The following is a 56,099-nucleotide window of genomic DNA, read 5'->3' on the forward strand; positions in this document are numbered from 1 at the left end:
CCCCCGCCCCGCCCCTCCCCCGTAGTCGCGGGCCCCGAAGATCGCGGACCCCACCCGGACGCAGGTCGCCCCCTCGGCGACCGCGGTGCGGAAGTCACCCGACATCCCCATCGACAGCTCAGTCAACAACCCGGGGTCCACCACCGCCTCACCACGCGCACGCTCCAGGATCCCCCGCAGGTCGGAGAAGCACCGCCGGACCTCACCGGTGTCCGTCGTGTTGGTCGCCACGGTCATGAAACCGCGGACGCGCAGCCGGTCACACCGGGCCGCCGCCGCGAGAATCGTGCCCACCTCCTCCGGCGACGCCCCTGTCTTGGACTCCTCACCCGAGGTGTTGACCTGGACCAGCACGTCCAGCGTGCGGTCCACCATGTCCAGCCGGCGCTGCAGTGCCTCCGCGAGCCGGACCGAGTCGAGCGCCTGGAACTCATGGGCGTGTTCGGCGACGACCTTGGCCTTGTTGGTCTGCAGGTGGCCGATCGCGATCCACCGCACCGGCAGGTCGGCCATCTCCACCGCCTTGCGCTGGACCTCCTGCGGCTTGTTCTCCGCGAACTCGTGCATCCCGGCCGCCACCGCGCGCCTCAGCCGCTCGACCGGCACCGTCTTGCTCACCGGCAGGAGCCGCACCTCCGCCGGATCCCGTCCCGCCTCCAGCGCCGCCGCGTCGACCTGCGCGCGGACAGCGGCGACGGCGTCCCGGAGGACTTCCACGTCGTTCACGTCACCGTGTTCCCCATCGTTGTGCATGCCCACCGAGCCTAGTCGAGCCTGCCGCTCAGAGCCTCAGCAGCGGCGCGGCCTTGACCACGGTCTCCTCGTACTCGCCGTCCGGCGTGGACTGGGCCACCACCGCACCGCCGACCCCGTAGCTCCACCGGGTGAAGGTCCCGTCGGCCGCGTACTCCGCGACCAGTGTCCGGATCACCACCGACAGATCGACCGCCCCGTCCAGGGAGAAGTACCCCACGGCGCCGCTGTAGACGCCACGGGGACCGTCCTCGAGCTCGTCGAGGATCCGCATCGTCCGTTCCTTCGGCGCACCGGTCATCGACCCGGGAGGGAAGGCGGCGCGGACGGCGTCGATCCCGGTGCACCCGTCGCGCAGTTCCGCGGTGACGGTGCTGACCAACTGGTGCACCGTGGCGTAGCTCTCCACCCCGAAGAGCTCCGGGACCTCGACGGTCCCCGGCGCGGCGACCCGGCCCAGGTCATGACGGACCAGGTCGACGATCATCAGGTTCTCCGCCCGGTCCTTCTCACTGGCCCGCAGTTCGGCCCGGATGTCGTCGTCCTCCTCCGCGGTGTCCCCCACCGGACGCGTCCCCTTGATCGGGGACGAGACCACACGCCCGTCGACGTCGACACTGAGGAATCGTTCCGGGGAGGTGGACATCACCGTCGCCCCCGGGAGCCGGAGGTACGCGCCGAAGGGGGCGGGGTTGTCACGCCGGAGCCGACGGTAGAGGTCCAGGGTGTCCGGTGGGGAATCGGCCGGGGAGTCGGGCGTCCCTTCCAGCGTGGTGGTCAGACACGCCTCGTAGGTCTCCCCCGCGGCGATCAGCCGCTGGATCTCACGGACCTTGTCCGTGTAGGTGTCCCGGTCGTGCAGGGTGACGGCCAGCCCCGCACGCCCGGGGCCGACCGGTTCCTCCACCGACAGACCCCGGACGACCGCGGCGACGTCGTCGAGCCAGCGGTCCCCGCCGTCCCCGCCGTCTCCACCGTCGCCACCGTCCCTACCCTCTCTGTCGAGCGTGACGAGGTGGACCTCGGCGGTGTCGTGGTCGACGATGACCGCCCGGTCGAGGAACAGCAGCCCGGCGTCCGGGATGCGCGACGGGTGACGGTTCGCCGCCCCCTCTCCCCGGGCACAGTCCTTCTTCACCCCGTATCCCAGGTAGCCGACCCAGCCCAGGCGGAATCCACCGGCCGGCGCGGCTCCCGACGGACAGTCGGTGGTGTTCCACTGCGCGAGGTCGTCCTGCAGCCAGCCCAGGATGTCGCCGTCCACGGTGCGGCTCGTCCCGTCCCGCGTGATCTCCAGCGTCCCGGTACCGGTGTCGGCGGTGACCACGGTGTCCGACGCGCCCATGATGCTGTGGCGGGCCCGGGGGTCGTCCGCCCGGTTCCCGTCGAGCCACACCGCGTACCCCGCTCCTCCCGGGGTCGAGGGGTCGCCGTAGAGACGGCGGAAGAGCTCCCCGGCGAGCAGCCGGGTGTCACCGCCGGGCAGCGGTACCGTGCGGTCGCGCACGCCCCGGATCCGCCCGTGGCTGCGGGTGACCGCCGCGAAGTTCGCCAGCAGGTCACGTCCGTGGCCGGACTTCACCGACTCCGGGTGGAACTGCACGCCCCACAACCGCGCGCCGGGGACGCTCAGGCCCATCACGGTGCCGTCGTCACCGCGGGCGGTGACCTCCACCTGCGGCGGGACGTCCGACACGGCGAGGGAGTGGTACCGCACGACGTCGAAGGAGGTGGGCAGCCCGTGGAAGAGGTCGCTGCCGTCGTGGCTGATGCGCGAGAGCCTGCCGTGCACGGGCTCGGCCGCGGGCCCCACGGTCGCCCCGTACATGTGGGCGATGAGCTGGTGGCCCAGGCAGATCCCCAGGACAGGCAGTCCGCGGTCCACGGCTGCGCGCACCACCGCCGGGCAGATGCCGACGTCCGTGGCGTGCAGCGGGGTGCCCGGCCCCGGGGAGACGACCACGTTGTCCACGGTCGCCAGCAGTGCCGCACCCCGGGACCCCCACCCCTGCCAGTCGTTCGGGACGACGACCGGTTCCACACCGTTGACACGGGTGAGGTCATGGACGAGGTTCCAGGTGAACGAGTCGTGGTTGTCGATGAGCAGCGTTCGGATCACCGGGACAAGGCTACCGGGCCGGGGCCGGCCCACCACCCGGCCGGGTCACGCCAGTGACAGGAAGAGCTTCTCCATCTCCTCTTCCCAGTCCTCCGGGGCGTCGCCCTCCTCGGCGGAGAGGCAGTCGCGCATGCCGCCGGAGATGGCCTTCACCCCGGCGCGGTCGAGGGCGCGGGACACGGCGGCGAGCTGGGTCACGATGTCGCGGCACTCACGGCCGTTCTCGATCATCGTGATGACCCCGTCGAGCTGGCCGCGGGCACGCCGCAGCCTCTTCAGAACGGCGTCGGACGTCGGGTCGTTGAGTTTCAACTGGAAGCTCCTGGAGAGATCGGATCATGTGAGGGATCGTGCCTGGATCACTATACCCCGGCCGACATCACCCGGCGTCGTGTCCGTCGGACTCCCCCGCCAACGCCAGCCAGGTCTTCACCACGGTGTCCGGGGTCAGCGACATCGACCCGATCCCCCGGTCCACGAGCCACTGCGCGAACCCGGGGTGGTCCGAGGGCCCCTGCCCGCAGATACCGACGTACTTGCCGCGTTCCACACAGGTGCCGATCACCGACTCGATGACCGTGAGCACCGCCGGGTTCCGCTCGTCGAAGTCGTGTGCGACCAGGTCGGAGTCACGGTCGACGCCGAGGACCAGCTGTGTCATGTCGTTGGACCCGATGGAGAAGCCGTCGACGTGGTCGAGGAACTCGTCGGCCAGGAGGTAGTTGGACGGGACCTCGCACATCATCACCACCTGCAGGCCGTGGCCGTCGCTGTCCGGTGCCCCGCCACCGCGCTCGAGGCCGTGCGACGCCATGAGCGCGAGCACCTCCCGGAGTTCGTCCACGGTGCGGACGAAGGGCACCATGACGCGGACATTGGTCAGGCCCAAGTCCTCGCGGACCCGGCGCAGCGCCTCACACTCCAGGGCGAAGCAGTCGCGGAACGCCCGGGACACGTAACGTGCGGCGCCCCGGTAACCGATCATGGGGTTCTCCTCGCGCGGCTCGAAGCGCTCCCCGGCCAGCAGGTTCGCGTACTCGTTGGACTTGAAGTCCGACAGACGCACGATCACGGGTTTCGGGTCGAAGGCGGCGGCGATCGTCGCCACCCCCTCCACCACCCGGCGGATGAAGAACTCCTCCGGGGACGGGTAGGCCGCGGTGACCTCGTCGACCCGGGCCTGAAGGTCGGCGGGCAGGGTGTCCCGCTCGAGGAGCGCGCGCGGGTGCACGCCGATCTGGCGGTTGACGATGAACTCCATCCGGGCGAGGCCGACCCCGTCATTGGGCAGGGACGAGAAGGTGAAGGCCTGGTCGGGGGTCGCGACGTTCATCATCAGCTTCGTCGGGATGTCCGGCATGGCGTCCAGCCGGGTCACCTTCTCCTCGAAAGGCACCTCCCCGCGGTACACGCGGCCGGTGTCGCCCTCGGCGCAGGACACGGTGACCGGCTCACCGCCGGGCAGGACCGAGGTCGCGTCACCGGTACCGACGATGGCGGGGATGCCCAGTTCACGGGCGATGATGGCGGGGATGCCCAGTTCACGGGCGATGATGGCGGCGTGGCACGTGCGCCCGCCCCGCTCGGTGATGATCGCCGAGGCCCGTTTCATCACCGGCTCCCAGTCCGGGTCGGTGATCTCGGCGACCAGGACGTCCCCTGCCTCCATGGCGCCCATGTCGTGGACGGAGCGCAGCACACGCACCGGGCCGGCGCCGATGCGCCGGCCGATGGACCGGCCCTCCGTGAGCACCTCGGCGGAGTCCGCGGCCGCCCGGTCGATCTCGAACCGGGTCAGCACCTGGCCGTCCCGTCCCCGCCGGGAGACCACCGTTTCCGGACGGGCCTGCAGGATGTACAGCCGGCCGTCCACCCCGTCGCGTCCCCACTCGATGTCCATGGGGCGCCCGTAGTGCTCCTCGATGGCCACGGCGTGGCGGGCGAGCTCGGTGACCTCCTCGTCGGTGAGGGAGAACCGCACCCGGTCGGACACCGCGACATCCTCCCAGCGGGTGGCGGAGTCGACGCCGGTGCCCTCCGCGTAACGCATGGCCACCGCCTTGTCCCCCACGGTCCGGGAGAGGATCGCGTCCGACCCCGTCCTCCCGGCCCGGACGGCGGGCTTGGAGACGTAGAACTCGTCCGGGTTCACCGCCCCCTGCACCACCGCCTCGCCCAGCCCGTAGGACGAGGTGATGAACACCGCGCGGTCGAACCCGGACTCCGTGTCCACGGTGAACATCACGCCGGACGCGCCGATGTCGCTGCGCACCATGCGCTGGACCCCGGCGGACAGGGCGACGTCGGCGTGGACGAAGCCGTGGTGCACCCGGTAGGAGATCGCCCGGTCGTTGTACAGCGAGGCGAAGACGGCCTTCACCGCCTCGAGCAGGTTGTCGATGCCGCCGATGTTCAGGAAGGTCTCCTGCTGGCCGGCGAAGGAGGCGTCGGGGAGGTCCTCGGCCGTCGCACTGGACCGCACCGCCCAGGTCACCTCGTCCGGACGGGGGTCGGCGGCGACGAGTTCCTCGTAGGCGTCCCGGATGTCGCGTTCGAGCTGCTGCGGGAAAGGCTGCTCCAGGATCCAGCCGCGGATCCGTTCACCTCGACGGGAGAGCTCGGCGACGTCGTCGGTGTCGAGGTCCTCGAGGGCGGCCGCGATCTTCCCGTCGAGACCGTTGACGGCGAGGAAGTCGCGGTACGCCTCGGCGGTGGTGGCGAAACCGTCGGGGACGCGCACACCGGCGTCGGCGAGGTTGACGACCATTTCACCGAGAGAGGCGTTCTTGCCGCCGACGCGGGCGACGTCGTCCATGCCGATGGCGGTGAAGGGGAGGATGGTGGACATGGTGAGGGGTTCCTGTTCGTTTCCTGGGGCGGTGGGCCCTACGGCTGGCGGAGGTTCATCCTGGTGAGGATGACACTGGACATCTCCTCCACGCTCATGGCGTGCGAGTCGATGTAGGGGATCCTGTGGGAACGGTAGAGTTCCTCTGCCCGACGGAGTTCGGCACGGCACTGCGGCGTGCTGGCGTACCTGCTGCCCGGGCGGCGTTCGGTGCGGACCTGGCTGAGCCGCTGCACCGTCGTGGTCAGGCCGAAGAGCCTGTCCCGGAACGGCCCGACGGCCTCGGGGAGACGCCCCACGGCGTCGTCGTCGGTCAGCGGGTAGTTGGCGACCCGCAGCCCGTGCTGGAGCGCCAGGTACATGGCGGTGGGGGTCTTCCCGCACCGGGACGGTGCGAGGATGATCAGGTCGGCGCTGTCGAGGCCGCGGAAACTCGCGGCGTCGTCGTGCTCCACGGTGTACTCCACGGCGTTGATACGGTCGTGGTAACGGCCGAGGTCACCGACCCGGTGGTACTCCGTGGCCGTACCCGTCCGTGCCGCGCCGAGGACGTCCTCCAGGTGAGCCAGGTGGGCCCCCAGCAGGTCGATGACCTCTCCGGACGCCCCGGCGACGATGTCGGCGACCTGCGCGTCACGGATCGTGACGAAGACGATGGGTTCCGCCGCGGCGTCACCGCCGTCCTCCGCGATCGTGGTGACCGCCCGGGCCGCCGCCTCCACGGAATCCACGAAGGGGAGCACGCGGCGGCGGAAGGTGAATCCGGGGAACTGGGCCAGCAGCGCATTGCCCTGGGTCTCCGCGGTGATTCCCGTGCTGTCGGACACGAAGAAGACGGACCTGGGTGACATGGCAGTCCACCTCCGCCTTCTCGACAGGTATCAGCACGGGACCACCCGACCGTAACACCCGGAACGGACCTCCATGTCCGCTTTCACCCCCGTTCGGGCGTGAATTCCCGGCCACGGCGATGCGTCGCCTGCACAGCGACGGGAAAACCCCCGGTCATCCGTGACCGGGGGTTGTCCTGACAGTGGGCCCTGTGGGGCTCGAACCCACGACCTGCGGATTAAAAGTCCGTAGCTCTACCAACTGAGCTAAAGGCCCGACGACGCACCCCACGTGTGAGGTGCGTCCTAGAGTCTAGTGCATGTCCGGACGGCGCCGGAAACCTGCCCCGCACACTCTCCGGGAGAAGTGTCCCGAAGGCCCGGGGTGTACCGCGACGGGCACAGCCGGCGCGGCACCACGGGTGCTACTTCCGCATCGAACCGGTCTCGAGGAACCGGGTGTGGAACTCGAATGCCCTGGACAGGTCGTGCGGGGTCTGCTGGAACCTGCTCTTCGACGCCGCCTCGACGTACTCCTCCAGCAGCGGCTGGTAGGACGGGTCGGCGATCGCGATCATCTTCCTGACACGGTCGCGCGGCGCCAGGCCACGCAGGTCGGCGTACCCCTTCTCCGTGATGACCACCATGGCGTCGTGCTCGTGGTGGTCGATGTGGGAGGCGAAGGGCACGATGGCGGAAATGTCGCCGCCCTTGGCGACCGACGGACTGATGAAGGAGGAGACCTGGGCGTTACGGGTGAAGTCGCCCGAGCCGCCGATCCCGTTCATCACACGCGAACCGGAGACGTTGGTCGAGTTGATGTTGCCGTAGATGTCGGCCTCGATCATGCCGTTGGTGGCGATGAGGCCGAGCCGGCGGATGACCTCGGGGTGGTTGGACACCTGCTGCGGACGCAGGATGATGTTGTCGCGGTAGCGTGCCGCCTCCGCGTTCATCTTCTCCGCGTACTCCGGGGACAGGGAGAAGGACGTCGCCGAGGCGACGGTCATCTTGCCGGCGTCGATCAGGTCGACCATGCCGTCCTGGATCACCTCGGTGTAGGCGGTGATGTTCTCGAACTTGGAGTCGAGCAGGCCGGCCATCACGGCGTTGGGCACGTTGCCGACACCGGACTGCATGATGTAGCGGTCGTACGCCAGCCGCCCGGCGCGGACCTCGCCCTCCAGGAAGTCCAGGAAGTGCCCGGCGATCTTCTTCGAGGTCTCGTCCGCCGGGGTGAACGGCGCATTGCGGTCGGGGGCGTCGGTCTCGACGACGGCGACGACCTTACTGGTGTCGAACTCGATGGCGGTGCCGCCGATGCGGTCACCCGGCGAGGTGATGCCGATGGGGGTGCGCTGGCCGGCGGGCTCGATGCGGTAGAGGTCGTGCATGCCCTCGAGGTCCCGGGACTGCCATTCGTTGACCTCGATGATCACCTTGTCGGCGGCGTCGATGTACTCGATGTTGTTGCCCACCGCGGAGGAGGGGACGACGGTGCCGTCCTCACGGATGGCGACGGCCTCGATGATGGCGACGTCGAACTTCCCGAAGAAGCCCTCCTGCACCTGCTTGCCCAGGTGGGAGAGGTGGATGTCCCAGTACTTCATCTCGCCGGCGTTGATCTTGCCGCGCATGACGGGATCGGAGTTGTAGGGGGCACGGAAGCTGACGGCGTCCGCCTCGGCCAGCACACCGTCGCAGTCGACGGCGGTGGACGCGCCGGTGAACAGCTCGATCTGGAACTCGTCACCGCGGTCGTGGGCGGCCCTGGCACGTTCGGCGATCGCGGTGGGGAGGACCTTGGGGTACCCCGCCCCGGTGAAGCCGGAGGTGCCGACCTTGTCACCGTTGTTGACGAACTCGGCGGCCTCCTGCGCCGACATGACCTTCGACTTCAGTCCGCTGTGTGCGATGCGCTCAGACACTCTCTCTCCTCTTTGTTGTCCCGTTGTATCGGAAGTATCTCTGTAATCATCACCGTTTGTTTCTGTAGCAAACGTGACCTCTGCCACCATTGATAGCACACCGGTGCCGCACGACGGCAGTTCACAGGACCGTGCGGGTGTGACCGCACACTCCCGAGTGTAGTGACCGACCGGATCACACCGCTTTGCACCTCCCCCGCCCCGGTGTGAGAATCAGGGGTGTGAGCACCGCAACGACCACCGCACCAGCACCCGCCCTCTCCATCGGCCGGTTCGACCTGGACTCCCCCGTCGTCCTGGCCCCGATGGCGGGGGTGACGAACGTCGCCTTCCGCACGTTGTGCCGGGAGCAGGAACGCCAGCGTATGGGCAGTGTCGCCGGCCTCTACGTCTGCGAGATGGTCACCGCGCGCGCCCTGGTGGAGCGCAACCCGAAGACGATGCACATGACGACCTTCGCCCCCGACGAGGATCCGCGCAGTCTGCAGCTGTACACCACCGACCCGGAGTACACCTACCGCGCTGCCCGGATGATCGCCGAGGAGGACCTCGCCGACCACATCGACATGAACTTCGGGTGCCCGGTGCCCAAGGTCACCCGCCGCGGCGGCGGTTCCGCCCTGCCGTTCAAGCGGCGCCTCTACGCCTCCATCGTCCGGGCGGCGGTCTCGGCCGTCTCCGACGCGGGACGGTCCGACATCCCGGTGACCGTCAAGTTCCGCGTCGGCATCGACGACGACCACCTCACCCACCTGGACGCCGGCCGCATCGCCGCCGACGAGGGCGCGGCCGCGGTCGCCTGCCACGGACGCACCGCCGCCCAGCGGTACTCGGGCACCGCCGACTGGGGGCAGATCGCCCGCCTCGTCGAGCACATGGAGGGCACCGGTGTGCCGGTGCTCGGCAACGGCGACATCTTCAAGGCGTCCGACGCCGCGACGATGATGGCACGGACCGGGTGCGACGGCGTCGTCGTCGGCCGGGGCTGCCTGGGCCGCCCCTGGCTCTTCGCCGAACTGTCGGCACACCTGCGCGGGCTGCCGGTCCCGGAGGAGCCCACCCTCGCCGAGGTCTGCCGGATCATCATGCGTCACGCCGAACTGCTGTCCGCCCACGAGGGCGAGACCTACGGTGTGCGCGAGATGCGCAAGCACATGGCCTGGTACATGCGCGGCTTCCCCGCCGGCGGGGAGATCCGCCGCCAGCTCTCGCAGATCACCGACCTGGAGTCACTGCGCGCGGTCCTCGACCCCATGTGGGGGTCGGACGCCCGTGCCGTGGACGCCGACGGGCCCCGGGGTCGTCAGGGCTCACCCGGGAAGGTCGCCCTGCCGGACGGCTGGCTGGACGACCCCGAGGACCTGACCAGCAGCGTTCCGGAGGACCCGGACGCTGACGGGGCAGCCGCCAACGGAGGTTGACACCCCCGGGGAAAGTACCCCTCGTTCACCCAGCGAAGTGGCCGTACCCCCCGTACACTGGCCCCATGCGCACCGTGTACCAGGAACAGATGCGGACCTTCGCCCATGAACTCGCTGTCATGGCCGACAAGGTCCGGCAGATGATGTCTCAGGCGTGTGACGCCCTGTTCAACCAGGACATCGACACAGCAGAACAGGTCCTCAGCTCCGTCACCGAGATCGAGGAGCTGCGTCAGAGCAACGAGTCACGGTCCTTCGAGCTGCTCGCACTGGAAGGGCCGGTGGCCCGCGACCTGCGGCAGGTCGTCTCCGGCACCTACATCGTGGAGGACCTGGCCCGGATGGCGACCCTCGCCGTCCACGTCGCCCGCACCGCCCGCCGGCGTCACCCGGAGTCCGCGGTCCCGGAGGTCACCCAGCCCTACTTCCGCGAGATGGCCCGGCTCGTCGACGGCATCGGTGAGAAGCTGCACGACGTGCTGGTCACCTACGACCCGGAGAAGGCGATGGAGCTCGCCCTCGACGACGACGCCGTCGACGACCTGCACGAGCACATGTTCCACATCACCGGCAAGAAGGAGTGGCCCTACCCGGTCTCCGCCGCGGTGGACGTCACCCTGCTGTCCCGCTTCTTCGAGCGTTACTCGGACCACGCGGTGAACATCGGCACCCGCGTGGTCTACCTGGCGACCGGGAAGCGTCCCCAGGAGTACGAGGTCTCCCGCCGTTCCGAGGAGCAGCAGGAGACGATGCGTGAGCAGTTCGACGAGATCCGCCGCCGCTACGGCTCAGACCCCTTCTGACTCCCGGCTGGCCACGGTCAGCGCGGCCAACGCGGCGTCCGCCAGCACCTCGGGTGACTGGGCGGCGTCCACCCGCACGCCCGGTTCGTCGGCGCGCAGCCGCTCCAGTTCGGCGTACTGCGCCTGCAGGACGTCCTCCTCGGGGTAGGTGCCGGTACGCTTCAGCGACCGTTCCCGGATGACGTCGGCGGTGCCGTGGACGTGCACGAAGAACACGAAGCCCTCCGCCTCGCGGAAGATGTCGCGGGCGCGGCGCCCCAGGCCCAGGCTCACCACCACGGTGGAGTGCCCCATCCGGGCCTGTTCGGTGAGCCAGTCGCGGATCGCGTACGCCCACGGCAGCCGCTCCTCCGGGGTCAGGAAGCCCCCCTCCTGCATCTTGCGCCGGACCTCGTCGGGTTGCAGGTCCACGGCGGTGGCCGCCGTGAAACCGGTCCGTTTCTGCAGTTCCGCGGCGAGCGGAGCCTTGCCGCTGCCGCTCACCCCCATCAGGACGATATGTACCGGTGCCATCACCGACTCCTTTCCACTGTGCCCCCACTCTGGCACAGAACGGCCGACGGGGGTGGGGAAGGTCTAGCCGAACCGTCCTGAGATGTAGTCCTCGGTCTCCTTGCGCTCCGGGCTCTCGAAGATCTTCTTCGTCGGCCCGACCTCCACCAGCTTGCCCGGTTTGCCCGTGGCCTCCAGGGAGTAGAAGGCGGTCTGGTCGGAGACCCGCGCGGCCTGCTGCATGTTGTGGGTGACGATCACGATGGTGAACTCCTCCTTCAGCTCGTGGATCAGGTCCTCCACGGCCAGGGTGGAGATCGGGTCCAGGGCCGAGCACGGCTCGTCCATCAACAGCACCTCCGGCTCCACGGCGATGGCGCGGGCGATGCACAGACGCTGCTGCTGACCACCCGAGAGGCCGCCGCCGGGCTTGTCCAGGCGGTCCTTGACCTCCTCCCACAGGTTCGCCGACCGCAGGGACTTCTCGGCGACCTCGCGCAGCTTCTTCTTGTTCTTCTCGCCGGAGAGCCGCAGCCCGGCGATCACGTTCTCCTCGATGGACATCGTGGGGAACGGGTTGGCCTTCTGGAAGACCATGCCGATGGTGTTGCGGACGGCGACGGGGTCGACGGTGCGGCCGTAGATGTTCTCGCCGTCCAGCAGGACGTCGCCCTCCACGTAGGCACCGGGAATGACCTCGTGCATCCGGTTGAGGGTGCGCAGGACGGTGGACTTACCGCAGCCCGACGGCCCGATGAAGGCCGTCACCGAGCGCGGCGGGACCTCCAGGTTGACGTCCTTCACCGCGTGGAAGTCGCCGTAGTAGATGTTGACGTCGTGGAGATCGAGGCGTTTCGCCATGGGACAGTATCCTTAGCTGGACTTGATCGAGAACTTGTTGGAGATGATCCGGGCGCTGATGTTCAGTGCGCCGATGAGGACCACCAGGGTCAGGGCCGCCCCCCAGAGGCGGGAGAGCACCTCGTCGCTGGCCTGGAGCTTGTACATCTCCAGCATGAACAGGGGCAGGGAGCTCTGGTTGCCGTCGAAGACGTTCCAGTTGATCACCGGGGTCGCACCCACCAGGATCAGCACCGGCGCGGACTCGCCCATCACCCGTGCGACGGCGAGCATGACACCGGTGACGATGCCGGACAGGGCGGTGGGCAGCACGATCCGGACGATCGTCTTCCACTTCGGCACACCCAGGGCGTAGGCGGCCTCGCGCAGGTCCATCGGGACGATGCGCAGCATCTCCTCGGTGTTGCGCACGATCACCGGCACCATCAGCAGCACCAGCGACAGGGAGACGGCGAAACCGGACCTCTCGAAGCCGAACATGGTGATCCACATGGCGTAGACGAACAGGGCCGCCACGATGGAGGGGACACCGGTGAGGATGTCCACCATGAAGGTGGTGGTGCGGCCCAGCCAGCCACCCCGGGAGTACTCCACGAGGTAGACGGCGGTGAACACGCCGACCGGGACGGAGATGACGGTGGTCACCGCCACCTGGGTCACCGTGCCGATGACGGCGTGCACGATTCCGCCGCCGGCGACGTTCGAGAGCTGCCCGAACATGTCGTAGACCCACCAGTCGACGCTGAGCAGGGCGGGGACGCCGCGCTCCACCAGGACGTACAGCACCCACACCAGGGGCAGGATCGCCAGGCCCATGGTGGCGTAGATGACACCGGTGGCCATGGCGTTGCGGGCCTTGCGGCCGGTGGAGATGTCACTGAATCCGCTCGGCGCGAGCGCGGAGTGCGGACGGTTGTCGAGCTCGGGGGGTCCTGCGGGTACAGACGTGGCCATTGCTGTGGTCCTCCGCTACTTCGTGTTCTTGACCAGGGACCGGGCGGCGGCGTTGACCACGAAGGTCAGCACGAACAGCACCAGTCCGGCGGCGATGTACGCGCCGGCCTTCAGGTCGTCGTTGAATTCGGGGGCGGCGTTGGCGATGGCGGTGGCGAAGGTCGTCCCGCCGTCCATCAGCGACCCGCGGAAACCGGGGGCGGAGGCGATGACCATGTACAGCGCCATCGTCTCCCCCAACGCCCTGCCCAGACCGAGCATCGCGCCGGAGATGTAGCCGGACTTGCCGAAGGGCAGCACCGTCATCCGGACGACCTCCCACCGGGTGGCGCCGAGTGCCAGTGCGGCCTCGATCTGCCCGCGGGGGGTCTGGACGAACACCTCACGGGCGGTGGCGGCGATGATCGGGAGAATCATGATCGCCAGCACCACACCACCGGTGAAGATGTTGCGGCTGGTGGCGAACGCCGGGGAGGTCCCCTGCTGCCAGTCGAAGAGGATGAACCCCCCGCCCCAGCCGACGAGCCACTCGTAGAAGCCGCCGAGGGCGGGCCCGAGGACCTGCATGCCCCAGATGCCGAAGACGATGGACGGCACCGCGGCCAGCAGGTCGATGACGAAGCCCAGGGGCCGCACCACCCGCTTCGGGCAGTAGTTCGACAGGAACACCGCGATCCCCAGCGCCACCGGCATGGCGATGACCAGTGCCAGCACCGAGACCATCACGGTGGTGAAGAACATGTTCGGGATGCCGAACTGCATCCACCCGCCGTCGTTCGACGCGTAGTTGAGGTCCCACCGGTCACCGTAGGTGAAGAAGCTGAGCAGACCGTCGCGCTCCCGGGACAGCGCCGGGATGGCCTGCAGCAGCAGGAAGACCCCGATGGCGCCGATGATGACCGTGATCAGCACGGCCGCACCGGTGGACAGCGACTCGAAGACGCGGTCCCCGGTACGCTTCACCGCACCGCCGGCCCCGGCGGGGCCGACCACCGTGGTGGCCGCGCCGGTGCCGCCCGAACCGTCCGGGCCGTCCGGCCCACCGGTGGCGTCGCGTCCCTGCTGCGGGGCGTCGGTGCCGGACCCCGTCCCTCGGTGTGAGCTGGTCATGCTACTGGATCGCATCGACGGCGGTCTCGAGCTTCTCCTTGAAGGATCCGGCCAGCGGGATGTAACCGGCCTCTTCAAGCTGGTCGTTCTGGTTGTCCAGGACGGTGTGCAGGAAGTCCTTGACCCGCGCGCTGGTCTCCTCGTCGTAGCCGGCGGAGCAGACGATCTCGTAGGTCGTCAGTGCCAGCGGGTAGGCGCCCTCCTCCTTCATGGAGAACAGTGCCTCGGAATCGACGACCAGGTCATTGCCCTCGCCGGAGAAGGAGACCTCGTCGAGCGCCTTGTTCACGGTCTCGGCGTTGAGCTCGGTCGGGCCGGCGCCGAAGTCCAGGTTCGCGATACCCAGGTCGTTGGCGGTGGCGAAACCGGACTCGACGTAGGTGATGGACCCGTTGGTGGCCTTGACCTGGTCGGCCACACCCGAGGAGCCCTGGGCACCGGAGCCGACGCGGGTCGGGAAGGTCTTGCCCTCGTCCTCCCACAGGCCGTCGGTGGCGGTCTTCAGGAAGGACTGGAAGTTGTCCGACGTGCCCGACTCCTCGGCACGGTAGAGGACGTCGATGGGCATGTCCGGGAGGTCCACGCCCTCGTTCTCCGCGGCGATCGCCTTGTCGTTCCAGTTGCGGATGTCGCCCTTGAAGATCTTGGCGACGGTGTCGACGGAGAGGTTCAGGTCGTCGACGCCGTCGAGGTGGAACGCCACCGCGACAGGTCCGACGACCATGGGCAGGTGCCAGGCGGGGTTGTCCCCGCAACGCTTCGCGGCGGCCGCGGCCTGCTCCTCGTCGAGCGGGGAGTCCGAACCGCCGAAGTCGACCTGGTCGGCGATGAACTGCTTCTGGCCCGCGCCGGAGCCGGTGGCGTTGTAGGCCAGGACGGCACCGGGGACGGCCGAGGAGTAGGCGACGCCGAACTGCTCCATCGCCTTCTGCTGGGAGCTGGCGCCTTCACCGCGGAGCTCGCCCTGGGTGTCGGAGAGTTCGTAGGAGCTCTCGGAGCCGGCGCCGCCCTCGCCCCCGTCCGAGTTCGAGTTCGAACAACCGGTGAGGACGAGAGAGCCGGCGGCGACGGTCGCCGCTGCGGTGGTCAGCGTGCGGCGGCGGGTGGTCGAGATCTTCACAGTGGGTAGTCCTTACACATGCGTTGCGGGTTGACGACGCACAGTACGTTAACGCCCCATGGTGGACGTCAGACACCGTGAAGGTGAACGGAAGATGAATACTCCCGCAGGTACCCGGGAGACACCTCCCGGCCTGCTCAGATCATGCCGCGGTAGACGACGTCACGGTGCACGACCTCGAATCCGAGCCGGCGGTAGGTGGCCACCGCCGGGGCGTTGTCGCCCTCGACGTACAGGTCCACCGCCTCGGCCCCGCCGTCGAGCAGGTGGCCGATGCCGAGCAGGGTCACCGGGCCGCCGAGGCCCCGTCCGCGGGCGGCGTCCGCCAGGCACACGACGTACACCTCGCCGTGGGGGTCCCCCTCCGGACGTTTCGTCCAGTGGAAGCCCAGGCACTCACGGCCGTCGAAGAGGAAGATCACGCCGGCGGGGTCGAACCAGTCGGTGTCGCGGGCCGCGGCCAGCTTCCCGAGGTCCCATCCTCCCTGTTCCGGGTGCCAGGCGAAGGCCTCGTTGTTCACCCGGAGCCACTCCCGGTCGACGTGGTCTGCGCCGAAGGCCGCGCCGGCGGCCGGGTAGTCCAGCACGCTGAGCCCCTCGGCCTCCACGGTGGCGGTCGCCTCGTCCCGTCCCGCCAGCAGTGACCGGCGGCGTTCCCCGTCGGTGCAGTCCACCGACATCTTCAGCAGTTCGCGGACGGTGCGGGCACGACGGTCGTCGGCGAAGCTCTTCGCCGAGTCCAGGTCCCCGTGGGACCAGACGCTCAGCGGCCGTTCGACGTCCAGGTGCCGGCCGATCTCGCGCAGCATGCCGGTGGCCACGCCCCTCCGGCGGGCGTCCGGGTGCACGGCCAGTTCGGCGACGTAGGACGGGTTGACCGAGACGACGCCGATGATCCGGCCGCCGACCTCCGCCGTGAGGTGCCGGTAACCCCCGCCGTCACCACCGTCACCCCCCTCGAGGCTGCGCAGGAACGCCTCACTGTACGGCGGCACCCCGTCGGCCTCCCCGACCGCGGTGAGCAGCTCCCTGATCCCGTCGGCGACCTCCGCACCCCGGTCGTCCCCGGGGTGGAATTCCCGGTGCACGGGGTTCAGCGGCGTGTTGTCGGCGTTCATTGCGGCTCTCCTAGGGACTTCAGGGGGCGTCCAGTTCCACGGCTTTGTACCCCACATTACGCACCGTGGCGATGACCTTCTCGTACTCGTGGCCGAGCTTCGCGCGCAGACGCCGCACGTGCACGTCCACCGTGCGCGTGCCACCGAAGTAGTCGTACCCCCAGACGTCCTGCAGCAGCTGTTCCCGGCTGAAGACACGTCCGGCGTGCTTGACCAGGAAGTACAGGAGCTCGAACTCCTTGTACGTCAGGTCCAGCGGGCGGCCCTCCACACGGGCGACGTAGGTGACCTCGTCCACGATCAGTCCACCGATGGTGGCCACCTGGCTGTCCTCCGCCTCCTCGACGGGTACGGGGCGTCGGGTCATCAGCATGCGCAGGCGCGCGTCGACCTCGGTCGGGGTCGCCGACGGCAGCAGGAAGTCGTCCACCGCCCAGGACCCGTCCAGCGCGATGACGCTGGTCTCCTCGATCGCGACCGACACCGGCAACGTCGGGTACGCCGCGGCGACCGACCGGCACAGGTCCCGGGCACCGAGGAGGTTGCTGCCGGTGACGTCGATCATCACGACCTCGGCCCCGCCGATCTCCTTGACGGACGCGGGCACCGGCGGAAGGAGCACCACCTCATGGGAGAGCAGGGCCAGCGAAGGAAGTACCTCTGAGACCTCGTCCTTGTCAGAGAGCACGGTCAGTTTCACGGCCGTCGTCCTTCCGTCGGTGTCACTCGCCGGGAACGCTCCGTCCCGGCACCGTCACCACATTACACCGGCCGGACCTGCACAATCCCGGTGGCCGACCCCTGCAACAGCATCGAAACGAAGACGTAACAATCCACACATTCGTCGCAGCCCCGACGCCTTTGTATGCTGGGGCGGTGACCGAGACCACCGCCCCGCGCCCCGGACGCCGCCCCCGACGGACGGTGACGACCGTCGTCCTCATCGTGGTCGCCGTCCTCGCCGCCACCCTCGGCGCGGCCGTCGTCGCGGACAGCCTCATGGCCGCACGGGTCGAGAAGCGGATCTCCGACCGCATCTTCGAGGAGTCCCACCTGGCCACCCCGCCCCACGTCCAGGTGACCGGCATGCCCTACCTCGCCGCCGTGTTCACCCACGAGGTGCCGTCGATCCACGTGGAGTCCACCGACGTGGAGATCCCCGGGTTCGGGCGCGTGACCGTCTCGTCCTCCGCCACGAAGATCACCCTCGGACGCGACGCGGTGCTGTCCGGGGACTTCTCCGACGCCCCTGCGCAGGAGGTCTTCACCCGCATCCAGATGGACACCGTCGAACTCGGGGAACGCATGGGCATCGACGACCTCGGACTCGCGTCCCAGGACGACTCCTCCCCCACCGGCGGCTGGGAGACGGAGGCCTACCTCTCCGGGACGCCCGACGGGCTGCCGGAGGAGGACGCCGGACGCTACGAGGTCGGCGTCCGGCTGCGGGTGTGGCAGGGCGACGTCTACCTCACGCCGACGGAGGTCACCGACACCCCGGGCTCCACCGCCCCGGAGGACCTCGACGACGACGTCACCGAACGCGTCCTCGACGCCTTCACCCTGGAGATGCCGGGCGACACCATGCCGTTCCGCAGCCCGCCGCGCCGGGTCTACACCGCCGGCGGCACACTGTTCATCGAGGCGGAGCAGAACTTCACCCGTGTCAGCGTCGCCGACCTGGCCCCGCGCTCCGGCCCGTTGGACGAGGACGAGCGGGCGGGACTCTGATCACCGGGCGGACCCGGTACGCTGTCACACATGACTAGCGAGAATCCCATTTCAGGCAACGAGGCCGTCGCCCGGGCGGAAGAGCAGGCCAAGCAGACCGCCGGGCGCAACATCCCCACCATCGGTGACCTCCCCGTCGCCGAGGACACCGCCAACCTCCGCCAGGGACCGAACCTCCACGACGGGCTCCTGGCGCTGCTCCCGCTCGTCGGCGTGTGGCGCGGCGAAGGGCACGCCTCCCCGGTCGGCGGGTCCGACGACTACGCCTTCGGCCAGCAGATCGTCTTCGCCCACGACGGCGAGAACTACATCAGCTACAACTCGCGGATCTGGCGTCTCGACGACAACGGCGAGGCCACCGGCCAGGACATCCGGGAGACCGGGTTCCTGCGCATCAGCGAGAACGACGACATCGAGTTCCTCACCGTGCACAGCACCGGCGTCGTCGAGGTCCTGTACGGCCGCCCGCGGAACGAGCGCGCCTGGGAACTGGAGAGCGCCTCCACCCTGGCCTCCGAGACCGGCCCGCGCGCCTTCGGCCCCGGCAAGCGCCTCTACGGCCTGATGCCGAACAACAACCTCGGCTGGGTCGACGAGCGCGTCGAGAACGCCGCCGACGGCTCCGCCGCCGAACTGACCCCGTGGATGTCCGCGGAACTGACCCGCGTCATCGGCTGACGGCGGCCCGGGAACCCGACCCCGCCCTCAGGCGGTCGCGGCCTCCACGGCCAGCGCCTCCACCTCGGCTGCCACGTCGGGCCGGGGCATCGCGACGCCGTCCATCTCGGTGACCCGGGCGTGGACGCGCACCGAGGACACCAGCCACACCCCGTCGGCGGCCCGCAGGTCCGCCACGGTCAACGGCTTCTCCTCCGTCTCCCACCCGCGGTCGCGGGCCAGGGCGAACATCGCCGCCTGGGTCGTCCCCGGCAGGACACCGGCCTGCTGGACCGGCGTGGACAACGTCCGGCCCGTCACCGCCACCACGGTGGACGTGGGCCCCTCGAGCACCCGGTCGTCGTCGCCGATGAAGATCACGTCGTCCAGCCCCTGCGACGCCGCGTACCGCAGCGCCGCCATGTTCATCGCGTAGGACAGCGTCTTCGCGCCCACCAGGGCCCAGGGCGAGTCCGCGGAGACGCTGAGACTGAACCCCCGGTGCGCGGTCATCACCCGCACCCCCTCCTCCCGCTGACGGACCACCGACGCCGACTCCGCGGTGACGGTCACCCACCCGGTCACCTCACCGGTCGACTCGCGCCCACGCGAGTACATCCACCGCAGCGACGCCTCCCCGCCCCCGGTCTGTTCCCAGGCGGTCAGTGCCATGTCCGTGGCCTGCAGCCAGCGGTCGACGTCCGGCGCAGGGAGGTCCAGCAGTGCCGCACCTCGGACGAAACGTTCACGGTGCAGGTCGAGGTTGCGTACCCGGCCGCCCCGCACCATCAGCGTCTCGAAGATCCCGTCGCCACGGCGGGCGGCGAGGTCGTCGATGTAGATGACGGGCACGGTGGGGTCGATGACCTGCGGGGGGAGGTCCTCCGCCGGGCGCACGTCGACGGCGATGTCCCGGGCGTCGGCACGGTGGTTGAAGTCGCTCATGGCGACCAGTCTAGGGGTTCTCCCCTGACACGGGCCCCGATCGGTACTAGGGTGGACACCGTGAGTCAGACGCACAGCCCCCTGGTCGACCATGTTCCAGGGGCAAGCACGGAAGATGGCACCGTCTCCGAGGGGCACCGGGATCTCCTGGCCGCCACGGCGAGGCACTACGGACAGCCGCTCATCGAGCAGTCGTTCGTGGACGGAGGCGGCACCGGGGTGATCGACGGCTGGCCGCACACCGCGATCCTGGTGTCCGGTCCGGACGCCGCCACCTGGCTGAACGACCTGATCTCCCAGAAGGTCGACGCGATCACGGTGGGGACGTCGACCCGTGGCCTGATCCTCGACGTGCAGGGGCGCGTCGAGCACGCCTTCGGGATCTCCGCCGTCGACGACGACGTGCTCCTCCTCGACGCCCCCGGCGACACCGACGCCGCGGCGCTGGCGGAGTTCCTCTCACGGATGGTCTTCTGGTCGCAGGTCGAGGTCTCCACACCGGAACTGTCACTGCTCAGCGTGGTGAACCCGGAGGTCACCCCCGCCGCGGCCGCCGGCACCGGCGGGCCGGAGGGCGTCGCGGCGCCGGACGTTCGCTACTGGGCGACCCGCACCCTCGGCGGGCACCCCGTGACCGACCTGTGGGTCGACACCGCGTCCCTGACCGCGGCGTGGGACTCCCTGGTGGCCGACGGCGCCCGGCCGGTCGGCGGATGGGCCGCGGACGCCCTGCGGATCCGCGACCGTCACCCGCTGCTCGGCGTGGACACCGACGAGCGGGTGATCCCGCACGAGGTCCCCGGTTTCATCGGCGGGGACACCCCCAGCGCGCACGGCGCCACCCAGCTGGCCCGCGCGGACGACGGGCCGACGTCCGCCGCGGTGCACCTGAACAAGGGCTGCTACCGGGGCCAGGAGACGGTGTCCCGGGTGCACAACCTGGGCCGGCCGCCGCGACAGCTGGTGGTGCTGCAGCTGGACGGCTCCGGCCAGTCACTTCCGGAGGTCGGTGCGGCTGTGCAGGCCGGCGGACGCACCGTGGGCCGGGTCGGCCTGACCGTGCAGGACGCCGACGAGGGGCCGGTGGCCCTCGCCCTGGTGAAACGCCAGGTCATCGAGAAGCTCGCGTCCGACCGGGAGACCGGCGGCAACGCGACTCCACCGCTGACCGTGGACGGTGTCGACGCCGCCGTCGACCCGGACGACATCGTCGTCGACACCGCCGTCCGACCGGGCCGCGCGGCCGTCGACAAGCTGAGGGGAAAAATCTGACTGGCGTTCACCTGCACATACACCGCTGACACGCGACCGGGCGCGGCCCTGGTTCTGACAACTGCGCCTGCACCCGCTATGGTGGGGGCAGAACGGAATCACTGAAAGATGCGAGAGCAGCTCAAATCCCTGGCTGCTCCATTGACAACCCGAGGGGGTCAGGCCATGGGTCGCGGCCGTGCCAAGGCAAAGCAAACCAAGGTTGCCCGTCAGCTCAAGTACAGCTCTCCAGACATGGATCTCGAGAGTCTCCAGCGTGAGCTGTCCACCGAGAGTGGGCATTCCACCGGAGACGACTACGAGGAGTGGGAAGACTGGAGCGTCGAGGAGGACGAGGGCCGCTGACGCCCTCTTCCGTCCCCCTCACCCGGTGAGCACCGGTGCTCGGGTACGTCCACGTCGTGAACCGACGACGGGGACCGGCCCGGACACCGGTTTTCGCGTACCCCGGGAACCGACGAAGGGCGGTGGCCGAACCCTGCCACGGCGAGTCGGGTGACCCACCGCAGCCGGGCCCGGACACCGCCCCGGTCCCGGAACCCCCGGACGTCAGGTCCGCGGGTACTCCCCCACGAGCTGCGCGCGTGCCGCGGGCTCGTTCTCCGAACCGTCCTCGGCGGCCATCCGCACATGACCCAGGTTCCATGCGTCGATGTGGCGGGCGGTGAGCATGGCGAGCGCCCGCTCCGCGTCGTCCTCACCGACGACGGCGACCATGCCGACCCCCATGTTGAAGGTCTTCTCCATCTCGTCCTGCGCGACCTTGCCCAGCTGGGCGATGGTGCGGAAGACCGGTGCCGGCTCCCAGGAACCACGGTTCAGCTCGGCGACGAGGCCCTCGGGGATCACCCGGGCCAGGTTGGCGGCCAGGCCGCCACCGGTCACGTGCGAGTAGGTGTGCACGTCGCACTCCGCGGCGAGCGCCAGGCAGTCCAGCGCGTAGATCTTCGTCGGCTCCAGCAGCTCCTCGCCGAGGGTGCGGCCGAAGTCAGAGACGTACCCGTCGAGCTCCAGTCCGGCCTTCTCCAGGAGGACGTGGCGGGCGAGACTGTAGCCGTTGGAGTGCAGGCCCGAGCTGGCCATGCCGATGACGACGTCACCGTGGCGGACCCGGTCCGGCCCCAGCAGCTTGGCCTCCTCGACGACGCCGACGGCGGTCGCCGACACGTCGTACTCACCGGGCTCCATCAGACCCGGGTGCTCGGCGGTCTCCCCGCCGAGGAGGGCACAGCCGGCGTCGATGCAACCGGCGGCGATGCCGGAGACGATCTCGGCGACATGCTCCGGGACGACCTTGCCGATGGCGATGTAGTCCTGCAGGAACAGCGGCTCGGCACCGCACACCACCAGGTCGTCGACGACCATGGCCACCAGGTCACGGCCGATGGTGTCGTGCTTGTTCATGGCCTGCGCCACCGCGAGCTTCGTCCCGACACCGTCGGAACCCGAGGCCAGCAGGGGCTTCTCGTAGTCGCCGAGGGCGAAGAGCCCGGCGAAGCCGCCGAGTCCGCCGCGGACCTCGGGACGGGTGGCCTTCTTGGCCAGGGGGGCGAACATCTCGACGGCGCGGTCGCCAGCCTCGATGTCGACGCCGGCGGCGGCATAGCTGGCGCCGCCGGAGTTGTCGCGGGGATCGGTCAGGTCAGTCAAAGTAATACGCCTTCACTCGCGGTGATTGTCGTGCAGGATTCTCCTGCATTCAGCCGCGTCCAGCCTACCCGGTACCGCCCCCTACTTCCCCACCGAGATCCCCCTGACCACCGGAAGCCAGTGTGAGACGTCCCCTGCGTGCGCCCCGGAGACCTCCGCGCCCGCGGCGACCGCACCGTCGAGGTCGATGAGACCGCCGGCCAACCGCAGCCAGGTCAGGGCGTCGCACTGCACCACGTTCGGAGGCGTGCCCCGCCGGTGCACCGACCCCTCGATGCACTGCACGGCCGCGAAGGGCGGCACCCTGACCTCGACACTGTGCCCCGGGGCGTCCTGCCCCAACTGCGCGGTCGTGAGCCGCACCGCGGCGGCGACGGCGGCGCGGGACGGGCGCGGACGGTTCCCCGGGTCACACACCCACGGCCACACGTCCACCACCGCCGAGCGCACCGCGGCGGGATCCGTCGTCTTCGTCGACCTCTCTGGCATGACCTCGATGATACGGCCCGGGGCCGGACTGTAGGATGTGGGACATCACCGGTGAGACGAAAGGCAGATTGTGGCAGTAACAGGGGCAGACGAGCAGGAGCGGAAGCTGCAGTCGGAGACGACTCTCCGATTCATGGCGGCGCCGACCGACGTCCTGATGCAGGGTGCCCGTGGAGTCCACGGCGGCCGGGTCCTGGAATGGATCGACAAGGGGGCCTACGCCTGTGCCGTCGGCTGGTCCGGCGCCTACTGCGTGACCGCGTACGTGGGGCACATCCACTTCACCCGCCCGATCCCCTCCGGTCACATCGTGGAGGTCCGGTCACGCATCGTGTACACCGGACGGTCCTCGATGCACATCGTCAACGAGGTACTCTCCGCGGACCCGCGCGAAGGTGTCTTCACCCGTGCGTGTGACTGCCTGGTGATCTTCGTGGCCATGGACGAGAACCGGAAGTCGATGCCGGTCCCCCACTTCGAGCCGGAGACCGAGGCGGGCGTCCGCGTGCAGCAGGCCGCCCTGTCGCGCGTGCAGCTGCGCAAGGCCATCGAGGAGGAGATGCTGAAGCAGAGCTACTCCTCCGACCCGGCGGCGACGACCGCCCCGCGAATGACGCACCGTTTCATGGCCAAGCCCACCGACGTCAACTGGGGCGGGAACGTCCACGGCGGTACCGCCATGGAGTGGATCGACGAGGCCGCGGCCGCCTGCACCTCGGCATGGACCGGGGAGCGCACCGTGGCGGTCTACGCGGGCGGTTTCCGTTTCTACCGCCCGGTGCACATCGGCGACCTCGTCGAGGTGGAGGCCCGCGTGATCCGCACGGACGTGCGCAGCATGTCTGTGTCGGTGCACCTGCGTGCCGGCGACCCGCGTGAGGGGACCGGCAACCTGCCGGTCGCCATCCACGCGTCGATGACCTACATCTCCACGGACATCGACGGCAACCCGCTGGCCGCCCGGCAGTTCACCCCCACCACCCCGGAGGACAAGCGCCTGGCCCAGCACGCAGCCACGCTGCGCGAGCTGCGCACCAAGTACCGGCCGATGCCCCTGGTGGAGCCGCTGCGCGACGAGAGCCAGTACCCGATGAACTGATCAGAAGACAGCGACCTCGACGATCTGGTAGTCCCCGTCCCGCTCGAGCATGAGGACGGAGCCCTTGTAGTCGTCGTCGCCGTCCCTGACACCGACCCGGACGAGGCTGTCGGCCTCCTCCCTGGAGTAGCCCTCGTCCTCCAGCAGTTCGTAGAACTGGTCGACGTCCCCGAGTGTCGTCATCATCAGCTGGTCACCCGCCAGCACCTCACCGGCGGTAAGGTCACTGCCACCGAACAGCGAGTCCATGCCGCTGAACGACCCCTCACCGCTGAGCTTCAGCTGCGAGAGGACGTCGTCCCGGTCCTGGTAGGTGGAGTTGTCCTGGATCCAGGACCGCAGGTCGTCCGCGTCGTTCTTGCCCAGCATCTCGTTGGCGGTCTCCTTCGCGTCCTTCAGTTCGTCGCCTCCGCCGAACAGTCCGAGCGCCCAACCTGCCAGCCCGACGACGACAGCGGTGACGACGGCGGTCACGCCGATCGCGAGCAGGTTCGACTGCCGGAAGGAGTCCTGGACCTGGCGCCCGGCGTGACCGACCTGCTGCTGGAACTGGGCCCCCTTTCCGGCCGAGGTGGTCTTCCCTGCCCCCGGTTCGGTGGTGAGGGCCGCGAGCTCCCGCAGGGAGACCACGTCGATGTCCGGCGCAGTGGGGTCACTGAGCCGCTGGTCGTAGAGTGACCGCCTGGTCTCGTCGCCGAGGACCGCCCGGGCGGTGGACAGTTGGTCGCGCATGCCGGCGTCCTCGGCCGGGGTGGTGGCGAGTCGGTCGTCGATCTCCGCCACCAGTTCGGCGGAGGACGCCTGCGGGGAGAGACCGAGCGACTGGTAGAGGTCAATGTGTGCCATGAGATGTACTTTCCTTCGTGGTCTGGAGGTTCGCGGACGGTCTAGTACCGGGAGATGTCGGTGATGCGGTAGTCCCCGTCCCGTTTCACCAGGGTCACGATCCCCTTGTAGTTGTCGGTGTCGTCCTGGATGCCGATGACCACGATCGACTCAGCCTCCTCCTTGCTGATGCCTTCTTCCTCGGCGTCCTCCACCATGTCCTTGACAGATTCTCCGGCGGAGATCGCCAGTTGGCCGACTGACAGGCCCGTCGTGGCCTCGAGACCGGACCCGTCGAAGTGGGAGTCCAAGCCGCTGAACGATGATGAGCCGGAGTCGCTGACGTTCATGGAGGACAGGACGTCGTCGCGGGTCTCGTGGACAGTGTTGTCCTGCAGCCAGCTCCGCAGGTCGTCTGCACTGTCCTGCTCGAGCATCTCGTTGACGACCTTGATCGGCGAGGAGAAGTCCTGGGACTTCGACCCGCTCAGCGCACCGAGCCCCCAGCCGACCAGCAGCACCACCACCGCAGTCACCGCGGCGGTGATGCCGATGGCGAGCCCCCTGGACTGCCTGAAGGAGTTCTGGACCTTCCTGCCCGCGTCCGTCGCCCTGCTGCCAGCTGTACGGACGAAGGCCCCGGCCTGACCCGGCTGCCCGCCGACCTCGAGAGCGGCGAGGTCCTTCAGCGAGGCCACGTCGATCTCCGGTGCCGTCGGGTCGTCGAGCCGCTGGTCGTAGAGTGACCGGCGGGTGTCGTCGCCGAGCACCGCCCGGGCGGTGGTCAGCTCGTCGACGGCGGCGGTGTCGTCCTGCGGTACCGCTGCCAACCTGTCGGCCAGCTGCCGGTCCAGCTCCGCTGTGGGAGTGCTCCTGTCCAGTCCCAGGGACCGGTAGATGTCATAGTGCGCCATGAGATGTCTTCCCTCGAGAAACGTCGGGCACCGCACGGGCACCCACCATTGAAGTCAGAGGAAGCTTATCAACAGCTCAGACGCAGAACGGCCCGTTGTGAGGAAATCTCCCCACAACGGGCCGTGCCCGGTCGGTCTACTCCACGACGGAGTTCGCCCCGACCGCGTGGCTGAACAGCGAGGGCAGCGTGCCCTCCCACGCCTTCTTCGCGTCGGCGACCGGCACGGTGAACCCGGCCCCGTCGGTGGTCACGGCGATCTGCGCCTCGGCGGAGCCGCGGCCCGAGACGCTCTCACCGATACGGTTCACCGGCACGCCGTGCTCGGCGAAGACCGCCTCCGCCCTCTCCACCTCGGCGGCGTCGACGGCGACGAGCACGCGCGTGGCGGTCTCGGAGAACAGTGCCGTGAACACGTCGGCGACGGCCTCGCCGGTGGTCGCGGTGGCGGCGAGTCCCGCCACCGGGTCGACCGAGACCGATGCGCCGGACTGCACGGCGTACTCCACGACCGCCTGGGAGAGACCGCCCTCGGACAGGTCGTGGGCGGAAGCGACGGTACCGCGCAGCCGCGCGAGCGCCTCACCGAGCTTCTGCTCGGCCGTGAGGTTCACTGCCGGGGGCATTCCCGCCAGGGTGGAGTGCGCAACCTGCTGCCAGATCGACCCGCCGAGCTCGTCGGCGGTCTCCGCACCGGCGAGCAGGAGCACGTGGTCCCCGTCCTCCGGGCGGGTGGGGATACGCGTGGCGACGTCGTCGATGGTGCCGAGCACGGCGATCACCGGGGTCGGCAGAATGGCCTCGGCACCGGTCTGGTTGTAGAAGCTCACGTTTCCACCGGTGACGGGCACCGCCAGCTCGGCGCAGCCGTCGGCGAGACCGTGGACGGCCTCACGGAACTGCCACATGACACCGGGGTCTTCCGGGGAACCGAAGTTCAGGCAGTTCGACACGGCCACCGGGGTGGCCCCGGTCACCGACACATTGCGGTACGCCTCAGCGAGCGCCAGGCGTGCACCGGTGTTCGGGTCGAGCTTCGTGTACCGGCCGGAGGCGTCGGTGGACACGGCGATGCCGCGGCCGGTCTCCTCGTCGATACGCAGGACACCGGCGTCGGCGTCCTTGGCCAGGACGGTGTTCCCGCGGACGTAGCGGTCGTACTGTTCGGTGATGAAGGCACGCGAGCACAGCGCCGGCGAGGCCGCGAGGTCGAGCACCGTCTGACGGATCTCCTCGACGGAGGCCGGTCGCGCCAGGGCCGGGTCGGCGTTGAGGGCGTCCTGGTCCTCCGGACGGGCGACGGGGCGCTCGTACACCGGGCCCTCGTCGGCCATGGTGGCGGCGTCGGCGTCGACGACGACCTCACCGCGGTGCTCGATGACCAGGTGGTCACCGTCGGTGACCTCGCCGAGGTCGGAGGCGATGACCTCCCACTTCTCGCAGATGGCCATGAACGCGTCGACGTTGTCCGGGGTGACCACGGCCATCATGCGTTCCTGGGACTCCGAGGAGAGGATCTCCGCGGCGGTCATGCCCTCGGCACGCAGGTGGACCTTGTCCAGGTTGACGTGCATACCGCCGTCACCGGCGGCGGCGAGCTCGGCGGTGGCGCAGGACAGGCCCGCACCGCCGAGGTCCTGGATGCCGACGACCACGCCGGCGTTGTACAGGTCCAGGCAGCACTCGATGAGCACCTTCTCGGCGAAGGGGTCACCGACCTGGACGGCGGGGAGCTTGCGCTCGGCGCCTTCCTCGAAGGTGTCGGACGCCAGGACGGAGACGCCGCCGATGCCGTCCAGACCGGTCCGGGAACCGAAGAGGATCACCCGGTTGCCCACGCCGGAGGCGAAGGCGAGCTTGAGGTCGTCACTCTTGAGCGTACCGACACACAGGGCGTTGACCAGCGGGTTACCTGCGTAGGAGGCGTCGAAGACGGTCTCTCCGCCGAGGTTCGGCAGGCCGAGGCTGTTGCCGTACCCGCCGACGCCGGCGACCACGCCGGGCAGCACGCGCTGGGTGTCCGGGGCGTCCGCCGCACCGAAACGCAGCTGGTCCATCACCGCGACCGGGCGGGCTCCCATGGCCATGATGTCGCGGACGATGCCGCCGACACCGGTGGCCGCACCCTGGTAGGGCTCGACGTAGGACGGGTGGTTGTGGGACTCCACCTTGAAGGTGACGGCGTTGCCGTCCCCGATGTCGATGACACCGGCGTTCTCACCGATACCGGCGAGCATCTTGGACTTCATCTCGTCCGTGGTGGTCTCCCCGAAGTAACGCAGGTGCACCTTGGAGGACTTGTAGGAGCAGTGCTCGGACCACATCACCGAGTACATCGCCAGTTCGGCGTCGGTGGGGCGGCGGCCGAGGATGTCCCGGATGCGCTGGTACTCGTCGGGCTTCAGGCCGAGTTCGGCCCAGGGCTGGTCCAGCTCCGGGGTGGCGGCCGCGTGGGCGACGGTGTCGTTCACGACGGTCACGGAGTTCTCGTCAGTCATTTCTCGTATCTCCTCAGGCTGCTACGGTGCCGACGGCGGACAGGAACATCTCCAGGCCGTCCAGCGACGGGCTGGTCAGGGTCTCCACGGCGTGCTCCGGGTGCGGCATCAGACCCACCACCCGGCCGTCGGCGGAGCTGATCCCGGCGATGTCGTTGACCGACCCGTTGTAGTTGTCGGTGTAGCGGAAGACGACCCGTCCCTCCGCCTCGAGCTCGGCGACGGTGTCGGCGGACGCCTGGAAACGACCCTCACCGTGCTTCGAGGGGATGAGGATCTTCTGGCCGGACTGCAGGGTGCGGGTCCAGGCGGTGTCCGCGTTCACGACCTCCAGCACCGCGTCGGTGCAGTGGAAGTGGAGCCCCTTGTTGCGGGTCAGCGCACCGGGCAGCAGGCCCGACTCGGTGAGGATCTGGAAACCGTTGCAGATGCCGAGGACCGGCATGCCGGCACCCGCACGCTCCACCACGGAGCGCACCACCGGCGCCTGGGCGGCGATGGCCCCGGACCGCAGGTAGTCGCCGTAGGAGAAGCCGCCGGGGACGACGACGGCGTCGACGTCCTTCAGGTCGGCGTCCGCGTGCCACAGCTCCACGGCCTCGGCGCCGGCGATGCGCACGGCGCGTGCGGCGTCGACGTCGTCCAACGTCCCGGGGAAGGTGATGACACCGATGCGCGCGCTCACTCGGCGACCCCGGCGGCTCCGGTGATCTCCGCGGACACGACCTCGTAGTCCTCGATCACGGTGTTGGCGAGCAACGTCGACGCGACGCGCTCGAGATCCTCGGCGGAGACGGAGTCATCGACCTCCAGCTCGAACCGCTTGCCCTGACGGACATCCTTGACCCCGGAGACGCCGATGCGCCCCAGCGCACGGACGACCGCCTGTCCCTGGGGGTCCAGGATCTCGGCCTTGGGCATGACATTGACTACGACACGTGCCACGAGTTTCCTCTTGTTTCCTTGCTGCTAGCGGTAGGTGGGGAACAAGGCACAACCATACCGGGTGGCACGGACATCGCGAACCGACGGTCTCAGGGCTGCCAGCGTTCCGTACTGGGTTTCTGGTCTGCGGGCTGGGGCGAGGCACCGACAGGCTCAACGATCTCGTCGTCAGTGGTGTACTCGAAGATCTTCTCGCGGTCCAGGACCGCGTTCGCCTGGTCGATGTCGAGCGACTTCGTCCACTTGCCGACGAGGAGGGTCGCCACGGCGTTCCCGGTGAAGTTGGTCAGCGACCGGGCCTCGGACATGAACCGGTCGATGCCGACGATCACGTCGACCCCACCGAGCATCTCCGGACGGTGGGCCTGCAGCCCCGCGGCCAGAGCAGCGATACCGGCCCCGGAGACGCCCGCCGCACCCTTGGAGGCGATGATCATGAAGACGAGCAGTCCGACCTGCTCACCGAGGCCCATGGAGATGTTCATCGCATCGGCGATGAAGATCGACGCCATGGTGAGGTAGATCGCCGTACCGTCCAGGTTGAAGGAGTACCCGGTGGGAACCACGATGCCCACGGTCGCCTTGTCGACTCCGGCGAACTCCATCTTCTGCATGAGCTGCGGCAGAGCGGACTCCGAGGACGAGGTTCCGACGATGAGCAGGTACTCCCGCCCGAGGTAGCGCAGCACCTTGAAGATGCTCAACCCTGTCGATGCACGGAGGATCGTGCCCAGGACAAGCACGATGAAGAGGACGCACGTGACGTAGAAGCCGACCATCAGGGTCATCAGCTGCCAGATGGCATCCACACCCGTACCACCGACGACAAAGGCCATGGCTCCGAAAGCCCCTACCGGAGCAACCCAGAGGATCATGGACATGACCTTGAACACGACCTTCTGCGCCAGCTCGATACCGTACAGGCAGGGGCCGGCGATCTTGTTCGGCATCGACTGCAGTGCGAAACCGACGAGCAGCGCCACGAACAGTGTCTGCAGGACAGCCTGTTCGGGGTCGGTGAACGCAGAGACGATCGTGTCCGGAATGATGTTCTGGATGAAGCCGAAGAACCCTCCGGCGGACTCCGCGTCAGCATCCACATGACCTTCACCAGCGGCAAGACCAAGACCCTCACCTGGCTGGATGAAGTTGCCGACGACGAGCCCGATCCCCAGCGCGAGGGTCGACATCAGCAGGAAGTAGATGAGGGCGATGCCACCGGCCTTGCCCACGGTGGCCGCTTCGCGGACATGTCCGATGCCGATGACGATGGTGCAGAAGATGATCGGCGGGATGACCATCTTGATGAGGCTCACGAACATCGTCCCGAGAGGCTTGAGCCCCTCCCCTACGCCGGGGGCGATCAACCCGACGACGATTCCGGCAACCACCGCGACGAGGACGCTGAGGTACAGCCAGTGAGACTTGTCTTTCGGCTTCGTGTTCTTCCCTGCGCCGGCACCGTGTGCTGTGCCGGTCGCCTCGGGACGGTGTTCGTTTGTCATGGTCCAGAAACCTACGCCTGGACACCCCCTCTCACAAAGCGGGAAAGCGCAGGTGAACTGGGTTTACTTCCCGTTCAGGGGTGATGTCCACCCCCGGTCGCACCCCGCACCGCCTGGCGCCTCGGCGCAGCACGGCGCGGCACGGCCCCGACGGCCCGGAGACTAGAGCAGTTCCGTGGCCCCCATACGGTCCAGCTCCCAGGCCGTCTCAAACGCGGACTGTCGCCACTTCTCGTAGCGTCCGGACACACCCCCGTGGCCGGAGGTCATGTCCGTCTTCAACAGGAAGTCGCCCGCACCCTCGACATCACCGGCCACCTCCCTGAGCTTCGCGATCCACTTCGTCGGCTCCACGTAGAGCACCCGGGTGTCGTTGAGACCGCTGATCGCCAGGATCGGCGGGTACGCCTGCGCAGACACGTTCTCGTACGGCGAGTAGCCCGCCATGTAGTCGTACACCTCCGGGTCGTGGTACGGGTCGCCCCACTCCTCCCACTCCGTGACCGTCAACGGCAGCTCCGGCATCAGGATGCTGGTCAGCGGATCAACGAAGGGAACCACCGCCTCGATCCCCGCGAACCGGTCCGGCGCCATGTTCGCCACCGCACCCATCAACAGCCCACCGGCGGAACCGCCCTCAGCCACCATCCTCTCCGGCGACGTGATCCCCGCGGCGATCAGATCGTCAGCCACGGCGATGAAGTCGGTGAAGGTGTTCGTCTTCTGCAACATCCTGCCCTGCTCGTACCAGTTGCGGCCCATCTCGCCGCCACCACGGACATGGGCCACCGCGAACACCACACCGCGGTCGAGCATCGACAGGCGGAACACCGAGAAGTACGGGTCCATGCAGGCCTCGTACGAACCGTAGCCGTACAGCAGCACCGGGTGCACCGTGCCGTCCGCCAGCGGGTCGACGTCAGCACGGTGGACCAGGGACACCGGGATCCGGGCACCGTCGGACGCACTGACCCACCGCCGGGACGCGGTGTAGCGCGAACGGTCGAAGTCACCGAGCACCGTCTGCTCACGACGCAGCAGCCGTTCCCCGGTACGCAGGTCGATCTCCCACACCTGCGCCGGAGTGACGTAGCTGGTGTAGCTGACGCGCAGCACCGGCGACTCCCACTCCGAGTTACCCACGGTCCCCGCCGAGTAGAGCTCCTCGTCGAACTCCACCGGCTCGAACCGTCCCCACCCGCCGGCCGCGTCGGAGACGTCCATGACCGCCAGCTGCTCGATCGCGTTCTCCCGGGTGGCCAGCACGATGTGGTCGGAGAAGCAGTCCACCCCCTCCACCCGGACGTCGTCCCGGTGCGGGACGAGCACCCGGTAGGAGTCGTCCGTGAAACTGCCGACCGTCCCCACGGGGCAGTGGCCGACCTCACCGTTGGGCAGTCCGTCCAGTTCCTCGCGCACCACGATCCACTCGTCCGCACCGCCGACCACCACGTGGTCGACGTCGTACTGCACGTCCTTCTCCCGGGGGCGGACGCAGGTCAGCTCACCCTCCGGGTCCCCCGTCTCCTCCGACACGTCGAGGTACCAGGTCTCCGACGTCGTCTTCGACGCTGTCGACACCAGCAGGAAACGCTCCGAGCGCGTCACACCCACCCCGGTCCAGTAGGCCTCGTCCTCCTCACGGAACACGCAGACGTCCGCGCTCACCGGGGTCCCCACCCGGTGCCGCCAGACCTCGTGGGGACGCCAGGCGTCGTCCACCCGCTGGTAGAAGAGGTAGTCGTCGCCGACCCACGTCGCGCCGTAGGCGACGTCCTCCAGGACGTCGTCCAGCAGCACACCGTTGGACAGGTCCCTGATCCGCAGGGTGAAACGCTCGTCGCCGACGGTGTCGGTCGAGTACGCCAGCAGGGTGCCGTCCACGGTGACGCTCGCCGCCCCCAGGCTGAAGAACTCCTCCCCCTCCGCCAGGACGTTGCAGTCCAGCATGACCTGCTCACGCGCAGCCGGCTCGCCGGGAACGATCTCCGGCGGGGTCCAGGGGTCCGCCTCATCGACGGGGATCCGGCACATCGTGGGGTAGCTCTTCCCCTCCTCCGTACGGGAGAAGTACCACCACTGCCCCGACCGTACCGGCACCGACAGGTCGGTCTCCCGGATCCTCGACTTCACCTCGTTGAAGACCGCGTCCTCCAACGGCTTGAGGTGGGCGGTCCTGGCGTCGGTGTACGCGTTCTCCGCGGTGAGGTGGGCGAGGACCTCGGAGTTGTCCTTGTCGCGCAGCCACTCGTAGTCGTCGACGACATCACGCCCGTGGAAACTACGGGTGACGGGCTTCTTCTTCGCTACCGGCGGGTTGGGATCCATGGGTCACGATCGTAGCGTGCCCCGTCAGCGGTCAGTGCAGGTGCCGATCCAGTCGGCGAAACGACGACCCGAGATCCGCTCGTAGGCGTCGACGTACCGCTCGCGGGTCGCCTCCACGACCGGGCCCGGGAGCTCCGGCGGCGGGGTCCCCTCACTGCGGTCCCACCCGGACTTCGGACCGGTCAGCCAGTTGCGCACGTACTGCTTGTCGAAACTGGGCTGGACCTTCCCCTCCTCGTAGGAGTCCGCCGGCCAGTAGCGCGACGAGTCGGGGGTCAGCACCTCGTCTCCGAGAACCAGGTTGCCGTCACGGTCCAGCCCGAACTCGAACTTGGTGTCGGCCAGGATGATGCCGTGCTCCGCGGCGATCCCCGCGGCCTGGGTGTAGATCGCGATCGACGCCTCACGCAGCTCCTCGGCCCGCTCCCGGCCGAGCCGGTCGACGACCACGTCGAAGGAGACGTTCTCGTCGTGGTCGCCGATCTCGGCCTTGGTGGCGGGGGTGAAGATCGGTTCCGGCAGCTTCGACGACTCGGTCAGGCCGTCCGGCAGCGGGACACCGCACACCGCCCCGTTCTCCCGGTACTCCGCGAGGCCGGAACCGGTGAGGTAGCCACGCACCACGCACTCGAAGGGCAGCATGTCCAGCTTGCGGCATACCTGCGCACGGCCCAGGGACTTCTGCGGGATCCGCCCGTCGTCGGCGGGGCCGGCCAGGTGGTTCGGGAAGTCGATGCGTCCGAAGAAGAAGTCGCTCATGGCGGTGAGCACCCGTCCCTTGTCCGGGATCGGGGTCTCCAGCACGAAGTCGAAGGCGGAGATCCGGTCGGTGGCCACCATGAGCAGGGTGTCCTCGTCGATCTCGTAGATCTCGCGGACCTTTCCCGCGGAGAAATGGGTGTAGTCGGACAAGTCGGGTCGCATGGCCTGCAGAGTCTAGCCCCCGCGTCCGGCAATCTCCACGCGCCCCCTGCGCGGGAAAGTGACGGGGTTTCACGTTTCACCATGCGAGACACGGGAGGTTCACTAAACTTTGCATTTTCGACGTTTCCTGTACACCTCACGAAAGTGCCTTCCATGAGAATCCGACCACGTCGGGCAGTGGCGGCGGCCCTCACCGGGATCGCCCTGCTGCTCTCCGCGACGGCGTGTGTACCGGACCGGGACGACATCCCGTCCGACTACATCACGTTCTTCGGCGGCGAACCACAGAATCCGCTGCTCACCACCAACACCAACGAGATCCAGGGCGGTGAGGTCCTCCGCGCCATGTACACCGGGCTGGTCGGCTACACCCCGGAGGGCGAACCCTACAACGCCGTGGCGGAGGAGATCGAGCCGAACAGCGACTCGTCCAGCTTCCACGTCACCCTGAAGGAGGGCTGGACCTTCACCAACGGGGAACCCGTGACCTCCGCCAGCTTCATCGACGCCTGGAACTTCGGCGCGACCTCCGCCAACGCCCAACTGGGCGCAGACTTCTTCTCCGCCATCGAGGGCTACGACGACGTCGCCGGGGAGGACGCCACCGCGTCCGAGATGTCCGGGCTCACCGAGATCAACGACCGGGAGTTCACCGTCGACCTGTCCGCGCCGGACGCGTCCTTCCCCACCCAGCTGGGGTACTACGCCTTCTCCCCGCTGCCGCAGGTCGCCTTCGACGACATCGACGCCTTCGCCAACCACCCGATCGGCAACGGCCCCTACATGCTCGACGGGGACGACGCCTGGCAGCACAACGTGTCGATCACCCTGAAGGCCAACCCGGACTACGCCGGCGAGGACAAGGCGAAGAACCCCGGGATCGCCTTCAAGCACTACTCCGACGTCGCCACCGCCTACGCCGACCTGCAGTCCGGCGGGCTGGACCACATGCGTGAGAACGTCGGCCCCCGGGCGATGCCCACCTACCGGCTCGACTTCCCCGACAGCAACGACGACGCCCCCTACGCCGCCATCCAGAACTTCACCATCCCCGAGAACCTCCCCGGATTCCAGACGGACGAGGAGGGCCGGCTGCGCCGCGCGGCGATCTCCATGGCGATCGACCGGGAACTCATCATCGACAAGCTCTTCTTCGGCGGCCGGGAGGTCGCCGAGGACTTCGGCGCCCCGACCCTCGAGGGCGGCATCGCCGACGTCCCCGGCAAGGAGGTCCTGACCTTCCAGCCGGAGAAGGCCCGCGAACTCTGGGAGCGGGCCAACCGGATCCGCCCCTACAGCGGGGACACCTTCCAGATCGCCTACAACGCCGACGGCGGCCACCAGCAGTGGGTCGAGGGCGTGACCAACAGCATCCGCCAGGTGCTGGGCATCCGGGCCTCCGGCAAGGCCTACCCCACCTTCCAGGCACAACGCGACGCCATCGTGAACCGCACCGTGGGCTCCGCCTTCCGCTCCGGCTGGAACGCCGACTACCCGTCCATCTCGTCCTTCCTCGTCTCGAACTACCGCACCGGCGGCGGCTCGAACGACGGCGACTACTCCAACCCGAGGTTCGACGACCTGCTCGCCAAGGCGTCCGCCGCACCGGACTCCGGGGCCGCCCAGCCCTTCTACGACCGGGCGCAGGCCGTGCTGATGGAGGACCTGCCGCAGATCCCGTTGTGGTACTACGCCGCGACCACGGCCTGGAACCCTGACCTGCACGGGGTGCAGACCAACTGGCAGGGTATGCCGGTCTACACCGAGATCACGAAGGACGGTGAGTGACCGTGTGGTGGTACCTCGGTAAACGACTCCTCCAGCTCATCCCCGTCTTCTTCGGGGCGACGTTCCTCATCTACGCCATGGTCTTCCTCATGCCGGGAGACCCCGTCCTCGCCCTGGCCGGCGACAAGGCCGCCGAACCGGCCGTCCTCGACCAGATCCGCGCGGACTACAACCTGGACAAGCCCTTCATCGTCCAGTACCTGCTCTTCCTCGGCGGCTTCTTCACCGGTGACATGGGCACCACCTTCTCCGGACGTGCGGTCACCGAGGTGCTCGCCGAGACCTTCCCGATCACCGTCCGGCTGGCGCTGATGGCCCTGGTGATCGAGGCGGTGATGGGCATCGTCTTCGGCCTCGTCGCCGGCCTGCGCAAGGGTTCCTGGTTCGACTCGACCCTGCTCGTGGTCTCCCTGTTCATCATCGCGGTGCCGACGTTCGTCATCGGCTTCGTCGGGCAGTTCCTGTTCGGCATCCAGTGGGGACTGGTCTCACCGACCGTCGGCTCCGACGGCTCCTTCAGCAAGCTGCTGCTCCCCGCCGTCGTGCTCGGCATGGTCTCCTTCGCCTACGTCCTGCGGCTCACCCGGTCGGAGGTCGCGCAGAACCTGCGCGCCGACTTCGTGCGCACCGCCTCGGCCCGCGGACTCTCCCGCGGCGTCGTGGTCCGCGACCACGTCCTGCGCAACTCCCTGGTCCCGGTCGTCACCTTCCTCGGCGCCGACCTCGCCGTACTCATGGGCGGCGCGATCGTCACCGAGGGCATCTTCAACATCAACGGGGTCGGCGGGCTGATCTTCCAGTCCGTCAGCATCGGCGAGGCCCCCACCGTGGTCAGCGTCGTCACGATCCTCGTGGTGGTCTTCGTGGTGGCCAACCTCATCATCGACCTGCTCTACGCCCTGCTCGACCCGAGGATCCGATATGCCTGACACACACCCCCGTAACCAGCGCTGGGTCACCGACGTCGTCACCGAGGACGTCCTGACCCGCGACCAGCTCCTCCCCGAGGACGCCCCCGCCGGATTCTGGGGCACGGCCTGGCGGAACCTCCGCCGCCGCCCCATGTTCTGGATCTCGACGGTGATCATCCTCGCCGTCCTGCTCGTCACCGTCTTCCCCGGGCTGTTCACCTCGACCGACCCCACCGCCGCCGCCCTGGAGGACTCCCTCGAACCCGCACGCGACGGCCACCCCTTCGGCTTCACCCAGCAGGGCTACGACGTCTTCGCACGCACCGTCTACGGCGCCCGGGCGTCCGTGGTCACCGGCCTGGTGACCACCCTCGTCGTCGCCGTCCTCGGTGTGGTCATCGGCTCACTCGCCGGCTACCTCGGCGGGTGGGCCGACGCCGTCCTGTCGCGGCTGACAGACATCTTCTTCGCCGTCCCGCTGCTGCTCGCCGCCATCGTGCTGATGCAGCTCTTCGACGTCCGCAACGTGTGGACGGTCGTCCTGGTGCTCTCCGCCTTCGGCTGGCCGCAGATGGCCCGCATGGTCCGCGGGGCCGTCCTCCAGGCGAAGAACAACGAGTACGTGCAGGCCTCGCGCGCCCTCGGCCTGAGCCGGGGCGGCATCCTCGTCCGGCACGTCCTGCCGAACTGCCTGGCCCCGATCATCGTCATGATGACCACCAACCTCGGCATCTACATCGTCGCCGAGGCGACCCTGTCGTACCTCGGCGTCGGCCTTCCGCCGGACACCGTGTCCTGGGGCAACGACATCTCCGCCGCGCAGGACGTCCTGCGGCTCTCCCCGGAGATCCTGTTCTACCCGGCCGGTGCCCTGGCGGTCACCGTCCTGGGCTTCATCCTGTTGGGCGACACCCTCAAGGACGCCCTCGACCCGAAGGAGCGCACACGATGAGCGACCAACCACTGCTGTCCATGCGCGGCGTCGACATCGCCTTCGGCACGCGGAAGGACCCCTCCCCCACCGTCTTCGGTGTCGACCTGGACATCTGGCCCGGCGAGACCGTCGCCGTCGTCGGAGAGTCGGGCTCCGGAAAGTCCACCACCGCCATGAGCGTCATGGGCCTGCTCCCCGGCGACGGCCACGTCACCGACGGCACCATCACCTTCAAGGGAGAGGAGATCACCCACGCCTCCCCGAAACGGTTCACCGAACTGCGCGGCGACAGCATCGGCCTCGTCCCGCAGGACCCGATGAGCAACCTCAACCCCGTGTGGTCGGTCGGCCACCACCTCAAGGAGGCTCTGAAGGCCAACGGCATCGCCACCGGGTCCGCCGCCCACACCCGGGCGGTGGAGCTCCTCGGCGAGGCCGGGCTGCCGGACGCCGACCGCAGGATCAGCCAGTACCCCCACCAGTTCTCCGGCGGCATGCGCCAACGCGCCCTGATCGCCTGCGGACTGGCGGCACGCCCCGACCTGCTCATCGCCGACGAACCGACCTCGGCGCTGGACGTGACCGTGCAACGGCAGATCCTCGACCACCTGCAGAGCCTCACCGAGGAGCTCGGCACGGCCGTACTGCTCATCACCCACGACCTGGGACTGGCCGCCGAACGCGCCGACCGGATCGTGGTGATGAGCCAGGGCCATGTCGTGGAGTCCGGCCCCGCACTCGAGATCCTCCAGGACCCGCACCACCCCTACACCCGCAAGCTCGTCGCCGCAGCCCCGTCGATCGGGGCCCGACGCAGCGACGTGCAGGTGACGGAGAGCAGCGACGCCGCTGACACGGCGGGCACGGCGGGCACGGCGGGCACGGCGGGCACGGCGGGCACGGCGGGCACGGCGGACGAGGCACCGCTGATCACCGTCGAGAACCTGACCAAGGTCTTCAAGGTGCCCGGCGACAAGCCCTGGCGGAAGGAGGACTTCACCGCCGCCGACGACATCAACTTCTTCCTGCGTCGGGGACGGACACTGGCGCTGGTCGGCGAGTCCGGCTCCGGCAAGTCCACCGTCGCCCAGATGGTGCTGGGGCTGCTGAAGCCCACCTCGGGCACCGTCACCTTCGACGGCACGGACGTCACCGGCCTGGACAAGAAGGAGGAGCTCGCCTTCCGCCGCCGCGTCCAGCCGGTCTTCCAGAACCCCTACGGTTCGGTGGACCCGATGTACTCGGTGTTCAACACCATCGCCGAACCGCTGAAGATCCACGGTGTCGGGACGAAGAAGGAACGCGAGAGCCGGGTCCGCGAACTGCTGGACCTCGTGGCGATGCCGCAGTCCATGATGTCGCGCTTCCCCGGGGAACTCTCCGGCGGGCAGCGCCAGCGCGTGGCGATCGCCCGTGCCATGGCACTGGGGCCGGAGGCGCTGATCCTCGACGAGGCGGTGAGCGCCCTCGACGTCCTGGTGCAGTCGCAGGTGCTGGACCTGCTGAACCAGCTGCAGCGTGACATGGGGCTGACCTACCTCTTCATCACCCACGACCTTGCGGTGGTAAAGCAGATCGCCGACGAGACGCTGGTGATGCAGCACGGCAGGATCGTGGAGCGCGGCGAGACCGACGACCTCTTCGACCGTCCGGAGCAGGCGTACACGCGCCGGCTGCTGGACTCCATCCCCGGTGGGACGATCCCCCTTCACCAGGGGTAGCCCCGGGCGGATCTCAGAAGAGGTGCCGCACGACGTTGTCCGGGCCGTTCAGGAACCGACGCCAGTTGCGGACCAGCGCCAGGTCGTCGTACTCTCTGCGGTGGATCCCGGTGTCGTCGAGTTCCAGTATCTCCGCACCCGGCGCCGAGGCGAGCAGGGGCGAGTGGGTGGCCAGGACCACCTGTGAACCCTGCTCCAGGAGCCGGCCGATCCGGGCGAGCAGCAGCAGGCACCCGTTGAAGGACAGGGCCGACTCCGCCTCGTCGAAGATCCAGAGCCCCCTGATCCCCGCCCGGTCGGTGACGAACTCGAGGAAGGATTCACCGTGGCTCTGGAAGTTGTGCCGCCCGGTGCCCGCGATCCCGTCGAGGTAGGCGAAGTGGCCGTGCATGGTCTCTGCGCGGAGGAACACACCCTTCCTCGGGGCACCTCCCTCACGGACCAGGGTAAGGTTCTCCGCCAACCCGGACTCCGTCCTCTGGGTGGAGTGCATCGCACTGCGTGTACCACCCTCAGGATTGAGCCCGTAGGCCTCGGCGACCGCCTCGACCAGCGTGGACTTCCCCGAACCGTTCTCCCCGACGAGCACGGTGAGACGTGACAGGTCGAGACCGTTGTCCAGGACGTCCCTGACCGCGGGGACGGTCGCCGGCCAGGCGGACCGGTCGGCCGGGTGGAGACCGAGCTCCTTCACCCTGCGGACCGGAAGCGGAGGGGGACGTCGCATGCCGCCGAGTGTACCGGCCCCGTCCACCACCCCCGACCGTGCCCGTATCGGGAGAGGTACCGGACGGCTCCGGGGGTGACGGGCGGCCGGCCGCCCCACCCACCCTTTCCGAAACAGAACATTTACCTCCGGTGACGGTGGCATAGTGGACGCCGCAACCATGTGTCAGCAGTCACAGCGCCGCCTGGGGCCACTGGCACGGTCACGTTCCCGAGTCTCTAGGAGTCCCACCCCGTGGAGAAGCACACCGTCCGCGTCCACCCTTCCGCCGAAGAGTTCCCGAAGAAGGAGCATCTGGCCTGGAAGGTCGCCGAAGTCGCGGCCGACCCGGTGGCCGTCCCGCAGGAGTCCGCCGACATGGCGGTCAACCGCATCATCGACAACGCATCCGTGGCCGTCGCGTCCGTCCTGCGCCGCCCGCCGTCGACGGCACGCTCCCAGGCCCTGAGCCACCCCTACTCCCCCGGTGCGACGGTCTTCGGCGTGCCCGGCACCTACTCCCCGGAGTGGGCGGCGCTGGCCAACGGCACGGCCGTGCGTGAGCTCGACTTCCACGACACCTTCCTCGCCGCGGAGTACTCCCACCCGGGCGACAACATCCCGCCGATCCTGGCGACCGCCCAGCACAAGGGCCTGTCGGGCGCCGAGCTGGTGCGCGGCATCGTCACCGGCTACGAGATCCAGGTGGACCTGGTCAAGGGCATCTGCCTGCACGAGCACAAGATCGACCACGTCGCGCACCTCGGCCCGTCCGTGGCCGCCGGTATCGGCACGCTGCTGGAGCTCGACACCGAGACCATCTACCAGGCGATCGGCCAGGCGCTGCACACCACCACCGCGACCCGTCAGTCCCGCAAGGGCCTGATCAGCTCGTGGAAGGCCTTCGCTCCGGCGTTCGCCGGCAAGATGGCCATCGAGGCGGTCGACCGTGCGATGCGCGGCGAGGGTGCACCGTCACCGATCTGGGAGGGCGAGGACGGCGTCATCGCCTGGATGCTGGACGGCAAGGACGCCGAGTACGTCGTCCCGCTGCCGGGTGCCGGCGAGGAGAAGCGCGGCATCCTGGACACCTACACCAAGGAGCACTCCGCGGAGTACCAGTCCCAGGCGCCGATCGACCTGGCCCGCCGGATGGGCCGGAAGCTCCGCGACGAGGGACACGACCTGTCCGACATCGAGTCCGTCGTGCTGCACACCAGCCACCACACCCACTACGTGATCGGCACCGGTGCCAACGACCCGCAGAAGTTCGACCCGGACGCCTCCCGTGAGACGCTGGACCACTCCGTGATGTACATCTTCGCCGTCGCACTGGAGGACGGCGAGTGGCACCACGAGCGCAGCTACTCCCCGGAGCGCGCCCACCGTCCGGAGACCATCGAGCTGTGGAACAAGATCAGCACCGTCGAGGACCCCGAGTGGACCCGCCGCTACCACTCCACCGACCCGGACGAGAAGGCCTTCGGTGCCCGTGCCGTGATCACCCTGCAGGACGGGACGGTCCTCGAGGACGAGCTGGCCGTCGCCGACGCCCACCCGCTGGGCGCGCACCCGTTCACCCGTGAGCAGTACATCGGCAAGTTCCGGACCCTGGCCGACGGACTGGTCGACGAGAAGGAGCAGGACCGCTTCCTCGAGGCCGCGACCAACACCCTGGAGCTGGGCCCCGGCGACCTCAACCAGCTGACCGTCACCTTCTCCGAGGACGTGCTGGCCCGCGCACCGAAGATCCCCGGGGGGCTGTTCTAGATGCCGGGCCTGTTCTCCAGCGCAGTCACCCCCACCGATCGCCGTAAGGCGTTCCGCGAGGCGTTGACCTCAGGCACGATCCAGCGTCTCCCCGGTGCGTTCTCCCCCCTGGTGGCCCGGGCCATCCAGGAGGCCGGGCTGGACGGCGTCTACGTCTCCGGGGCGGTCGTCGCCGCGGACCTGGCGCTGCCGGACATCGGACTGACCACGCTCACCGAGGTGGCGGGACGCTCCCGACAGATCGCCCGGGCCACGGACCTGCCCGTCCTGGTCGACGCGGACACCGGGTTCGGTGAGCCGATGTCGGCCGCGCGCACCGTCAGCGAGCTCGAGGACGCCGGAGTGGCGGGCTGCCACCTGGAGGACCAGGTGAACCCGAAGCGCTGCGGCCACCTCGACGGCAAGGAGGTCGTCCCCACCGAGCTGATGCTGCGCAGGATCACCGCCGCGGTCAACGAGCGTCGCGACGACTCCTTCGTGATCTGCGCACGCACGGACGCGGCGGGTGTCGAGGGCATCGACTCCGCCATCGAGCGGGCGAAGGCCTACGCCGACGCCGGCGCCGACCTGATCTTCACCGAGGCGCTGCACACCCCGGCGGACTTCGAGAAGTTCCGCTCGGAGGTCGACACCCCGCTACTGGCGAACATGACCGAGTTCGGCAAGACCGAGCTGCTCAGCGCGCAGACGCTGCAGGACATCGGCTACAACGCCGTGATCTACCCGGTGACCACCCTGCGCATCGCCATGGGCCAGGTGGAGGCGGCGCTGTCCGACATCGCCGAGACCGGCACCCAGACCGGGTGGATCGACCGGATGCAGCACCGTTCCCGGCTGTACGAGCTCCTTCGCTACAGCGAGTACAACGCCTTCGACAACAACGTCTTCACCTACACGAGGCCGGACGGGAACTAGAACCCCACACCGCCACACACCACCGCGGTTGCCACCACCGACTGAAAGGACCATCCCTGATGAGCGAGAACAACCCCGAGATCCGTAAGGGCCTCAACGGCGTCGTCGTCGACTACACCGCCGTGTCCAAGGTCAACCCGGAGACCAACTCCCTGACCTACCGCGGCTACCCGGTGCAGGAGCTCGTGGAGCACTGCAGCTTCGAGGACGTGGCCTACCTGCTCTGGAACGGCGAGCTGCCCACCTGGCGCGAGCACCAGGAGTTCGGCCAGCGTGAGCGGGCGCTGCGCACGGTCAGCCGTGGCCTGCTGGACCTGATCAACTCGCTGCCGAAGACCGCCCACCCGATGGACGTCGTCCGCACGGCGGTGAGCTGGCTCGGCACGCAGGACGTCACGAACGAGGACAGCAGTTCCGACACGGTGCGCCGCACCGGGCTGAGCCTGCTGGCCAAGCTACCGGTGATCGTGGCCTACGACATGCGTCGCCGGCGCAACCTGGAGTTCATCCCGCCGTCGCGCACCCGGGACATCGCCTCGAACTTCCTGTACATGTGTTTCGGGGACGACCCGGACTCCCCGGCGAACAACATGGACGACGTCAAGGCGTTCGACCAGTCGCTGATCCTCTACGCCGAGCACTCCTTCAACGCCTCCACCTTCACCGGCCGGGTCATCACGTCCACCACCTCGGACGTCTACTCCGCGGTCACCGGTGCGATCGGAGCCCTGAAGGGTGCGCTGCACGGCGGCGCGAACGAGGCCGTGATGCACAACTTCCTCGAGGTCGACGACCCGGAGAAGGCCGAGGAGTGGGTGCTGGACAAGGCCGACAACAAGCAGAAGATCATGGGCTTCGGCCACCGCGTGTACAAGAAGGGCGACTCGCGGGTGCCGTCGATGGAGAAGGCGATGCGACGCACCGCCGCCAACCACGACGGTGAGAAGTGGGTCCGGATGTACGACAACATGCAGGCCGCGATGGAGAAGCGCACCGGCATCCTGCCGAACCTCGACTTCCCCGCCGGGCCGACGTACTACATGCTCGGCATCGACATCCCGTTCTTCACCCCCATCTTCGTGATGGCCCGCGTGGTCGGCTGGACCGCCCACATCGTGGAGCAGAACGAGTCGAACGCCCTGATCCGCCCGCTGAGCGCCTACAACGGCGAGGAGCAGCGCGTGGTCGCGGACAACCTCGGACGCTGACACAGCCCGGAATTCGTCCGGAACGCGCCCGTGCCGACGGTCTCCACCGTCGGCACGGGCGCGTCGCCGTCTGTCCCCACCCCTCGACAGTGGCGTGGATCACCAGTATCCTTTGAGACTGGTCTGACCACATATTTCTGACTGACCCCGACAGCACCCGGAAAGGACGCCTCACATGGCTGCCCCTGCGAACCCCGTCGACCCCGCCGTACCCGCCGGCACCACGACACCACTGCCCGCGTTCTCCAAGATCCTGGTCGCCAACCGCGGCGAGATCGCGGTGCGGGCCTTCCGCGCCGCCTTCGAGACCGGGGCGTCCACCGTCGCGGTCTACCCCCGTGAAGACCGCAACTCCTTCCACCGCTCCTTCGCCTCCGAGGCGGTGCGCATCGGCACCGAGGGTTCACCGGTCAAGGCCTACCTCGACATCGACGAGATCATCCGCGCGGCGAAGGCCACCGGCGCCGACGCGATCTACCCCGGCTACGGGTTCCTGTCGGAGAACGCCACCCTGGCCCGCCGCGCCGCGGACAACGGCATCACCTTCATCGGCCCGGATCCCGACACCCTGGACCTCACCGGTGACAAGGCCGCCGCGGTGGAGGCCGCCAAGGCCGCGGGCCTGCCGATCCTCGACGACTCCGCGCCCAGCGCCGACATCGACGAGCTGGTCTCCTTCGCCGAGGGCCGGGACTACCCGTTGTTCGTCAAGGCCGTCGCCGGTGGCGGCGGTCGTGGTATGCGGTTTGTCGGTTCCCCTGAGGAGTTGGCTGTCCGGGCCGCGGAGGCCTCGCGTGAGGCCGAGGCCGCGTTCGGTGACCCGCGGGTCTACATCGAGCGTGCGGTGATCAACCCGCAGCACATCGAGGTGCAGATCCTCGGTGACGCCACCGGTGAGGTGGTGCACCTCTACGAGCGGGACTGTTCCCTGCAGCGCCGGCACCAGAAGGTCGTGGAGATCGCCCCGGCCCAGCACCTGGACCCGGTGCTGCGTGAGCGGATCTGCGCTGATGCGGTGCGGTTCTGCGAGTCGATCAACTACACCGGTGCCGGCACCGTGGAGTTCCTCGTCGACGAGGACGGCAACCACGTGTTCATCGAGATGAACCCGCGTATCCAGGTCGAGCACACCGTCACCGAGGAGGTGACCCAGGTTGACCTGGTGAAGTCGCAGATGCACATCGCCGCCGGGGCGACCCTTGAGCAGCTGGGGCTGCGCCAGGACGACATCGTCACCCGCGGGGCGGCCCTGCAGTGCCGGATCACCACCGAGGACCCGTCCAACGGGTTCCGCCCCGACACCGGCACGGTCACCGCCTACCGTTCCCCCGGTGGCGCGGGTGTGCGTCTGGACGGTGCGGCGAGTCTGGGCGGGGAGATCACCGCCCACTTCGACTCGATGCTGGTGAAGATGACCTGCCGTGGGGCGGACTTCGCCCAGGCGGTGGCCCGCGCCGAGCGCGCCCTGGCGGAGTTCACCGTGTCCGGGGTGGCGACCAACATCGGTTTCCTGCGCGCGATGCTGCGTGAGGACGACTTCCGTCACCGTCGTATCGCCACGTCGTTCATCGCCGAGCACCCGCACCTGCTGTCGGCCCCGCCGGCCGATGATGAGCCGGGCCGGATCCTGGACTACCTGGCCGACGTCACCGTCAACCAGCCTCACGGTGCGCTGCCGACCGAGGTGGTGCCCTACCGTAAGCTGCCGGAGGTGGTGCCGGTGAACAACGCCCGTCACCCCGGCGGGCCCCGTCGTGGTGACGCGGCCGAGTCGTTGCCGCGTGGGTCGCGTGACCTGCTGCGTGACCTCGGGCCGCAGCGGTTCGCCCGCCGGCTGCGCGACGCCGAGGCGTTGGGGGTCACCGACACGACTTTCCGTGACGCCCACCAGTCGTTGTTGGCGACCAGGGTGCGCACCAACCCGCTGGTCGACGCCGCCGACGCGGTCGCCCGGCTGACCCCGGGGCTGCTGTCCGTGGAGGCCTGGGGCGGGGCGACGTTCGACGTGGCCCTGCAGTTCCTGCACGAGGACCCCTGGGACCGGCTCGACCAGTTGCGTGCGGCGATGCCGAACACCAACATCCAGATGCTGCTGCGTGGGCGCAACACCGTCGGCTACACCCCCTACCCCGACATCGTGGCCGACCGGTTCGTCGCCGAGGCCGCGGCGTCCGGGGTGGACATCTTCCGTATCTTCGACGCGCTCAACGACGTCGACCAGATGCGCCCGGCCGTCGAGGCGGTGCTGTCCACCGGCACCGCCGTCGCCGAGGTCGCCATGGCCTACTCCGGGGACCTGTCCGACCCCGGTGAGGACCTCTACACCCTGGACTACTACCTGCGCCTGGCCGAGCGGATCGTGGAGTCCGGGGCCCATGTGCTGGCGGTCAAGGACATGGCCGGGCTGCTGCGCCCGGCCGCGGCGAGAACCCTGGTCACCGCGCTGCGGGAGAACTTCGACCTGCCGGTGCACCTGCACACCCACGACACCGCCGGTGGCCAGTTGGCGACCTACCTCGCCGCGGCGTCCGCCGGGGTCGACGCCGTCGACGGTGCGTCCGCCGCGTTGGCGGGCACGACCTCGCAGCCGTCACTGTCGGCGATCGTCGCCGCGTTCGCCCACACCCCACGCGACACCGGGATCAGCCTGGAGGCGGTGAACTCGATGGAGCCGTACTGGGAGGCGGTGCGCGCGCTGTACAGTCCCTTCGAGTCGGGTCTGCCGGGGCCCACCGGGCGGGTGTACCGCCATGAGATCCCCGGCGGGCAGCTGTCCAACCTGCGCACCCAGGCCACCGCGTTGGGGCTGGGTGATCGCTTCGAGTTGATTGAGCAGGCCTACGCCGAGGTCAATGAGCTGCTGGGCCGTCCGACCAAGGTCACCCCCTCGTCGAAGGTCGTCGGCGACCTGGCGCTGCACCTGGTCGGTGCCGGGGTGAGTGTGGCGGACTTCGCCGCTGACCCGCAGCGCTACGACATCCCCGCCAGTGTGGTCGCCTTTCTGCGCGGGGAGCTGGGCACCCCGCCGGGTGGGTGGCCTGAACCGTTGCGTAGCCGCGCCCTGGAGGGTCGTGGGGACACCGGGTCGCGCACCGTGGAGGTGCCCGACGAGGACAAGGCACTGCTCGAAGGTGACCGGCAGTCGCGTCGTGGTGTGTTGAGCCGGCTGCTGTTCCCGAAGGAGACCGCCGGGTTCGACGAGCACCGCCGCAGTTTCGGTGACGTGTCGATCCTGACTGACCGACAGTTCCTCTACGGGCTGGTCGAGGGTGAGGAGACGGTGGTGCGGATCAAGGGTAACCCGCCGATGGTGGTGCGCCTGGATGCTGTCGGTGAGCCCGATGAGAAGGGTATGCGTCAGGTGGTGTGCACGGTCAACGGGCAGATCCGTCCGATGCGGGTGCGTGACCGGTCGGTGGAGTCGGTCACCGCGGCGGCGGAGAAGGCCGACCCGTCGGTGGCCGGGCACGTGTCGGCGCCGTTCGCCGGTGTGGTCACCGTGACCGCGTCGGTGGGTGACACCGTCGCCGCCGGGGATGCGGTGGCGGTGATCGAGGCGATGAAGATGGAGGCGTCGATCACCGCCCCGGTCGCCGGTACCGTCGCGCGTGTGGTGATGACCCAGCCGACGAAGGTCGAGGGCGGCGACCTCCTCGTCGTCGTGGACGAAGCCGAGGAATAGGCGGCCGGGCCGCCCACCTCACAGGACGGGTCCGCGGGACCCGTCCACGACCCTCTTCATCACCATCGTGGAGTTCAGCCGTTCCACCCCGGGGAGGGTGCCGAGGACGGCGTCGTAGAGCTCCTGGAAGCCGGTCATGTCCCTGGTCAGTGTGCGCAGGATGTAGTCGGTCTCCCCGAACAGACGCTCGGCGGAGACGATGGCTGGCTCGTCGGTGACCGCCTCCTCGAAGGCGGCGACGGTGGCCTGGTCCGTCCTGCCCATCGTCACCATGACCAGCGCCTCGAAGGCCAGCCCGAGCGCCCCGGGGTCCACCGCCGCGTGGTATCCCCGGATCACCCCGGTGTTCTCGAGGTCGCGCAGCCGACGGTGGCAGGTCGACACGCTCAACCGGGCGTGGTCGGCGAGGTCGGTGACGCTCATCCGCCCGTCATCCTGGAGCAGTGAGATAATTTTCCGGTCTATCGCGTCCATGGCGAACATTATCCCACAACCACCGCCGTATGCACCGAAACTTCGAAACACATTCGGCCTGACCTGCAATAAGATCCCATGGCATGGAAGCTTCTCTGGTCCTGCAGTTCGCCGTCACGTCCGCACTACTGACCATGATGCCCGGCGCCGACTGGGCCTACGTGATCACCACCGGCGCCCGCAGCCGGTCAGTCGTCCCACCTGTGCTCGGCCTCGCCAGCGGATACGTCCTGCTCGTCGCCGCCGTCGCGGTGGGCGTCGGCGCCCTGGTGTCGACACACCCCGACATCCTCACCGTCGTGACGTTCGTCGGTGCCTGCTACATCATCTACCTGGGAGTGAGCACCCTGCGCGACCTGCGGGGCGCCGACGGGACGCCACTGCTCACCGACGGCGACGCCCCCGCCGACGGCACCGACGGGCTGCGCCTGTACCTGCGGGGTATGGGGGTCAGCGGCATCAACCCGAAGGCGATGCTGATGCTGCTCGTGCTCCTGCCGCAGTACCTCACCCCCGACGGCTGGAGCTCCACCGCCCAGACCGGGCTGCTCGGCGGCATCTTCATCGCCGAGGTGCTGGTCGTCTACTTCGGAGTGGCCCTGTTCGCCCGCTCGGTCCTGGTCGGACGCCCCCGTCTCAACACCGTGGTCACCGCACTCTCCGGCGTGCTGCTCACCGCCTTCGGCGGATGGCTGCTGCTCGAGGTCCTCGGAGGCTAGAGGATCTCGGCCGGGCGGTAGGATGCCAATACCCCTCACTAATCCCCCACTCCGCCGTAGTCGGAAGACTTTCATAATCCTCCGGTTGAAACTCCCCGCATTTTACATAAGCCCAGCGACCTGCCGCATGGTTCATATTTCCGGGAGGAAACCCGGACCCCCGGCCGAGACCACCGTAATGACAGCCCACAAGATAAGGGCGACAAAATCTTTCGGGAATGCTAGCTTGTCGTCAAGCATCCCCCGGGTGCCACTGAAGAAACCTGCATCCGACCGGAAGGAGATTGCCCCGTGAAGCTCCATGCACCCACCCACATCCCGGCCGTCGCCCTGTCCGTGACAATGCCGGTGGCAATGCCGGTGGCAATCCTTCCCTCCGTCACCAACAATGAGCCCGCCGTCCATACAACCCCTCGGGGGACAGAGGACTACTTCTCCTGATGGAACCTGACCAGTTTTCCACGAGAAGCGCCCACGAGAGCCGCGTCTCCGCACCACTGTCCGCGGCAGTGAGTTTCATTTTTCTCTACGGAGCGGTATCGCTTTCCGCAAGCTCCTTACGTGCGGACATTCTGGTGGTGGGAAGTATAGCCTCCGCAGTCCTCGTCACAATTCTGGAGTTCATCACCGCGAAGAAATCACGCATCTCCGTGCTACTGGGTTTTGCGCTCGTCGCCGGCGCAGCGGTGGTCGCCGGGCTCTCGTAGATGTCATGGGCGAAAGCACCGTGCACGACGTCGACCCCGAAGAAGCTCCCCGGGCCTGACGGCACCGGGGAGCTTCTTCTCCAGGTATGCAGGTTCCTGCTGCCCAGCTCAGAGGATCTCGGCCGGACGGTAGGACGCCGCGTCCGGGTGCGCGTCGACCAGGGCCCCGATCCGGACCAGGACGCGGTCCACCTGGTCCTCCGCGGCCCCGATGAACGCGTGGCGGTCAGCGAGCGCCGCCGTCAACGCGTCCTCGTCCAACGGAAGCCGGTCATCGGCCGCCAGTCGCTGCACGAGATCCTGGTCGGCACCGTTCTCCCGCATGTTCAGTGCCACCGCGACAGCGTTCTCCTTGATGACCTCGTGGGCGGTCTCCCGTCCCACACCGGCGCGCACCGCAGCCATGAGGATGCGGGTGGTGGCCAGGAACGGCAGGTAGCGCTCGAGCTCCCGGTCGATCATCGCCGGGAAGGCCCCGAACTCGTCGAGGACCGTGAGGAAGGTCTCGCACATGCCGTCGAAGGCGAAGAACGCGTCCGGGAGGGCGACACGACGCACCACCGAACAGAAGACGTCCCCCTCGTTCCACTGGGAACCTGCCAGGTCAGAGGCCATGGTCATGTAGCCGCGGAGGATGATCTGCAACCCCCCGACACGCTCACAGGACCGCGCGTTCATCTTGTGCGGCATGGCCGACGAGCCGACCTGCCCCTCCTTGAACCCCTCAGTGACCGTCTCATTGCCCGCCATCAGACGGATCGTCATCGACAGCGAGGACATCGAGGCGCCCAGTTCCACCAGCGCCGACAGGGCGTCGAAGTCGAGTGAACGCGGGTACACCTGGCCCACGGAGTCGAAGATCCGGGCGAAACCGAGCTCCCCGGCGATGGTCTGCTCGAGTGAGGCCAGCTTCTCCGGGTCACCGCCGAGCAGGTCCAGCATGTCCTGGCTGGTGCCCATCGGCCCCTTGACCCCGCGCAGGGGGTAGCGGTCCAGGAGGTTCTCGATGCGCTCGATGCCGACCATCAGCTCATCCGCCGCGGAGGCGAAACGCTTGCCCAGGGTGGTCGCCTGTGCCGCGACATTGTGGGAACGCCCCGCCATCACCAGGGACCTGTAGTCCGCCGCGTGGCGCCCGATCTGGGCGAGGACGGCGACAGCCTTGTCGCGGGCGATGGTCAGCGACCGGTGGATCTGCAGCTGTTCCACGTTCTCGGTGAGGTCCCGGCTGGTCATCCCCTTGTGGATGTCCTCGTGGCCTGCCAGCGCGTTGAACTCCTCGATGCGGGCCTTGACGTCGTGCCGGGTGACCTTCTCACGCTCGGCGATGGAGTCCAGGTCGATGGTGCCGATGACCTTCTCGTAGTCGGCGATCGCCTCGTCGGCGATGTCCACCCCCAGGTTCTTCTGGGCCCTCATCACCGCTATCCACAGCCGGCGCTCCATGAGGATCTTGTCCTCAGGGCTCCAGATGGCGGTGAGTTCAGCGGAGGCGTAGCGGTTCGCCAGGACATTCGAGATCTTTTTCTTGTCAGCCACGGCACCCAGTATCCCACAACCCGCGGCCGCAGTGACCACCGTGGTTACGGGGAGACGCCCGCGCGTTCACCCACGGACGACACCGTCGTACCCGCTGACCCGCGTGACCCCCTCACCGTCCCGCCTGGCAGACCGGGCACCAGTAGATCTTCCGCGCGGCCATCTCCCCCACCTCCACCGGCGTCCCGCAGACCAGACAGGGCAGACCGGCCCGACGGTAGACGTAGACCTCACCACCGTGGTCGTCCTTGCGCGGCTCGCGTCCCATCGCCTCCGGCGTGTGCTCGTCACGAACCGTGTCGATCCGTCCGTGTTCCAGGCCGTACTCCATCAGGCCGACCATGTCGTCCCAGATTTCCTGCAGCTCCCCGTCGGTGAGCGAGGTACCCGGCAGGTTCGGGTCGATCCCGGCGCGGAACAGGGCCTCGGTGCGGTAGATGCTGCCCACGCCCGCGTACATCGACTGGTCCATCAGCAGTGCACCGACAGGCTTCGACGACCGCCGTGTCCGTGCGAAGGCGCGCCGCCGCTTCTCCTCGTTGAGGATCCCGTCGTCCGACTCCCCTCCGACGGGACGCAGCGGGTCGACACCCAACTTCGCCAGCGCCGCGTCCTCCTCCGCCGGGCCGATGACCACGCACCGTTGCGGGCCACGCAGGTCGGCGGCGACCTCGCCGTCGTCGACACGCAGCCGGACCTGGCCACGTGGTTCGGCGACCGGTTCCAGGGAGAAGGTTCCGATGAGGCCGAGGTGGATGTGGATGATCCGGGCGTCCGGCACGGTGGCGTCACCGAAGTGCAGGAACAGGTGCTTCCCCCACGCCCCGGCTCCCGCGAACACCGCACCGTCCAGCGACGCCGCCTCCGTGGCGAACCGCCCCTGCGGGGACGAGACGTGCACGGACTTCCCGGCGAACTGCGCGGACAGGTCGCGGGCCAGACGGTGGATCACATGACCTTCAGGCATCAGGCATCAGTAGCTATCAGTGCTCGTCGGGGTCGTTGCCGCGGATACGGTCGACCTGGCGGTCCACGAGATCGAGGAGCAGCTGGGGTTCTTCCACGCCGCTGGCGTTGACCCGGAAGACCACGTTGTCCACACGCCCCACGACAACCGAAGCGGGGTTGTCGCCACTCGGCGAATCGGAATCGTTGACCACGGTGATCACGTGGACGTCCTCTGCCCCGACCACCTCCGCATCGGACACCTCGGTCTCGTAGTTCACCACGGGACTGTCCGGGTCCAGGTCCGACCCCTGGGTGAACGAGGCGCACTCGGACAGGTCCTCCGGCAGAGCCATCCCCGTGTTCTCCGGATCAGTGGAGATCATCGCGTTGATCACACCCGGATCGTTCTCGTCCTGGGGGAGGAACTCGACCGCGGCCGCGGTGTCCCGGTTGTCCTGTAGTGTCGCCAGAATGCTGACGGCCCGGGGCGCCAGGGCACTGCACTGTTCAGGATCGGTCCGGGTCGATCCCGCGATGTTGCGGAGTTCCTCGGCGGTGTCGTCACTGCCGTCCTCGAGGACATCGGCGACATTGTTCCACTCGTACCCGGCCGGGGTGTCGGAGTCCGTCAGCATCATGTCCGCCGGATTGTCGGACACAGCGCTGCCGGACGTGTCACCGTTACCGGCGCTGCCGGCGTTGTCTGAGCTCTCGGTGGAGTCGGTGCCATCGGAGGAACAGGCGGCCACCCCGAGGAGCAGCCCGGCAGCCGTCAGCGCGGCACAGGTACGGCGGAGAATCGTGTCAGTCATCCGTCCAGACTATCCGGTTCAGCGCCCCGGAACCGTGATGCGCCCCTCGACAGCGGCCAGGCCGATGTCCGTGCGGAAGTGGCCGCCCGGCAGGGAGATCCGGTCCAGCTCGTCGTAGGCGGCGGCGCGCGCCTCCTCCAGTGTCGCGCCCTTCCCGATCACGTTGAGCACCCGGCCGCCGGCGGACACCAGCACCCCGTCCTGCTCCGCGACCCCGGCCGCACGCACACCGCGGGCCTCGTCACCGGCGGAGGCGCCGGTGATCTCCACACCGGTGACCGGGGACGCCGGGTAGTTCTCCGCGGCGAGCACCACGGTGACCGCGTACCCGTCCTGCCACTCCAGCGGCGGGAGCCGGTCCAGCGTGCCGGTGGCCACCGCCTTGAGCACCCCGCCCAGCGGGGTGGTCAGCAGGTCGAGCACCGCCTGGGTCTCCGGGTCGCCGAAGCGGCAGTTGAACTCCACGACGGCAGGGCCGTCCGCACCCCACGCCAGGCCCGCGTACAGCAGGCCGGAGAACGGGCAGCCCTCCTTGACCATCTGCGCCGCCACCGGGGCGACGACCTCGTCGACGATGGTCTGCACACCGTCCTGCGGAAGCCACGGCAGCGGAGTGTAGGCCCCCATGCCGCCGGTGTTCGGGCCCTCGTCGTTGTCGCCGACCCGCTTGTGGTCCTGCGCGGGGAGCAGCGGCACCACGGTCTCACCGTCCACCAGGCAGAACAGGGAGACCTCCGGGCCGTCGAGGAAGCTCTCCAGCAGCACCGGGTTGCCGGCGGAGTGGACGTGGCGGACGTGCTCCAGCGCGGCGTCGCGCTCCGGGGTGACGACGACGCCCTTGCCGCCGGCCAGCCCGTCGTCCTTCACGACCCACATCGGGCCGAACCGGTCGACCGCCGCGGCGATCTCCTCCTCCGAGGCGCCGGGCTGGACGGACTCCGCATGGGCGGTCCTCACACCCGCCGCTGCCATGACCTCCTTGGCGAAGGCCTTGGACCCCTCGATGCGTGCCGCGGCGGCCGACGGGCCGAACACGGCGAACCCCGCCTCACGCAGGGCGTCCGCCACCCCCGCGACAAGGGGGATCTCCGGTCCGATGACGACCAGTTCCGCCGACAGTTCCCGGGCGAGGGCGACGACCGCTTCCGCGTCGTCCCCCCTGACTCCCGGGTGCAGTGCGGCGACCCCCGCCAGACCGGGGTTGCCGGGTGCGACGTGCACCTCGCTGACCTCGGGATCAGTGGACAGTGAATAGGCCAGGGCGTGTTCGCGGGCTCCGTTGCCGATGACGAGTGTGCGCATGGCTGTCCAGTTTAGCCGCTACCATCGACGGCATGGCTTCCGTATTCAGCAGCATCATCTCCGGCGACCTCCCCGGCCGTTTCGTCTACCGGGACGAGACCGTCGCCGCATTCCTCACCATCGAGCCGGTGGCCTACGGTCACACCCTGGTCGTGCCGGTGGAGGAGGTCGACCGGTGGACCGACCTGGAGCCGTCGCTCTGGGCGCACCTCAACGAGGTCGCACAGCACGTCGGGGCAGCCATCGTCGACCGGTTCGACGTCCCCCGCGCCGGCTACCTCATCGCCGGCTTCGAGGTCCCCCACGCACACATCCACGTCTTCCCCGCCGCCGACATGTCCGGCTACGACCTGTCCACGGCACTCGGGATGAACGACACCGACCCGGACAGGATGGACGAGGCCGCCGAGAAGATCCGCGCCGGCCTCCGGGACCGTGGAGTCGACCTCGGCGCCCTCTGATGGAAGACGAGATCGAGTCGATCGCCAGGGCGATCGCCGAGGCCGGAGCCGAGGCCCAGCAGGTGCAGCAGGAACAGTTCCAGGCCGCCCCGGGAAAAGTGCTGCTCAACCAGCTGTCGCAGTTCACCGACGGGGTACGCAACACCCTGGAGTTTCCCGCCCGCCTGCTGCCCCGCACCCCGCAGCTCCCCGGCGGGAGCGCCACCCTGCCGATCGGCGCCCGCCAGTACTCCGTGGGCTTCGTCGACGACCTGTGGCACGCCCGCCCCACCTCGGAACGGCCGTACCCGGTGGTGCTGCTGCACGGCACGATCTCGTCGAAGAACGCGTGGCAGAACCTGGTGGTCTCCCTCCGGGAGAAGGGGTGGGTGGTGTTCGCACCCGACTACGGTGTCCACGGCACGCAGGACGTCCTGTCATCGGCACGCGACGTCGCGGCCTACCTCGACCAGGTCCTCGCCGCCACGGGCGCGGAGAAGCTCGACATCGTGGGACACTCCCAGGGCGGACTGATCGCCCGGTACTGGATCAACGAGATGGACGGGGCGGACAAGGTCCACCACCTGGTGTCCCTGTCGTCCCCGCACCACGGGACCACGGTCCGCGGACTGCTCGCCTCGGTGATCACCGCCAGTGAGACCACGGTGCGTGTGGCGGAGGCGGTGGTCAGCAAGATGATGGGGCCGGCGGGGATGCAGCAGGTGGTGGGGTCGCCGCTGATCGAGACGATGACGACAGGACGGGAGACGCGGCCGGGGATCCGCTACTCGTGCCTGGCCACGCGCAACGACACCACCGTCGTGCCCTTCGAGACGGCGTTCCTTTCCCCGGACTCCGGGGACGGTCCGGGTGGTCCGGCGCGGGTGTGGAACGCCTTCCTGCAGGACCACGGGGTCAGCCGGGTGCGGCACGACGAGATGCCCGCGCACCCCGAGGTCCAGGACCTCGTCGTGACGATCCTCGAGGAAGGGCTGCGGGACTGAGGGACTGAGCGTCTGCGGAACTGAGGGCGGGGCGGGGGCTCAGGCCCGAGGTGCGTCGCACCCCCTTGCTTACCGAGTAAGTTACCCGGTAAGGTCCTAGTGACTTACCGAGTAAGCACCGACCTTCACACCTGAGGAACATGCGATGTCCATCAAATTCGCCCTGCTCAGCCTCCTGGCCGAGCAACCCAGGAGCGTGGGGAAGTTGAAGTCCGACTTCGAGACCCGCACCCGGGACACCTGGCCCGTCAACGTCGGACAGGTGTACCAGACGATCCAACGGCTCACCCGCGACGGCCTCGTCGAGGTCACCGGCACCGACACCGGCGCCTCGGGCCGCCACACCGAGAGCTACTCGGTCACCGGACCGGGGCGCGACGC

General features: G+C 68.7%; 50 protein-coding genes and 1 tRNA gene. 20 read left to right on the forward strand and 31 right to left on the reverse strand.

Translation table 11 applies throughout. The annotated features are described in order from the left end of the window. The 7 genes from Q0A34_RS00905 to Q0A34_RS00935 form a co-directional block, all read right to left on the reverse strand. On the reverse strand, positions 1–753 hold a 753-nt coding region (locus Q0A34_RS00905; RefSeq protein ID WP_291477569.1), incomplete at its 3' end, for a YggS family pyridoxal phosphate-dependent enzyme. Between the two features lie 28 nt (positions 754–781). After that, positions 782–2,872, reverse strand: coding sequence for an aminodeoxychorismate synthase component I (pabB, locus tag Q0A34_RS00910; RefSeq protein WP_291477571.1), 2,091 nt, complete (start codon positions 2,870–2,872; stop codon positions 782–784). A gap of 45 nt (positions 2,873–2,917) precedes the next feature. Continuing rightward, the gene (locus Q0A34_RS00915) at positions 2,918–3,184 is read right to left on the reverse strand and encodes a metal-sensitive transcriptional regulator (RefSeq protein WP_291477572.1); all 267 of its coding nucleotides are present in this window, start codon (positions 3,182–3,184) and stop codon (positions 2,918–2,920) included. 67 nt (positions 3,185–3,251) lie between these two features. Continuing rightward, positions 3,252–5,720, reverse strand: coding sequence for a phosphoenolpyruvate synthase (ppsA, locus tag Q0A34_RS00920; RefSeq protein ID WP_291477574.1), 2,469 nt, complete (start codon positions 5,718–5,720; stop codon positions 3,252–3,254). Between the two features lie 38 nt (positions 5,721–5,758). Beyond that, a complete protein-coding gene (locus Q0A34_RS00925) occupies positions 5,759–6,571 on the reverse strand; it encodes a pyruvate, water dikinase regulatory protein (RefSeq protein WP_291477580.1) in 813 nt (270 codons plus the stop codon). A 183-nt stretch (positions 6,572–6,754) separates the two neighbouring features. After that, positions 6,755–6,827, reverse strand: a tRNA-Lys gene (locus Q0A34_RS00930). 148 nt (positions 6,828–6,975) lie between these two features. Further along, positions 6,976–8,478 carry an acetyl-CoA hydrolase/transferase family protein gene (locus Q0A34_RS00935; protein WP_291477582.1) on the reverse strand — a complete coding sequence of 501 codons (1,503 nt, stop codon included), beginning with the start codon at positions 8,476–8,478 and terminating at the stop codon, positions 6,976–6,978. Between the two features lie 221 nt (positions 8,479–8,699). On the opposite strand from Q0A34_RS00935, the gene dusB reads away from it, so the two are divergent. Further along, a complete protein-coding gene (gene dusB, locus Q0A34_RS00940) occupies positions 8,700–9,899 on the forward strand; it encodes a tRNA dihydrouridine synthase DusB (RefSeq protein ID WP_291477584.1) in 1,200 nt (399 codons plus the stop codon). Between the two features lie 65 nt (positions 9,900–9,964). Continuing rightward, positions 9,965–10,702, forward strand: coding sequence for a phosphate signaling complex protein PhoU (gene phoU, locus Q0A34_RS00945; protein WP_291477586.1), 738 nt, complete (start codon positions 9,965–9,967; stop codon positions 10,700–10,702). Here the strand turns inward: phoU and Q0A34_RS00950 are convergent. The 7 genes from Q0A34_RS00950 to Q0A34_RS00980 form a co-directional block, all read right to left on the reverse strand. Beyond that, positions 10,688–11,215, reverse strand: a complete 528-nt coding sequence (locus tag Q0A34_RS00950) for an AAA family ATPase (RefSeq protein WP_291477587.1) — start codon at positions 11,213–11,215, stop codon at positions 10,688–10,690. The two genes, phoU and Q0A34_RS00950, sit on opposite strands and share 15 nt — an antisense overlap. A gap of 63 nt (positions 11,216–11,278) precedes the next feature. Continuing rightward, the gene (pstB, locus tag Q0A34_RS00955; RefSeq protein ID WP_291477589.1) at positions 11,279–12,055 is read right to left on the reverse strand and encodes a phosphate ABC transporter ATP-binding protein PstB; all 777 of its coding nucleotides are present in this window, start codon (positions 12,053–12,055) and stop codon (positions 11,279–11,281) included. Between the two features lie 12 nt (positions 12,056–12,067). Beyond that, complete coding sequence (gene pstA / locus Q0A34_RS00960) at positions 12,068–13,009, reverse strand: phosphate ABC transporter permease PstA (protein ID WP_291477591.1); 942 nt, start codon at positions 13,007–13,009, stop codon at positions 12,068–12,070. A 15-nt stretch (positions 13,010–13,024) separates the two neighbouring features. Then, positions 13,025–14,119 carry a phosphate ABC transporter permease subunit PstC gene (pstC, locus tag Q0A34_RS00965; RefSeq protein ID WP_291477593.1) on the reverse strand — a complete coding sequence of 365 codons (1,095 nt, stop codon included), beginning with the start codon at positions 14,117–14,119 and terminating at the stop codon, positions 13,025–13,027. Between the two features lies 1 nt (position 14,120). Further along, complete coding sequence (pstS, locus tag Q0A34_RS00970; RefSeq protein ID WP_291477655.1) at positions 14,121–15,233, reverse strand: phosphate ABC transporter substrate-binding protein PstS; 1,113 nt, start codon at positions 15,231–15,233, stop codon at positions 14,121–14,123. A gap of 143 nt (positions 15,234–15,376) precedes the next feature. After that, positions 15,377–16,357 (reverse strand): mycothiol synthase, encoded by a 981-nt coding sequence (gene mshD, locus Q0A34_RS00975; RefSeq protein ID WP_291477595.1) that lies wholly within the window; start codon positions 16,355–16,357, stop codon positions 15,377–15,379. 19 nt (positions 16,358–16,376) lie between these two features. Then, positions 16,377–17,057 carry a response regulator transcription factor gene (locus Q0A34_RS00980; protein WP_291477597.1) on the reverse strand — a complete coding sequence of 227 codons (681 nt, stop codon included), beginning with the start codon at positions 17,055–17,057 and terminating at the stop codon, positions 16,377–16,379. A 176-nt stretch (positions 17,058–17,233) separates the two neighbouring features. Here Q0A34_RS00980 and Q0A34_RS00985 point away from each other — a divergent pair, with 176 nt between their 5' ends. Together Q0A34_RS00985 and Q0A34_RS00990 are read left to right on the forward strand one after the other, a co-directional pair. After that, a complete protein-coding gene (locus tag Q0A34_RS00985; protein ID WP_291477599.1) occupies positions 17,234–18,088 on the forward strand; it encodes a DUF2993 domain-containing protein in 855 nt (284 codons plus the stop codon). 30 nt (positions 18,089–18,118) lie between these two features. Next, positions 18,119–18,766 carry an FABP family protein gene (locus tag Q0A34_RS00990; protein ID WP_291477601.1) on the forward strand — a complete coding sequence of 216 codons (648 nt, stop codon included), beginning with the start codon at positions 18,119–18,121 and terminating at the stop codon, positions 18,764–18,766. A 27-nt stretch (positions 18,767–18,793) separates the two neighbouring features. Here the strand turns inward: Q0A34_RS00990 and Q0A34_RS00995 are convergent, their stop codons facing one another. After that, positions 18,794–19,690 (reverse strand): aminodeoxychorismate lyase, encoded by an 897-nt coding sequence (locus tag Q0A34_RS00995; protein WP_291477603.1) that lies wholly within the window; start codon positions 19,688–19,690, stop codon positions 18,794–18,796. Between the two features lie 60 nt (positions 19,691–19,750). Between Q0A34_RS00995 and Q0A34_RS01000 the strand changes: the two genes are divergently transcribed. Both Q0A34_RS01000 and Q0A34_RS01005 read left to right on the forward strand, forming a co-directional pair. Next, positions 19,751–20,962: a folate-binding protein gene (locus tag Q0A34_RS01000; protein ID WP_291477605.1), complete on the forward strand. Its 1,212-nt coding sequence runs from the start codon at positions 19,751–19,753 to the stop codon at positions 20,960–20,962. A 165-nt stretch (positions 20,963–21,127) separates the two neighbouring features. Then, a complete protein-coding gene (locus Q0A34_RS01005; protein ID WP_291477656.1) occupies positions 21,128–21,307 on the forward strand; it encodes a DUF3073 domain-containing protein in 180 nt (59 codons plus the stop codon). 204 nt (positions 21,308–21,511) lie between these two features. Here the strand turns inward: Q0A34_RS01005 and purM are convergent, their stop codons facing one another. Beyond that, positions 21,512–22,603 (reverse strand): phosphoribosylformylglycinamidine cyclo-ligase, encoded by a 1,092-nt coding sequence (purM, locus tag Q0A34_RS01010; RefSeq protein ID WP_291477657.1) that lies wholly within the window; start codon positions 22,601–22,603, stop codon positions 21,512–21,514. 90 nt (positions 22,604–22,693) lie between these two features. Continuing rightward, positions 22,694–23,101, reverse strand: a complete 408-nt coding sequence (locus Q0A34_RS01015) for a sterol carrier family protein (RefSeq protein ID WP_291477607.1) — start codon at positions 23,099–23,101, stop codon at positions 22,694–22,696. A 133-nt stretch (positions 23,102–23,234) separates the two neighbouring features. On the opposite strand from Q0A34_RS01015, the gene Q0A34_RS01020 reads away from it, so the two are divergent. Continuing rightward, positions 23,235–24,200, forward strand: a complete 966-nt coding sequence (locus Q0A34_RS01020) for a hotdog domain-containing protein (RefSeq protein ID WP_291477610.1) — start codon at positions 23,235–23,237, stop codon at positions 24,198–24,200. Here Q0A34_RS01020 and Q0A34_RS01025 read toward each other — a convergent pair whose 3' ends face one another. The 8 genes from Q0A34_RS01025 to Q0A34_RS01060 form a co-directional block, all read right to left on the reverse strand. Beyond that, positions 24,201–25,046: a hypothetical protein gene (locus Q0A34_RS01025; protein ID WP_291477611.1), complete on the reverse strand. Its 846-nt coding sequence runs from the start codon at positions 25,044–25,046 to the stop codon at positions 24,201–24,203. A 41-nt stretch (positions 25,047–25,087) separates the two neighbouring features. Then, entirely contained in the window at positions 25,088–25,939 is an 852-nt protein-coding gene (locus Q0A34_RS01030) for a hypothetical protein (RefSeq protein WP_291477613.1), read from the reverse strand. A 136-nt stretch (positions 25,940–26,075) separates the two neighbouring features. Beyond that, positions 26,076–28,436, reverse strand: a complete 2,361-nt coding sequence (gene purL / locus Q0A34_RS01035) for a phosphoribosylformylglycinamidine synthase subunit PurL (RefSeq protein ID WP_291477615.1) — start codon at positions 28,434–28,436, stop codon at positions 26,076–26,078. 13 nt (positions 28,437–28,449) lie between these two features. Then, entirely contained in the window at positions 28,450–29,121 is a 672-nt protein-coding gene (purQ, locus tag Q0A34_RS01040; RefSeq protein WP_291477617.1) for a phosphoribosylformylglycinamidine synthase subunit PurQ, read from the reverse strand. Further along, positions 29,118–29,381 (reverse strand): phosphoribosylformylglycinamidine synthase subunit PurS, encoded by a 264-nt coding sequence (purS, locus tag Q0A34_RS01045; protein ID WP_291477619.1) that lies wholly within the window; start codon positions 29,379–29,381, stop codon positions 29,118–29,120. The genes purQ and purS overlap by 4 nt, the downstream gene beginning before the upstream one ends. Before the next feature lie 89 nt (positions 29,382–29,470). After that, positions 29,471–30,886, reverse strand: a complete 1,416-nt coding sequence (locus Q0A34_RS01050) for a cation:dicarboxylase symporter family transporter (protein ID WP_291477621.1) — start codon at positions 30,884–30,886, stop codon at positions 29,471–29,473. Between the two features lie 162 nt (positions 30,887–31,048). Then, positions 31,049–33,214 carry a S9 family peptidase gene (locus tag Q0A34_RS01055; RefSeq protein WP_291477623.1) on the reverse strand — a complete coding sequence of 722 codons (2,166 nt, stop codon included), beginning with the start codon at positions 33,212–33,214 and terminating at the stop codon, positions 31,049–31,051. Positions 33,215–33,238: 24 nt separating this feature from the next. Then, positions 33,239–34,138 carry a phosphoribosylaminoimidazolesuccinocarboxamide synthase gene (locus Q0A34_RS01060; RefSeq protein WP_291477624.1) on the reverse strand — a complete coding sequence of 300 codons (900 nt, stop codon included), beginning with the start codon at positions 34,136–34,138 and terminating at the stop codon, positions 33,239–33,241. Between the two features lie 153 nt (positions 34,139–34,291). Between Q0A34_RS01060 and Q0A34_RS01065 the strand changes: the two genes are divergently transcribed. From Q0A34_RS01065 to Q0A34_RS01080, 4 genes are read left to right on the forward strand one after another with little or no spacing between them, the layout of a single operon-like run. Next, complete coding sequence (locus Q0A34_RS01065) at positions 34,292–35,926, forward strand: ABC transporter substrate-binding protein (RefSeq protein WP_291477625.1); 1,635 nt, start codon at positions 34,292–34,294, stop codon at positions 35,924–35,926. Positions 35,927–35,928: 2 nt separating this feature from the next. Next, positions 35,929–36,855 (forward strand): ABC transporter permease, encoded by a 927-nt coding sequence (locus Q0A34_RS01070; RefSeq protein ID WP_291477659.1) that lies wholly within the window; start codon positions 35,929–35,931, stop codon positions 36,853–36,855. Beyond that, positions 36,848–37,789: an ABC transporter permease gene (locus Q0A34_RS01075; RefSeq protein WP_291477626.1), complete on the forward strand. Its 942-nt coding sequence runs from the start codon at positions 36,848–36,850 to the stop codon at positions 37,787–37,789. The genes Q0A34_RS01070 and Q0A34_RS01075 overlap by 8 nt, the downstream gene beginning before the upstream one ends. Continuing rightward, the gene (locus Q0A34_RS01080; protein WP_291477627.1) at positions 37,786–39,492 is read left to right on the forward strand and encodes an ABC transporter ATP-binding protein; all 1,707 of its coding nucleotides are present in this window, start codon (positions 37,786–37,788) and stop codon (positions 39,490–39,492) included. The genes Q0A34_RS01075 and Q0A34_RS01080 overlap by 4 nt, the downstream gene beginning before the upstream one ends. 13 nt (positions 39,493–39,505) lie before the next feature. On the opposite strand, the gene Q0A34_RS01085 is transcribed toward Q0A34_RS01080, so the two are convergent. Beyond that, on the reverse strand, positions 39,506–40,219 hold the full coding sequence (locus Q0A34_RS01085; protein ID WP_291477628.1) for an AAA family ATPase: 714 nt from the start codon (positions 40,217–40,219) through the stop codon (positions 39,506–39,508). A gap of 234 nt (positions 40,220–40,453) precedes the next feature. On the opposite strand from Q0A34_RS01085, the gene prpD reads away from it, so the two are divergent. The 4 genes from prpD to Q0A34_RS01105 all read left to right on the forward strand — a co-directional run bounded on the left by prpD (position 40,454) and on the right by Q0A34_RS01105 (position 47,773). Beyond that, on the forward strand, positions 40,454–41,968 hold the full coding sequence (gene prpD, locus Q0A34_RS01090; protein WP_291477629.1) for a 2-methylcitrate dehydratase PrpD: 1,515 nt from the start codon (positions 40,454–40,456) through the stop codon (positions 41,966–41,968). Next, the gene (gene prpB / locus Q0A34_RS01095) at positions 41,969–42,883 is read left to right on the forward strand and encodes a methylisocitrate lyase (protein WP_291477631.1); all 915 of its coding nucleotides are present in this window, start codon (positions 41,969–41,971) and stop codon (positions 42,881–42,883) included. 59 nt (positions 42,884–42,942) lie between these two features. Beyond that, positions 42,943–44,091: a bifunctional 2-methylcitrate synthase/citrate synthase gene (locus tag Q0A34_RS01100; protein WP_291477633.1), complete on the forward strand. Its 1,149-nt coding sequence runs from the start codon at positions 42,943–42,945 to the stop codon at positions 44,089–44,091. Between the two features lie 175 nt (positions 44,092–44,266). After that, positions 44,267–47,773, forward strand: coding sequence for a pyruvate carboxylase (locus Q0A34_RS01105; RefSeq protein ID WP_291477635.1), 3,507 nt, complete (start codon positions 44,267–44,269; stop codon positions 47,771–47,773). 18 nt (positions 47,774–47,791) lie between these two features. Here the strand turns inward: Q0A34_RS01105 and Q0A34_RS01110 are convergent, their stop codons facing one another. Continuing rightward, positions 47,792–48,247 (reverse strand): Lrp/AsnC family transcriptional regulator, encoded by a 456-nt coding sequence (locus Q0A34_RS01110; RefSeq protein ID WP_291477637.1) that lies wholly within the window; start codon positions 48,245–48,247, stop codon positions 47,792–47,794. 83 nt (positions 48,248–48,330) lie between these two features. On the opposite strand from Q0A34_RS01110, the gene Q0A34_RS01115 reads away from it, so the two are divergent. Then, positions 48,331–48,966, forward strand: coding sequence for a LysE family translocator (locus Q0A34_RS01115; protein WP_291477639.1), 636 nt, complete (start codon positions 48,331–48,333; stop codon positions 48,964–48,966). A gap of 440 nt (positions 48,967–49,406) precedes the next feature. Beyond that, entirely contained in the window at positions 49,407–49,673 is a 267-nt protein-coding gene (locus tag Q0A34_RS01120; RefSeq protein ID WP_291477640.1) for a hypothetical protein, read from the forward strand. A 108-nt stretch (positions 49,674–49,781) separates the two neighbouring features. Here the strand turns inward: Q0A34_RS01120 and purB are convergent, their stop codons facing one another. The 4 genes from purB to purD form a co-directional block, all read right to left on the reverse strand. Then, positions 49,782–51,212, reverse strand: a complete 1,431-nt coding sequence (gene purB, locus Q0A34_RS01125) for an adenylosuccinate lyase (RefSeq protein WP_291477642.1) — start codon at positions 51,210–51,212, stop codon at positions 49,782–49,784. A 112-nt stretch (positions 51,213–51,324) separates the two neighbouring features. Continuing rightward, positions 51,325–52,179 carry a DNA-formamidopyrimidine glycosylase family protein gene (locus tag Q0A34_RS01130; RefSeq protein WP_291477645.1) on the reverse strand — a complete coding sequence of 285 codons (855 nt, stop codon included), beginning with the start codon at positions 52,177–52,179 and terminating at the stop codon, positions 51,325–51,327. A 16-nt stretch (positions 52,180–52,195) separates the two neighbouring features. After that, positions 52,196–52,972: a hypothetical protein gene (locus Q0A34_RS01135; RefSeq protein ID WP_291477647.1), complete on the reverse strand. Its 777-nt coding sequence runs from the start codon at positions 52,970–52,972 to the stop codon at positions 52,196–52,198. Between the two features lie 18 nt (positions 52,973–52,990). Then, a complete protein-coding gene (purD, locus tag Q0A34_RS01140) occupies positions 52,991–54,274 on the reverse strand; it encodes a phosphoribosylamine--glycine ligase (RefSeq protein WP_291477649.1) in 1,284 nt (427 codons plus the stop codon). Positions 54,275–54,306: 32 nt separating this feature from the next. Here purD and Q0A34_RS01145 point away from each other — a divergent pair, with 32 nt between their 5' ends. The 3 genes from Q0A34_RS01145 to Q0A34_RS01155 all read left to right on the forward strand — a co-directional run. Next, positions 54,307–54,735: an HIT family protein gene (locus Q0A34_RS01145; RefSeq protein WP_291477650.1), complete on the forward strand. Its 429-nt coding sequence runs from the start codon at positions 54,307–54,309 to the stop codon at positions 54,733–54,735. Then, positions 54,735–55,718 carry a triacylglycerol lipase gene (locus Q0A34_RS01150; RefSeq protein WP_291477653.1) on the forward strand — a complete coding sequence of 328 codons (984 nt, stop codon included), beginning with the start codon at positions 54,735–54,737 and terminating at the stop codon, positions 55,716–55,718. Before Q0A34_RS01145 ends, Q0A34_RS01150 begins: the two co-directional genes overlap by 1 nt. 145 nt (positions 55,719–55,863) lie before the next feature. Beyond that, positions 55,864–56,099: PadR family transcriptional regulator (locus Q0A34_RS01155; RefSeq protein WP_291477654.1), on the forward strand; the 236-nt coding region annotated here is incomplete at its 3' end.

Source organism: Corynebacterium sp. (assembly GCF_022712195.1).
GTDB lineage: Bacteria > Actinomycetota > Actinomycetes > Mycobacteriales > Mycobacteriaceae > Corynebacterium.

What these genes read in the sequence shown, in the direction of transcription:
- ppsA (WP_291477574.1), bottom strand. Translation starts at nt 5,720, where the DNA reads ATGTCCACCATCCTCCCCTTCACCGCCATCGGCATGGACGACGTCGCC.
- Q0A34_RS00925 (WP_291477580.1), bottom strand. Translation starts at nt 6,571, where the DNA reads ATGTCACCCAGGTCCGTCTTCTTCGTGTCCGACAGCACGGGAATCACC.
- phoU (WP_291477586.1), top strand. Translation starts at nt 9,965, where the DNA reads ATGCGCACCGTGTACCAGGAACAGATGCGGACCTTCGCCCATGAACTC.
- Q0A34_RS00950 (WP_291477587.1), bottom strand. Translation starts at nt 11,215, where the DNA reads ATGGCACCGGTACATATCGTCCTGATGGGGGTGAGCGGCAGCGGCAAG.
- pstB (WP_291477589.1), bottom strand. Translation starts at nt 12,055, where the DNA reads ATGGCGAAACGCCTCGATCTCCACGACGTCAACATCTACTACGGCGAC.
- pstA (WP_291477591.1), bottom strand. Translation starts at nt 13,009, where the DNA reads ATGGCCACGTCTGTACCCGCAGGACCCCCCGAGCTCGACAACCGTCCG.
- pstC (WP_291477593.1), bottom strand. Translation starts at nt 14,119, where the DNA reads ATGACCAGCTCACACCGAGGGACGGGGTCCGGCACCGACGCCCCGCAG.
- mshD (WP_291477595.1), bottom strand. Translation starts at nt 16,357, where the DNA reads ATGAACGCCGACAACACGCCGCTGAACCCCGTGCACCGGGAATTCCAC.
- Q0A34_RS00990 (WP_291477601.1), top strand. Translation starts at nt 18,119, where the DNA reads ATGACTAGCGAGAATCCCATTTCAGGCAACGAGGCCGTCGCCCGGGCG.
- Q0A34_RS00995 (WP_291477603.1), bottom strand. Translation starts at nt 19,690, where the DNA reads ATGAGCGACTTCAACCACCGTGCCGACGCCCGGGACATCGCCGTCGAC.
- Q0A34_RS01005 (WP_291477656.1), top strand. Translation starts at nt 21,128, where the DNA reads ATGGGTCGCGGCCGTGCCAAGGCAAAGCAAACCAAGGTTGCCCGTCAG.
- Q0A34_RS01015 (WP_291477607.1), bottom strand. Translation starts at nt 23,101, where the DNA reads ATGCCAGAGAGGTCGACGAAGACGACGGATCCCGCCGCGGTGCGCTCG.
- Q0A34_RS01020 (WP_291477610.1), top strand. Translation starts at nt 23,235, where the DNA reads ATGGCGGCGCCGACCGACGTCCTGATGCAGGGTGCCCGTGGAGTCCAC.
- Q0A34_RS01025 (WP_291477611.1), bottom strand. Translation starts at nt 25,046, where the DNA reads ATGGCACACATTGACCTCTACCAGTCGCTCGGTCTCTCCCCGCAGGCG.
- Q0A34_RS01030 (WP_291477613.1), bottom strand. Translation starts at nt 25,939, where the DNA reads ATGGCGCACTATGACATCTACCGGTCCCTGGGACTGGACAGGAGCACT.
- purL (WP_291477615.1), bottom strand. Translation starts at nt 28,436, where the DNA reads ATGACTGACGAGAACTCCGTGACCGTCGTGAACGACACCGTCGCCCAC.
- Q0A34_RS01050 (WP_291477621.1), bottom strand. Translation starts at nt 30,886, where the DNA reads ATGACAAACGAACACCGTCCCGAGGCGACCGGCACAGCACACGGTGCC.
- Q0A34_RS01055 (WP_291477623.1), bottom strand. Translation starts at nt 33,214, where the DNA reads ATGGATCCCAACCCGCCGGTAGCGAAGAAGAAGCCCGTCACCCGTAGT.
- Q0A34_RS01060 (WP_291477624.1), bottom strand. Translation starts at nt 34,138, where the DNA reads ATGCGACCCGACTTGTCCGACTACACCCATTTCTCCGCGGGAAAGGTC.
- Q0A34_RS01065 (WP_291477625.1), top strand. Translation starts at nt 34,292, where the DNA reads ATGAGAATCCGACCACGTCGGGCAGTGGCGGCGGCCCTCACCGGGATC.
- Q0A34_RS01075 (WP_291477626.1), top strand. Translation starts at nt 36,848, where the DNA reads ATGCCTGACACACACCCCCGTAACCAGCGCTGGGTCACCGACGTCGTC.
- Q0A34_RS01080 (WP_291477627.1), top strand. Translation starts at nt 37,786, where the DNA reads ATGAGCGACCAACCACTGCTGTCCATGCGCGGCGTCGACATCGCCTTC.
- Q0A34_RS01085 (WP_291477628.1), bottom strand. Translation starts at nt 40,219, where the DNA reads ATGCGACGTCCCCCTCCGCTTCCGGTCCGCAGGGTGAAGGAGCTCGGT.
- prpB (WP_291477631.1), top strand. Translation starts at nt 41,969, where the DNA reads ATGCCGGGCCTGTTCTCCAGCGCAGTCACCCCCACCGATCGCCGTAAG.
- Q0A34_RS01100 (WP_291477633.1), top strand. Translation starts at nt 42,943, where the DNA reads ATGAGCGAGAACAACCCCGAGATCCGTAAGGGCCTCAACGGCGTCGTC.
- Q0A34_RS01105 (WP_291477635.1), top strand. Translation starts at nt 44,267, where the DNA reads ATGGCTGCCCCTGCGAACCCCGTCGACCCCGCCGTACCCGCCGGCACC.
- Q0A34_RS01110 (WP_291477637.1), bottom strand. Translation starts at nt 48,247, where the DNA reads ATGGACGCGATAGACCGGAAAATTATCTCACTGCTCCAGGATGACGGG.
- Q0A34_RS01115 (WP_291477639.1), top strand. Translation starts at nt 48,331, where the DNA reads ATGGAAGCTTCTCTGGTCCTGCAGTTCGCCGTCACGTCCGCACTACTG.
- Q0A34_RS01120 (WP_291477640.1), top strand. Translation starts at nt 49,407, where the DNA reads ATGGAACCTGACCAGTTTTCCACGAGAAGCGCCCACGAGAGCCGCGTC.
- Q0A34_RS01130 (WP_291477645.1), bottom strand. Translation starts at nt 52,179, where the DNA reads ATGCCTGAAGGTCATGTGATCCACCGTCTGGCCCGCGACCTGTCCGCG.
- Q0A34_RS01135 (WP_291477647.1), bottom strand. Translation starts at nt 52,972, where the DNA reads ATGACTGACACGATTCTCCGCCGTACCTGTGCCGCGCTGACGGCTGCC.
- purD (WP_291477649.1), bottom strand. Translation starts at nt 54,274, where the DNA reads ATGCGCACACTCGTCATCGGCAACGGAGCCCGCGAACACGCCCTGGCC.
- Q0A34_RS01145 (WP_291477650.1), top strand. Translation starts at nt 54,307, where the DNA reads ATGGCTTCCGTATTCAGCAGCATCATCTCCGGCGACCTCCCCGGCCGT.
- Q0A34_RS01150 (WP_291477653.1), top strand. Translation starts at nt 54,735, where the DNA reads ATGGAAGACGAGATCGAGTCGATCGCCAGGGCGATCGCCGAGGCCGGA.